The following is a 57,671-nucleotide window of genomic DNA, read 5'->3' on the forward strand; positions in this document are numbered from 1 at the left end:
GATGTGTATAAGAGACAGTCGCCACGGTGCTCAAAAAGCACCCGGAGTACGACGACATCACCGACGCCGTTACGCCGGATGTTGTGCGGTGGGTGCAGTCGTAGGCAGGTGCATGAAAAGTGGGATGAGGGGCTCCCTACCTGTCTTCACGACACGGCTATAGGCCGCTTGTAACCAGCCGCTCAATTTGGTCGACGGAATTGGCCATGAGATGGCTGAAGATCGTGGCATTAACGACTGATAAAACGGCGCATTCGTTGTTCAGGCATATCTTATAACCTGAATCCGTCTTCGACACTTCCACGTCGGGCGCGTAACCGAGCCGGGCAAGGTCGGCGCCCAAGGGACCTGATGCGAGGTCTGAGCGCGCCGTAGTTGCCCAGTCCCAGATGAGATATTTCTCGGCCATATTGAAGTTCGAGAATCGTGCGGCGCCATTGCGCCGCTGCCCACGGTCATTGACCGTATCCGCAACCCACCAATCTCCCTCCTTGCGGAGATGAACAGAATAGTCGTCGGTGCTGAAAAGGACTGTGCAATCATCGCATTTGGTTGAGACCGTTGGCTTACCGCCGCCCATGCCGGCCGCCCAGCGATACCAGTTAGTCGATAACCTCGAGAAGTCCGCTGTCCGAGCCTTCCTACGAATCCGCACCTGTCGACCTCTCAGCGTGATGATCGCGCGTTCCCGGTGGAGATCTGAACCCCCCGCGCTACTCGACCCCGCTTCTGACCATCTCTTCGACCTCGCTCACCGGTTTCGACATTATGTGGCTGAAAATCGTCGCATACGGCTCCATTAGCACCGCCTTCCCGTCCGGTGATCGCAATTCCGAAAAGCCCTCGGTGATCGGAATGACATGCACATCTGGACTAAAACCAAGAGAATAGAGTTGGCGTCCCAGGCGCGGCGCCCCGATAGCCGCCCGCGCAATCGAGGCCCAGAGCCAAATGACGTACTTCTCAGCCAAGTCGAATGAAGATAACTTCGCGGTGTCGTCGCGACGTTGGCCGCGATCATCGACAGTGTCGACTATCCACCACCCGTCTTCGTGGCGAAGATGTACGGAGAAATCGTCAGAGGTGAAGGCTATCTCGCAATCAACGCAGCTGGACGAGACAGCGATGTTGGACAGCCGCGCGCGATTAGCCCATTCAATCCAGCTCGTGGATAGGCGGGTGTAATCAGTCATTTTTCACGCATATCCTTCAAGAATCCGGACTCTTCTAGAACTTCCACCGGAGCATTTTTTCCGTCTGGGCCGATTACGCGATACTGGATTCCGCCGCCAGGTTGATGAAACCAGGGTGCGACTTGGGATTGCTCGATGTGATAACCCGGCGGCAATGCGGTTGGGTCCTTTACTACGTACTGATAGTAGGGCTTGAGGGCACTTTCTGGTGGAAGCGCCAGTTGTGCAAAGGGTGTCCCGTCGGGGGCGAGGTAGGAGCCACCTGGATTGCCGAAGCGCTCTAGGACAGTACCGGGTTGCAAGTTCGCGTTTGGAATCACTGTGCCCGGGACCGCATAGGGCTTTGTCGCCAGCCCGTCGTCGGGATAAAGCAGACTGCCGTCAGGCTTGGTGAATTCCGGACCCGGTTGAACCGCGTGATACCCGTCGAATAACGGGTGATCAGACGGTAGGTGCGGCGGTGTATCGAGAGAGCTCGGTGGCGGCCCGTCCGGGCCCACCGGTACATGCGGTCCGGCATCGGGCGGAAGCTCACTGCCACCCCCGCCCGGGTGCGGCGCGTGCTCGACGACGGGCGCAGGACCGGGGTGGGTGGTCCCCGGAACGGGTTCGCCGCTGATGTCGGGAATCGGACGGCCAGGGGGAGGCAGATGCGCTTCGGCGATTGCCGCACGTATCTCGGCCCCGCTCATTGCGCGGGCTAGGACATTGTCGCCGGTCAAGCCCGTCAGCGCTTCGCGGCTGAAGAGCGTCTTCAAGCCTTGCCAAGCGACCTCGCCACCGGCTTTGAGTTCGGGACCGCCGACCGCCAAAGTGATGGCGCTCCACAGCGGTTCGGGGGTGGCTTCCACCTTCCCGGGATCAAGCGTGCGCATGCCGGTCAACTTGCCGCCGCTGAAGCTGTATGAGGTGCCCATGGCCTGGTCGAAGAATTCGCCCGCGCCGTCCTTGAGCTGCCCATAGACCTGTACGGGCTGCCCGTCGACGGTGTGGGTGAACATGAAACGGCCGTCGGGAGTGATCGTGACCGATGCCGGGTCGACGTCCTTGTAGTCGGGGATCTTGCCCAGGTCGTCGAGAGCATGCGCCAGGTCCGCTTTCAGCTTGGGCAGCTTCGCGCTGGCGGCCTCGCCTTCCGGCGACCCAGGACCGTGGGTATATAGGTCGGCCATCGCCTTGTTCAGGGCATCCTGCGCGGCGCGCACCTTGCCCATTTGATCCACCACCGCTTGGTCGGTGATGCGGCGCAGGTCGGCGAGCGCTTGCAACTGGGCCTCAGTGGGCTTGGGTGAACCGTCGGCGTCGAAATCGTGCAGGCGAGCGGGATCGTATCCCTCGGTTCGTAGGTTGCCCAGCGAATTGCGTAAGCCATCGGCGTAGCCGTTACGTATCGAGTTGAGTTGTCCCAGAGTCGCTTTGGTGTCATCGATGGCATCCCTCTCGCAATTGTGGATCAGGACATCGAGGGTGTGCTTGTCCTCCGCGCTGAGGTTGCCGGATTGCTCCATCGCGACGGCCTGACCGATCAGGTCGTCGAGTGTTTGCAGCTGATTCTCGAGCGTTACGATCTGCCCCGCCGCGGCCTTCTGCGCCTCGGCCAAGGAAGCGGCGATGTTTTCCAAGTCGACGCCGATCTTGGGCAGCTGCCAGGACTGGTCGCCGAGCGACTGGGTCACCCGTAGCACATCGAGGGAGTCGTTGATCGGATTGCCGCCACCGCCCTGGCGGTTCCACGCAGCGTCGAAGCGGTTGCGGGCTTGCTCAAAGGCGTGCTGGGCCTCGGAAGTGCATCGCCCCGCTCGGTGGAAGGCTTCTGCCAGAGAGGAGATCTCCCAGGGCCTGCCGGCTTGCAAGCTCTTGTTGATGGCCCACGGATCACCACCGGCCTCGGCAATCAGGGCCGCAACGCTTATGTAGCGCAACTGCATCGCATCACCCGCAGCTGCGCAGCGCCAAGCGCAGTGACCACCATTGCCACCCCTCCTGAGCTGGCAATTACGCTACTGGTGCGGTTGCCGACGTCAATTCACCCAAGCCCGAGGAGCCCAGACCCATGGCCGTGCTAGTGCTGGTCCTCAAGGTGGTGCTGATTGCCCTAATCGTTGGCGGCACCGTCGCTCTGGTTGTCCGCGCGGTCCGGCGCTCACGGACGAACCGATCGGATCCGCGTTGGAAGCCGCATGGCCCCCAACCGGGTTACGAGGCCTCTGCACGCGGCGTGATGCCGAATACCCCGCTGCCGGAGTGGGCCGACTGGGATGAGGAGGGCGAGGAGGACGGCCGGGTGCGCTGAGTCCCCGGTACAACGCCCGAACAACACGAAGGTCGCGAACTTCTCGAGTCCGCGACCTCAGCGCCGATATTCAAATGTGGGCGAAGGGGGACTTGAACCCCCACGTCCCGAAGGACACTGGCACCTGAAGCCAGCGCGTCTGCCATTCCGCCACTCGCCCGGAAAAACAACCGATGGACCATACCACTCTAATGGCCGCGTTCCCCAACTGCCTGGTCGGGATTGACGGCGTCCGGCGCTGGCAGACAACGGCTCTGAGCAGTGCGGACGCAAACTCTCAGAGTTTCGACGGTGCCGCGGCGTCCCGCCATCCCGATACCATGCTGGAGTGAAAGCCGTTTGCCGCGCGCCGACGACATGCTGCGGCAAGTGCGGGCGGGCGCCCGGGCATGAGTAGCCAACGGGGGCTGGCGGCGCGGATCGAGCGGAAGCTCGAGGCCACCGTCGACAACGCGTTCGCCCGGGTCTTCGGCGGGTCGATCGTTCCGCAGGAGGTCGAAGCCCTCCTGCGCCGCGAGGCCCGCGACGGCGTCGAGACGCTGCACGGCAATCGCCTTTTGGCCCCCAACGAATACATCATTACCCTCGGTAGGCACGACTTCGAGAAGGTGGGCGCCGACCCTGATCTCACGTCGGGCGCTTTCGCTAGGTACTTGGCCGACTACATCCAGGAACAGGGGTGGCAAACGTATGGTGAGGTGGTCGTCCGGTTCGAGCAGTCGTCGAACCTGCGTACCGGCCAGTACCGCGCCCGTGGTGCTGTCAACCCCGATGTGCAGCCCCGCCCGATGGTCAACGATCCCGTCCGGCCACAATCAAATAGTGCGTTCGGCGCAGAACGAGGAGTAGCACCAATGACTGACGATTCGAGCTACCGCGGGGCTCAGGGGCCGGGTCGGCCCAGCGATGAGTACTACGACGACCGCTACCCGCGGCCGCAAGAAGGCGGCGCGGAACCGCAGGGGGGCCCTGACCCGCGCGGCGGGTACCCGCCCGAGCAGAGCGGTTATCCGCCGCAGCAGGGCTACCCGCCGCCCCGCCACCCAGAGCAGGGCGGCTACCCGGAGCAAGGCGGCTACCAGGCCCCCGGCGGCTACCCCGAGCAGCGCGGCTACCAGGCTCCCGGCGGCTACCCCGAGCAGCGCGGGTACCAGGGGCCGGGCGGCTACCCCGAGCAGGGCCAGGGCGGCTACCAGCCGCAGTATGAGCAGCGTCCCCCCGCCCCCGGTGGCTACGGCGGCCAAGGCTACGACCAGGGCTACCGGCAGGGCGGCGGCTACGGGCCGCCCGGCGGCGGTCAACCGGCTGGCGGCCAGCCCGGCGGCGGCCAGCAGGGCTACGGCGGCTACGGCGAGTACGGCCGCGGACCGGCCCGCCCCGACGAGGGCGGCTACGCTCCGCCGGAGCAACGCCCGGCCTACCCCGAGCAGGGCGGCGGGTATGAGCAGGGTGGCGGCTACGAACAAGGCGGTGGCTACGACCAGGGCTACCAGCAGGGCGGCGGCTACGGCCGGCAGGAGTACGGCGGGGATTACACGCAGTACTCCGAGAACGTCCCGGCCGGCGGATACCAGGGTCAGGCCGGCGGCTACCCCGAGACCGCTCACCGCGACTACGACTACGGCCAGCAGGCCGAGTATGCGCAGCCGAGCGAGTACGGCCAGCCCGCCGACTACGGCCAGCCCGCCGACTACGGCCAGCCGGCCGGGGGCTACGGCGCCTACGGCGGCGGTGGCTACGGCGCGGCCGGAACCGCCGTCACCCTCCAGCTCGACGACGGCAGCGGGCGCACCTATCAGCTGCGCGAGGGCTCCAACATCGTGGGCCGCGGACAAGACGCCCAGTTCCGGTTGCCGGACACCGGTGTCTCACGACGGCACCTCGAGATCCGCTGGGACGGGCAGGTGGCGCTCCTCTCGGACCTGAACTCGACCAACGGCACCACCGTCAACAACGCACCGGTGCAGGAGTGGCAGCTGGCGGACGGCGACGTGATCCGTCTGGGCCACTCGGAGATCATCGTCCGGATCCACTAACCGCGGGGCTCAACGCTGCCGTGCTTCGCCCCGCGTCGACCGCCGTCCAAGTATCGTGACGTTGCCGATGTGCTCGGGGTCACGGGCGCAGGGGGGACGCCGGGATTCCGGGGCCAGGACGGAAAGGACGCCAGATGCAGGGACTCGTACTGCAGCTGACGCGTGCCGGTTTTTTAATGTTGTTGTGGGTATTCATCTGGTCCGTGTTGCGGATCTTGCGGACCGATATCTATGCGCCCACCGGCGCCGTCATGGTGCGTCGCGGCCTGGCGTTGCGCAGCACGCTGCTGCCTTCACGGCAACGCCGGCATGCCGCGCGCTACCTCGTGGTGACCGAGGGGGCATTGGCCGGGGCCCGCATCACGCTCAGCGGGCAGCCGGTGCTGATCGGCCGGGCTGACGATTCGACGCTCGTGCTCACCGACGATTACGCCTCGACGCGGCACGCCAGGCTGTCTCAGCGCGGTTCGGAATGGTACGTCGAGGATCTAGGATCGACCAACGGCACTTACCTTGACAGGGCAAAGGTGACGACTGCGGTACGAGTTCCGATAGGGACGCCGATTCGGATCGGCAAAACGGCGATCGAGTTGCGCCCGTGACGCTGGTCCTGCGGTATGCCGCGCGCAGCGATCGCGGCTTGGTACGCGCCAATAACGAAGACTCCGTGTACGCCGGTGCGCGACTGCTCGCCCTGGCCGACGGCATGGGTGGTCACGCCGCCGGTGAAGTGGCCTCCCAGTTGGTGATCGCCGCACTGGCCCATCTCGACGACGACGAACCCGGCGGCGACCTGCTGGCCAAGCTCGACGCGGCGGTGCGCTCCGGCAATGCGGCCATCGCGGCGCAGGTGGAGGCGGAGCCCGAACTCGAGGGCATGGGCACCACGCTCACTGCAATCCTGTTCGCGGGCGACCGAATTGGCTTGGTGCACATCGGCGATTCACGCGGTTACCTGCTGCGCGACGGCGAGCTGACGCAGATCACCAAGGACGACACCTTCGTCCAGACCCTGGTCGACGAGGGCCGCATCACCCGCGAAGAGGCACACAGCCACCCGCAGCGGTCGCTGATCATGCGCGCGCTGACCGGCCACGAGGTCGAGCCCACGTTGACCATGCGCGAGGCGCGGGCCGGCGACCGCTACCTGCTCTGCTCCGACGGTCTCAGCGACCCGGTCAGCGACGAAACCATCCTCGAGGCACTGCAGATCCCCGACGTGGCCGAAGCCGCCTACCGCCTCATCGAATTGGCGCTGCGCGGCGGCGGACCGGACAACGTGACCGTGGTGGTCGCCGATGTCGTCGACTACGACTACGGCCAGACCCAGCCGATCCTCGCCGGCGCGGTGTCGGGCGACGACGATCAAATGACGTTGCCCAACACCTCGGCGGGCCGTGCATCGGCGATCCGGCCCCGCGATGAGACGGCCAAACGTGTTGCGCCGCAACCGGAAACACCCACTCGTCCACGGTGGCCCCGGCGGCGGATGTTTTTCGTCGTGACGCTGGCGGTGTTGTTCGTCCTCTCCGGATTGGCCATCGGGTGGTGGGTCATCCAGCGCAACTATTACGTCGCCGAATTCGACGGCAAGGTGTCGATCGTCCGCGGAATCCAGGGGTCCTTGTTGGGCATACCCCTGCAGCAGCCCTATCTGGTGGGCTGCCTGAGCGCCCGCAACGAACTGTCCCTGATCAGTTACGGCCAATCCGGCCACTCGAACTGTCAAGCGATGACGCTGCGGGATCTGCGCCGTCCCGGGCAGGTGCAGGTCGAAACCGGGCTGCCCGGAGGCAGCCTCGACCAGGCCGAGTCACAACTGCGGCAATTGCTGACCGAATACCTGCTGCCCACCTGTCCGCCACCGCGTGCCACGTCGCCGCCGGGTTCCCCGACACCCGGGAACCCCACTCCCGAACCGAGTGTCGCGACGTCGTCAGCACCCACCACGCCACAAACCACCGCTACCTCCGGGCCCAGCGCCCCAGCCCCGACCAGCGCCACGGGCGGCCCCGCGACCTCGTCGCCGGCGGGCCCCACCACCACTTCGCAGACGGTCACAGCGCTTCCAGCGCCTCCACCTCAACCGGGCGTTGACTGCCGGACGGTGGCATGACGACCCAACTGCAGCCGCCCGTCGCGGTCACGCCCCCGCTGCCCACCCGCCGCAACGCCGAGCTGCTGCTGCTGTGCTTCGCCGCAGCGATCACCGTGGCCGCGTTGCTGATCGTCGAGGCCAACCAGGACCGCGAATTTCGTTGGAATGCAATTAGTTACGGCCTGGTTTTCTTGCTCGTGTTCGGGTCGGCGCACATGGCCATCAGGCGGTTCGCCCCCTACACCGACCCGCTGCTGCTACCAATCGTGGCGCTGCTCAACGGACTCGGCCTGGTGATGATCCATCGACTCGACCTGGTCAGCAGCCAGCTCAGCGGCCGCCATCACTCCAGCGCCACCCAGCAGATGATGTGGACCCTGGTCGGCGTCGTCACGTTCGCCCTCGTCGTCACGTTTCTCAAAGACCACCGGCAGCTGGCGCGGTACGGCTACATCTGCGGCATCGCGGGCTTGGTGCTGTTGATCATTCCCGCCTTGCTGCCGGCGTCGATGTCCGAACAGAACGGCGCGAAAATCTGGATTCGCGTGTCCGGCTTCTCGTTTCAGCCCGCCGAGTTCTCCAAGATCCTGCTGCTGATCTTCTTCTCCGCCGTGCTGATCGCCAAGCGCGGACTGTTCAACAGCGTCGGCAAGCACTTCATGGGGCTGACCCTGCCGCGCCCGCGCGACCTCGCGCCCCTGCTGGCCGCCTGGGTGATCTCGGTCGGGGTGATGGCCTTCGAAAAGGACCTCGGCACCTCGCTGCTGCTGTACGCGTCGTTCTTGGTGGTGGTTTACCTTGCGACGCAACGGTTCAGCTGGGTGATGATCGGCCTGGTGTTGTTCGCGGTGGGCAGCGTCATCGCGTATTTCGTCTTCGCTCACGTCCGGGTCCGGGTGCAGATGTGGTGGGACCCGTTTTCCGACCCCGACGGCAGCGGTTATCAGATCGTGCAATCGCTGTTCAGTTTCGCCACCGGCGGCATCTTCGGCACCGGACTGGGCAACGGCCAACCCGACACCGTGCCGGCCGCGTCAACCGACTTCATCATCGCGGCGTTCGGTGAGGAGCTGGGGCTCGTCGGCCTCGCCAGCATTCTGATGCTCTACACCATCGTCATCGTCCGCGGCATGCGCACCGCGATCGCGACCCGGGACAGCTTCGGCAAGTTGCTGGCCGCGGGGCTGGCCTCCACGTTGGCCATCCAGCTGTTCATCGTGGTCGGCGGTGTCACGCAGCTGATTCCGCTGACCGGGCTCACCACGCCGTGGATGTCCTACGGCGGATCGTCGCTGCTGGCGAACTACATTCTGCTGGCCATCCTCGCCCGCATCTCCAACAGCGCCCGGCATCCCTTACGCGGGCGCGAGCGCACCAATTCGCCGATCGCGGCGGCCAAGACCGAGGTAATCGAGAAGGTATGAACACCTCTCTGCGCCGCATCTCGGTCACCGTCATGGCGTTGATCGTGCTGCTGCTGCTCAACGCCACGATGACGCAGGTGTTCGCCGCGGACTCGCTGCGCGCCGACCCGCGAAATCAGCGCGTGCTGCTCGACGAGTATTCGCGCCAGCGCGGCCAGATCATCGCCGGCGGCCAGTTGCTGGCCTACTCCGTGGCCACCGACAGCCGCTTCCGCTTCCTGCGGGTCTACCCGAACCCGGCGGTGTACGCGCCGGTCACCGGTTTCTACTCGCTGCGCTATTCCAGCACCGGTCTGGAGCGCGCCGAGGACCCGCTGCTGAACGGATCCGACGAGCGGTTGTTCGGCCGCCGTCTGGCTGACTTCTTCACCGGCCGCGACCCGCGCGGCGGCAACGTCGACACCACCATCCGGCCGCGGGTGCAGCAGGCCGGGTGGGACGCCATGCAGCAGGGCTGCGGCGGCACACCGTGTAAGGGCGCGATCGTGGCCCTCGAGCCGTCCACCGGCAAGATCCTGGCGATGGTGTCGTCGCCGTCCTATGACCCCAACCTGCTGGCGTCGCACGACCCCGAAGTGCAGGCGCAGGCATGGCAGCGGTTACGTGACGACCCCGACAATCCGCTGACCAACCGCGCCATCTCCGAGACCTACCCGCCCGGTTCCACGTTCAAGGTGATCACCACCGCCGCGGCGCTGCAGGCCGGTGCGACCGACGCCGAGCAGCTGACCGCGGCGGCCTCAATTCCGTTGCCCGACAGCACCGCAACGCTGGAGAACTACGGCGGCCAGCCGTGCGGCAGCGAGCCCACGGTGACGCTCAAGCAGGCGTTCGCCCTGTCGTGCAACACCGCGTTCGTCCAGCTCGGCATGCACACCGGCTCGGACGCGTTGCGCAGCACGGCGCAGTCCTTCGGCCTGGACACCACCCCGAGCGTCATCCCGCTGCAGGTCGCCGAATCCACCGTCGGGATCATCCCGGACGCAGCCGCGCTTGGCATGACCAGCATCGGCCAAAAGGACGTGGCCCTGACGCCGTTGGAGAACGCCCAGATCGCCGCGACCATCGCCAACGGCGGCGTCACGATGCAGCCCTACCTGATCGACAGCCTCAAGGGACCCGACCTGGCCAACATCAGCACCACCGCTCCCTATCAGCAGCGCCGCGCGGTGTCACCCCAGGTCGCCGCTAAGCTGACAGAGCTGATGGTCGGCGCCGAGAAGGTCGCACAGCAGAAAGGGGCCATTCCCGGCGTGCAGATCGCATCCAAGACTGGTACGGCAGAGCATGGCTCCGATCCGCGCAACACGCCGCCGCACGCGTGGTACATCGCCTTCGCGCCCGCGCAGACGCCCAGAGTCGCCGTGGCAGTGTTGGTGGAGAATGGCGGCGACCGCCTGTCCGCGACGGGAGGTGCACTCGCCGCGCCCATCGGACGGGCTGTGATCCAAGCCGCGCTACAGGGAGGACCATGAGCCCGCGAGTTGGTGTGACGCTGTCTGGCAGATACCGCCTGCAGCGCCTGATCGCCACCGGCGGCATGGGCCAGGTGTGGGAGGCGGTGGACAGCCGGCTGGGCCGGCGCGTCGCGGTCAAGGTGCTCAAACAGGAGTTCTCCCAGGACCCGGAGTTCATCGAGCGGTTCCGCGCCGAGGCGCGCACCACCGCGATGCTCAACCACCCCGGCATCGCCCAGGTCCACGACTACGGCGAAAGCCAGCTGGACGGGGAGGGCCGCACCGCCTACCTGGTGATGGAACTGGTCAACGGTGAGCCGCTGAACTCGGTGCTCAAGCGCACGGGTCGGCTGTCGCTGCGACACGCGCTCGACATGCTCGAGCAGACCGGCCGGGCCCTGCAAATCGCCCACGCCGCCGGTTTGGTACACCGCGACGTCAAGCCGGGAAACATTCTGATCACGCCGACCGGCCAGGTGAAGATCACCGACTTCGGCATCGCTAAGGCCGTCGACGCCGCGCCGGTAACCCAGACCGGCATGGTGATGGGCACCGCCCAGTACATCGCCCCCGAACAGGCCCTGGGACACGACGCCACCCCCGCCAGCGACGTCTACTCGCTGGGCGTCGTCGGCTACGAAGTGGTCTCGGGCAAGCGGCCGTTCGCCGGTGACGGGGCCCTGACGGTGGCGATGAAGCACATCAAGGAGCCGCCGCCGCCGCTGCCCGCGGAGCTGCCGCCCAACGTCCGCGAGCTCATCGAGATCACGCTCGTCAAGAACCCCGCGATGCGGTACCGCAGCGGCGGGCCCTTCGCCGACGCCGTTGCGGCGGTGCGGGCCGGCCGGCGCCCGCCGCGGCCCAGCCAGTCGCCGCCCCCCGGGCGGGCCTCACCGGCGGCCATTCCGTCCAGCCCGACGACCAGGGCGGCCGCCGTCTCCGGCACCCGGGCCGCGGCGCCGCGCCGATCCCGGCCCGCCACCGGGGGACATCGCCCACCCCCGGCCCGGCGCACCTTCTCGTCGGGTCAGCGCGCGTTGTTGTGGGCCGCCGGAGTGCTGGGGGCCCTGGCGATCATCATCGCGGTGCTCATCGTCATAAATTCCCGCGGGGATAACCCGCAGCAGCCGCCGCCCCCGACGGTCACCGACACCGGAAGCCCGCCGGCGCCGCCGGCGAGCAACACCCCAACCGGTTACGCACCCGGGCTGCGGCTTAATTGGACGGATCGACCGACGATAGGTAATTCTGGACTGCAGCGAGGGCCGGCCGGGCGCGGGTGGGGCGAACCACCGACGTCCGGCGCGTCACCGGCCCGACACGAGATACCACGATGACCACCCCTCAACACCTTTCTGACCGCTATGAACTGGGCGAAATCCTCGGCTTCGGGGGCATGTCCGAGGTTCACCTGGCCCGCGACGTCCGCTTGCACCGCGACGTCGCGGTGAAGGTGCTGCGCGCCGACCTGGCTCGCGACCCCAGCTTCTATCTGCGGTTCCGCCGCGAGGCGCAGAACGCCGCCGCGCTCAATCACCCCTCCATCGTCGCGGTGTACGACACCGGTGAGGCTGAGACACCGACGGGACCGCTGCCGTACATCGTCATGGAGTACGTCGACGGCGTCACGCTGCGCGACATCGTGCACACCGACGGGCCGCTGCCGCCGCGGCGGGCCATCGAGATCATCGCCGACGCGTGTCAGGCCCTGAACTTCAGTCATCAGAACGGCATCATCCACCGCGATGTCAAGCCGGCGAACATCATGATCAGCAGCACCAATGCGGTCAAAGTGATGGACTTCGGCATCGCGCGCGCGATCGCCGACAGCGGCAACAGCGTCACCCAGACCGCGGCCGTGATCGGCACGGCCCAGTACTTGTCTCCCGAGCAGGCCCGCGGCGACACCGTCGACGCCCGGTCGGACGTCTACTCGCTCGGTTGCGTGCTCTACGAAATCCTCACGGGCGAACCGCCTTTCACCGGAGACTCGCCCGTCGCCGTCGCCTACCAGCATGTGCGCGAGGACCCCATTCCGCCGTCCCAGCGCCATGAAGGCATCTCCGCCGACCTCGACGCCGTCGTGCTCAAGGCGCTGGCCAAAAACCCGGACAATCGCTACCAGACCGCGGCCGAAATGCGCGCCGATCTGGTGCGGGTGCACAACGGCGAACCGCCCGAGGCGCCCAAAGTGCTCACCGACGCCGACCGTAGCGGGATGCTCGCCGCCCCGGGAAACCAGCCCGGGCCGCGCACCGATCCGCTGCCCCGCCAACCCCTGCGCCACATCGACGACCGCGAGGGCGGGTCGGTCGGCCGCTGGATCGTGGCCGTCGCCGCGCTGGCGGTGCTGACGATCGTCGTGGTCATCGCCTTCAACACCTTCGGCGGCACCACCCGCGACGTCCAGGTGCCCGACATGCGGGGCCAGGTGTCCGCGGATGCCATTGCGACGCTGCAGAATCGGGGCTTCAAGACGCGCACCCTGCAGAAGCCCGATTCCACGATCCCGCCCGATCACGTCATCAACACCGACCCCGGCGCCAACGCCTCGGTTAGCGCGGGCGACGAGATCACGATCAACGTCTCGACCGGTCCCGAACAGCGCGAGGTGCCCGACGTCTCGTCACTGAGCTACTCCGACGCGGTGAGCAAGCTCAAGGCGGCCGGGTTCAGCAAGTTCAAGCAGACGAACTCGCCGTCCAGCCCGGAGCTGCTGGGCAAGGTGATCGGCACCAACCCGCCGGCCAACCAGACCTCCGCGATCACGAACGTCATCGCGGTCATCGTCGGCTCGGGCCCGGAGACCAAGCAGGTGCCCGACGTCGGGGGTCAGACCGTCGACGTCGCGCAGAAGAACTTGACCGTGTACGGGTTCACCAAGATCACCCAGGCGCAGGTGGACAGCACCCGGCCGGCCGGTGAGGTGATCGGCACCAATCCGCCCAAGGGCCAAACGGTTCCGGTGGACTCGGTGATCGAGTTGCAGGTGTCCAAGGGCAACCAGTTCGTGATGCCCGACCTGAGCGGCATGTTCTGGACGGACGCCGAGCCGCGGCTACGGGCGCTGGGCTGGACCGGGGTGCTCGACAAGGGCCCCGACGTGGACGCGGGTGGCTCCCAGTCCCACAAAGTGGTCTATCAGAACCCGCCCGCCGGCACCGGCTGCAACCGCGACGGGGTCATCACGCTGAAGTTCGGCCAGTAGCTTCCGGTTCGGCCGGGACGTACGGCTGCACCGCCGCGCGCACCTCGTTCTCGAGCCGGCGGACCATCGTGTCGTCGCGGGTCCAGCCGCAGTAGGTCAGCCAGTTCGCCAGCATCCGATGCCCGCCCTCGGTCAGGATGGACTCCGGGTGGAACTGCACTCCGTGAATCGGCAACTCGGTGTGCTGCACGCCCATGATGACGCCGCCACGGGTGCGGGCCGTCACTTCGAGCACCGGGGGCAGTGACTCCGGCAGGATGGTCAGCGAGTGATACCGGGTCGCCGTGAAGGGGTCTGGAAGCCCTTGCAGCACACCGGTGTTGGTGTGGAAGACGCTGCTGGTCTTGCCGTGCAGCAGCTCGGGGGCGCGGTCGACCGTGGCGCCGAAGGCGACGCCGATGGCCTGGTGCCCCAGGCAAACCCCGAGCAGCGGGGTGCGCTCGGCGGCACACGCGCCCACCAAACCGATCGACGCGCCGGCTCGTTCCGGGGTGCCCGGCCCGGGGCTGAGCAGCACGCCGTCGAACCGCTTGGCGACGGCCGCCTGGTCGGAGAGTCGGGCGTCGTCGTTGCGCCACACCTCGGCCTCGACGCCCAGCTGGCCCAGGTACTGCACCAGGTTGAACACGAAGCTGTCGTAGTTGTCGACGACCAGGATCCGCACCGTGCCAGGTTACCGCCCGCCGGAAATCAGTAGCCGATGGTTCCCATGGGCTGCGCGAAGTGCAGCCGGTCCGGCTCGGTGTGACCGACGATCTGGACGTCGGGCTTGACCTCTTCGCGGTAGCCGAGCCCGAATCGGACCACGTACTGGCGGTACAGGACGACCAGGGGAGCGGCGGCCAGGACGGCCTGCATGGCGGCCGCGTTGCCGACCGCGGTGATCGTGTACGGCGGGCTGTAGGTGCGCCCGTTGAGCAGCAGGGTGTTGCCGACGCAGCGCGGCACCGAGGTGGCGATGATGCGCTGGTCCTGCATCTGGATCGCCTCGGCGCCCGCGCTCCACAGGGCGTTGAGCACGGCCTCGATGTCTTGCTGGTGCACCACCAGGTCGTCGGGGGAGGCGTCGCGGGGGAAGCGGCCGTTGGCGTCGCGGGGGGCGTCCTCCAGGGTGACCGTCAGGCCCGGGCCGTGCACGGGGTTCATGCCCGCCTCGGCGGCCAGCTCGGCGGAGCGCCGCAGCATCGCCGCCAACGCGCGATCCGAGGACCGTCCGTGCGCGGCGTCGATCTTGCCGGCCAGGGCGTCGCGCTGAGCGTTGAGATGATTCACCGACGCCTGGGCCTCACGGACCAGATCGACCAGCCGCGGGGCATCGCTGCGCCGGATTTCGGCGCCGCCGGACACCCCGTGCGTGGCGGCGAGGAGCAACCCGGCGAGCAGACAGACCACCGGTACGCCGAAGCGCCATGGTGACCGGTGTCCGTCGCTCATCGGCTCTCCAATTTCCAGGTCGCCGTGCCAGGTGAGTTAGTCTCGTAGCCAAGCTGCGTGTGCAGCTTCGGTCTTTATCGTCGCACCCCGTCCCGCTCACCGTCTTCTCGAGGTCATCATGCCGAAGTCCAAGGTCCGTAAGAAGAACGACTTCACCGTCAGCTCCGTGAGCCGCACGCCGGTGAAGGTGAAGGTCGGGCCGTCCAGCGTGTGGTTCGTCGCCTTGTTCGTCGGGCTGATGTTGATCGGGCTGGTCTGGTTGATGGTGTTTCAACTCGCGGCCGTCGGCAGCCAGGCGCCGACCGCCCTGAATTGGATGGCGCAACTGGGCCCGTGGAACTACGCGATCGCCTTCGCTTTCATGATCACCGGTTTGTTGCTGACGATGCGCTGGCACTGAGCGCGGCCCGGGGCGGAATGAATTCATTTTTGGGATGCTTCGTTACTGCGCCAGCAACGTTCCCGCCCCCCAATCACACGCGTGTGATTTATCCCCACTGTTGATAGCGTCTGTGGATAACTCCATCGGCCATGGTGGGAGGGCCTGAGCGGCGGATGCAGCAAACACAATGGGAGCCCCGCACGACGGGAATCGCTGGTTGTGGGGTCGCGGGCGTTTTGATGGCTATCGCCAGTGTGACCGCAGTCACAGACCCGCCGGGGCGCGTTTTAACGGGGATTGCCGGGGTGGGACTGATCTTGTTTGCGGGCGGCACGTGGCGCGCGCGCCCGAAGCTGGCAATTACGGCCGACGGCTTGCTGCTCCAGGGATGGTTCCGGACGCAGGTATTGCAGCCGTCCGACATCAAGATCATCCGGATCACCGAGTTCCGCCGCTACGGACGTAAAGTCCGGCTGCTCGAGGTCGAGACGGCCGACGGCGGCCTGCTGCTCTTCTCCCGTTGGGACCTCGGGACCGACCCGCTGGAGGTGCTCGACGCGCTGACGGACGCCGGTTACGCGGGCGCGCGTCCGCCGGGATGACGGGGCCTGGCCGGGCCTACGAGATCGTGATCGATTCGATGACGACCGGTTCGGTGGGGCGGTCGTTGCTGTCGGTCGACGTCGTCGCGATCGCGTCGACAACCTGCTGCGACTCGGGGTCCGTGACTTCACCGAAGATGGTGTGCCGCCGGTTCAGGTGAGGAGTCTTGCCCACCGTGATGAAGAACTGGGAGCCGTTGGTGCCCGGGCCGGCGTTCGCCATCGCCAGCAGGTATGGCTTGTCGAATTGCAGTTCGGGGTGGAACTCGTCGGCGAACTTGTAGCCCGGGCCGCCGCGACCGGTTCCGGTCGGGTCGCCGCCCTGGATCATGAAGCCCTGGATCACCCGGTGAAAGACCGCGCCGTCGTAGAACGGGCCGGAGGACCCGCCCGATGCGTTCTGGGTCGAGTACTCCTTGGTGCCCTGCGCCAGGCCGACGAAGTTGGCGACGGTCTTGGGGGCGTGGTTGCCGAACAGGGCGACTTTGATGTCGCCGCGGTTGGTGTGGAGTGTGGCGGTAGCGGTCTGAAAGGGGCTGTTGGTCACGGCATGAGAGTCTGCCACTACGCGTGGGTCCGCCCGCAGCCGGTGCCACCCAACCCGCGCGGGCGCCGAAAACGCGCCGCGCGCATAACGGTTCCGCCGGCGTCCCTATGCTGGCAGTCTGTTCAGGACGCACAGAAAGGCGGCAGATGAGCGCGAAGGCGGAATCTCGGCTGACCCCGCGGGAGCGACTTGCCCGCGGCCTGACCTACTCGACACTGGGACCGGTGGACGTGACCCGGGGGGTCGTCGGCCTGGGTGTCCAGTCGGCGCAGTCGGGCGCGTCGCAGATTCGCCGCAAGTATCAAGAGGGGCGCCTGGCCAAGGAGCTCGCCGCGGCCCAGGAGACGCTCGCCCAGGAGCTCGCGGCCGCGCAGGAGGTGGTGTCCAACTTGCCTCAGGCGCTGCAGGACGCGCGGCGGGCGCAGCGCCGAACCCGGCGCCCGTGGGTGTTCGCGGGGGCGGCGGTGGTGGTGCTTGCCGGCGGCGCCGTGGCGTTCAGCATCGTGCGGCGGTCGGTGCGGGCGAAGCCTCAGGATCCGCAGTCGCGGCCGCCAAGCGTCGACGTTCAGCCGCGCCCGTGATTTGTGGAGCCTAGGGGAATCGAACCCCTGACACCCGCCTTGCAAAGGCGGTGCTCTACCAACTGAGCTAAGGCCCCTCGCCGTGACTGGGTGGCTGACCGGACGGGTCGTCCACCGCCACGTGCCAGACCTCAACCCCACGCCGGGACCGCGCCACCGCCGCCGCCACCACAGCGATCAGTGTGATTGGCAGGGCGAGTCTTACGCAACGTCTGGACGGGCACATGGTTGTGGGCCTAGGAGGACTCGAACCTCCGACCTCTTCGTTATCAGCGAAGCGCTCTAACCGCCTGAGCTATAGGCCCGTACGCGCAGTACGGCCGAGCGACGAGATTACCGCAATCGCCGCCCCACCCCCAAAAACGCTAGTCGCGGTCCGCCAGAGTCACTTCGATGCCGCCGATCAGATCGGTGGTCAGGTTGTAGACGAACGCGGCGATGGTGGCCATCGCGGTCAAGAGCACGATGTTGACCAAGCCGATCAGCACGGCGCCGCCGAAGATGGTGCCGCTGGAAACGAGCTCGCCGCTGCTGCCGCTGGTGTTATTGAGCAGGTCGCCCACGTTGCTGTTGAGCTTGGACCACACGCCCATTCCGCCGAGCACCAAATACAGGAACGCCACGGCGATCATCCACACGAAGAACAACGCGACCGAGAGCAGCAGCGACACCTTCAGCGTGCTCCACGGGTCGATGCGGCGGATCTGCATGCTGGCCCGCACCGGGCCGCGCGGGCGCCGGGACACCTGGGTGCGGCTTTCCCGGCCCTCGCGGGCCTCCCGATTCTCCGCGCCCGACGACCGGCCGGCCCCCAGCAGGCTCGACGCCTCCGGCGAGCGCTCGGGCGGGGTCTTGCGCTGCGACGCCCGCGGAATCGGCCCAGACAGGTCCGGCAATTCGCTGGCGTACGCCTCCGCGGGCGGGCCGTCGCCACGGGGGTGCGGGGCGTCGGCCTCGTGCGGCGCGGTCTTGGCCTGCGGCGCGCCGGGTGCGGCGGTGCCGGATATGAAGCGGTTCAGCCGGGCCTCGACTCCGGTCGGTTGGCCCGGCTCGGCCGGGCGCTGCGGGGGACGGGGTCCGCCGCGCGGCCGCGGCGGCGAATCCCCGGCGTCCGGGGCACGGCCGCCCTGTGCGGGCGGCGCCGCGCGGTGTATACCGGCGCGCTCGGCCGAACCATCCCCGTTAGGGCCGTCGCCCTGATTGGGGACACCCGGCTCGTTCGGTGAGCTCACCCCGACTCCTTACATTGTCTGGTCGGGCCGAGTCTAATTGCCCGGCCGTTCGAGGGGCCGCCCGGATTGACACCGGCTAGCCGTCCGCGTCCGCGGCGCCCTCCGCTTCCTCGACGACCTCGTCCGCGTTCTCCTCCGCGTTGCGCGCGATGGCCAGCAGGGTGTTGTCCTCGCCCAGGTTCATCAGGCGAACGCCCTTGGTCTGCCGTCCCGCCTTGCGGACCTGTCTCGCATCGGTGCGGATCACTCCGCCGCCGGAGGTGATGGCGTAGAGCTCGCTGTCGTCGTCGACGATCAACGCGCCCACCAACCTGCCGCGCCGCCGGTCGTACATCACCGTCAGCACACCCTTGCCGCCGCGGCCCTGCACCGGATACTCCTCGATCGCGGTCCGCTTGGCGTAACCGCCGGAGGTCGCCACCAACAGGTACGTGCCTTCACGAACCACGTTGAGCGACAACAGGTAATCGTCCGCGTTGAACCGCATGCCCTGCACGCCGGAGGTGGCGCGCCCCATCGGGCGCAGCGCCTCGTCGGTCGCCGAGAACCGGATGGATTGACCGTTGGCCGACACCAGCAGCAGGTCCTCGTCCGACGAGCACAGCACCGCGCCGACGAGCTCGTCGTTGTCGCGCAGGTTGATCGCCACGATCCCGCCGGACCGGTTGGAGTCGAAGTCGGTCAGCTTGGTCTTCTTGACCAGGCCGTTGCGGGTGGCGAGCACCAGGTACGGGGCGTCCTCGTAGCTGCGGATCTGGATGACCTGGGCGATGCGCTCCTCGGGCTGGAAGGCCAGCAGGTTGGCGACGTGCTGGCCGCGCGCGGTCCGGGACGCCTCGGGCAGTTCGTAGGCCTTCGCGCGATAGACCCGGCCCTGGGTGGTGAAGAACAGGATCCAGTCGTGGGTCGAGCTCACGAAGAAGTGCTTGACGATGTCGTCCTGCTTGAGGCCGGCGCCCTGCACGCCCTTGCCGCCGCGTTTCTGGCTGCGGTACAGGTCGGTCTTGGTGCGTTTGGCGTAGCCGGTCTCGGTGATGGTGACGACGACGTCCTCGCGGGCGATCAGGTCCTCGTCGCTGACCTCGCCGTCGGCCGCGACGATTCGCGTGCGGCGGTCGTCGCCGTGCTTCTCGACGATCTCGGCGAGCTCGTCGCGCACGATGCCACGCTGCCGCTCGGGCTTGGCCAAGATGTCTTCCAGGTCGGCGATCTCGGCCTCGATCTTGGCCAGGTCGTCGATGATGCGCTGGCGCTCCAGGGCCGCCAGGCGACGCAACTGCATGTCCAGGATCGCCTGGGCCTGGATCTCGTCGATGTCGAGCAGTTCGATCAGGCCGGCCCTTGCGATGTCGACCGTCTCCGACGCGCGAATCAGGGCGATCACCTCGTCCAGCGCGTCGAGGGCCTTGACCAGGCCGCGCAGGATGTGGGCGCGTTCGTTGGCCTTGCGCAACCGATAGGTGGTGCGCCGCACGATCACGTCGAGTTGGTGCGCCACGTAGTGGCGGATCATCTGGTCCAGCCGCAGCGTGCGCGGCACCCCGTCGACGATGGCCAACATGTTCGCGCCGAAGCTGGTCTGCAGCTGGGTGTGCTTGTAGAGGTTGTTCAGCACCACCTTGGCCACGGCGTCGCGCTTGATCTCGACGACGATGCGCACGCCGACGCGGTCGCTGCCCTGGTCCTCCACATTGGAGATGCCGGCCAGCCGGCCGTCGCGAACCTGCTCGGCGATCGAGGTGATGAAGTTGTCGTGGTTCACCTGGTACGGCAACTCGGTGATCACCAAAGAGGTTCGGCCCCTTGCCTCTTCGACCTCCACGACGCCACGCATCCGGATGGACCCGCGGCCGGTCTTGTAGGCGTCGGAGATGCCCTGGCTGCCGACGATCAAGCCGGCGGTGGGGAAGTCGGGCCCCTTGACGCGCTCCATGCACGCCGCCAGGGTGGCCTCCTCGTCGGCCTCGTGGTTTTCCAGGCACCAGAACACGGCCTCGGCGAGCTCCCGCAGATTGTGCGGCGGGATGTTGGTCGCCATGCCGACCGCGATGCCGCCCGAGCCGTTGGCGAGCAGGTTGGGGAACCGGCTGGGCAGCACCGTAGGCTCTTGCACCCGGCCGTCGTAGTTGGGGATGAAATCGACTGTCTCCTCGTCGATTTCGCGCAGCATCTCCATGGCCAACGGCGTAAGGCGCGCTTCGGTGTTGTGACTGACGAAGCCGTTGGAGAGGAATGCGTGGTCGTCGGTATCAACGCGCAGGCTGTATACCGGCTGTACCCCCGCCTCCGTCACCGATGCGACCCGCGCGTAATAGAACCGGCCGTCGGTGAGGTCGGTCGCGATCGCACGTACATCCGGATCCGCAATGTGCGCAAGGATTTCAGCGCCGCGATCGCGCCAGCGTTGAATGCGGTCGATGTTGTGGCGGTTCAGCCAGTCGCGGTCGATCCACCTGCCGCCCGCATGCTTGCGGATGAATGCGGCCAGCCCCGGAACGTGGTCGGCATCCCTGCCGGCGCACGCGGGCATCGCGGCAAGAATTCGCGTCAGCTTGGCTTGCTTGGCACCACCGAAACCGATCCGGGTAGCGAACAGTTCGGCTTGGGCACGGTTGGTTACGACGACCTTGTACTCGCCGACCGCAAATCGGTACCGCTTTGAAACGACCCCGAACTCCAGCAACATCTGCTGGACGTCCACCGCCAGCTGCTCGCTGCGTGTGGAGTAAGAGATCTGAATGGTATTGCGCGGCAAAGCGGAGCAAGAGCCGTCGCCCTCAAAGAGGGCCTGGAGGAACGCCCGCTTCACGGCGGCCGGTGATTGCCAAAGCCATTGCGGCACATGCTTGTCGGCAGACCGTTGCCCGCATAGAACCGCGAGTCGCGTCTTCTGGATCGCCCTCAAGTTCTGCACGTCCAGTTCGTGCAATGTCGATCCCGAGGCGATCGTGCGGGAGTAGGCATAGCGCGGACCACCCACGACGGCGTCGTATGAGGCGACCACCATGTTGAAATAGTCGCGATCGCAGTTGTTGAACCCCGCGCGTGTTTCGGATACGAATCCCTCGCTGATGAAGGCGCCCAGCAGAAGCGCTTCCATCACGTCGTGCCAGTCGGCGGGCCCGAACTCCATCGAAGGGGTGCGCTGCAACACGACATGGTCGTCGGGCCGAATTTCTTCGATCAGTTTCCACAGCAGCGTCGGTACGCCACCGACGTCGACCAGGCACAGCAACGGGTGGTTCGACGTGCCGGTGACTTGATAGCCCTCGGCGGTGCGCACGGTGTAGGTCTGGTGCTCGCCCGAATGAAACAGGCGATCCACTGCAACAGGGTTGCCATGGCGGTCTAATACCTTGAGTTCGACAGCGTTGTCCGAGTTGGGCCGGGCGGCCGGAACGACATCGCCGATCCGTACGGATTGCCCAAACGGCAAGCGCACCAACGTATCACCCGTCAGGCAGTAGCGCATCGCCGCTGGTGGGTCGTTGCCCGGAGAGCCGAAGTTGCCCTGGCCGTCGACCAGGGGGTAGCGCAGCGACCACGGCTGCGCCATGCGCACCAAGGTGTCGTAGATCGAAGCGTCGCCGTGGGGGTGGTAGTTGCCCATCGTTTCGGCGACCGACCGCGCCGACTTTGCGTGGCTGCGATCCGGGCGGAAGCCCGAGTCGTACATCGCGTACAGCACGCGGCGGTGCACCGGCTTGAGGCCGTCGCGCACCTCGGGCAGTGCGCGCCCGACGATCACGCTCATCGCGTAGTCGATGTAGCTGCGCTGCATCTCCTGCTGAATGTCAACCGGTTCGATGCGGTCGCCGGCCTCGTCGCCGGGGGGCAGCGTGGTGTCAGTCATCTATTCCCCTTTTTCGGGTTGGCGTGCCTGACTGCGTCAGACATCCAGGAAGCGAACGTCTTTGGCGTTGCGGGTGATGAAGCTGCGGCGGGCGTCGACGTCTTCGCCCATCAGGATGGAGAACAGTTCGTCGGCCGCCGCGGCGTCGTCCAGCGTGACTTGACGCAGTACACGCACCGACGGGTCCATCGTGGTCTCCCACAATTCCTTGGCGTCCATCTCACCCAGACCCTTGTACCGCTGGATGCCGTCCTCTTTGTTGATCTTCTTGCCGGCCTTGAGCCCCGCCTCGAGCAGGCCGTCGCGTTCGCGGTCGGAGTATGCGAACTCCGGGTCGCTGCGCTGCCACTTCAGCTTGTACAGCGGCGGTTGGGCCAGGAAGACATGCCCGTGCTCGATCAGCGGCCGCATGAACCGGAACAGCAGCGTCAGCAGCAGGGTCGAGATGTGCTGGCCGTCCACGTCGGCGTCGGCCATCAGGACGATCTTGTGGTAGCGCAGCTTGGTGATGTCGAACTCGTCGTGGATGCCGGTTCCCAGCGCGGTGATGATCGCCTGGACTTCGGTGTTCTTCAGCACCCGGTCGATGCGGGCCTTCTCGACATTGATGATCTTGCCGCGCAACGGCAGGATCGCCTGGAACATCGAGTCGCGACCGCTCTTCGCCGAGCCGCCGGCCGAATCACCTTCCACCACATACAGTTCCGACTTGCGCGGGTCGGTGGAGCGGCAGTCGGCGAGCTTGCCGGGCAGGCCGCCGAGGTCCGTGGCGCTCTTGCGGCGCACCAGTTCGCGCGCCTTGCGCGCCGCGATCCGCGCCTGCGCCGACGACACCGCCTTGTTCACAACGGTTTTCGCCTCCGAGGGGTTGGCCTCGAACCAGTGCGTCAGCTGTTCGTTGCACACTTTCTGCACGAACGACTTGACCTCGGTGTTGCCCAGCTTGGTCTTGGTCTGGCCCTCGAACTGCGGCTCGCTGACCTTGACCGAGATGACCGCCGCCAGCCCTTCCCGGATGTCATCGCCGGTGAGGTTGGGGTCCTTGTCCTTCAGCAGCTTCTTGTCTTTGGCGTACTTGTTCACCACCGATGTCAGCGCGCTGCGGAAGCCCTCTTCGTGGGTGCCGCCCTCGTGCGTGTTGATGGTGTTGGCGAAGGTGTGCACCGACTCCGAGTAGCCGCCGTTCCACTGCATCGCGATTTCGACCTCATGGCCGGTGCCCTTGCCGTCGAAGTCGATGACGCTCTGCTGGATCGGGCTCTTCGTGCGGTTGATGTGCTTGACGAAGTCGACCAACCCGCCGGGGTAATGGAACGTGCGGTGCTTGACCTTATGCGGCGCAGTCGATTCCGCGGCCTTTTCCTCGGCGGACTTGGGTGCCTCGGCGGTGTCGCTGACCACCTCATCGACGACCTCGTCCTGCTCGACGCGTTCGTCGGTGAGGTTGATGGTGAGGCCCTTGTTCAGGAAGGCCATCTCCTGGAGCCGGCGCGCGACGGTCTCGAAGTCGTATTCGAGAGTTTCGAAGATCTCGGGATCGGCCCAGAACCGGATGGTGGTGCCGGTCTTCTTGGTGGCCTCGCCCTGCTTGAGGGTGCCGGGCACGGCGCGGTCGTAGTACTGGAACCACTCGTGCCCGTCGCGTTTGATGTTGACTTCCAGACGGGTGGACAGCGCGTTGACCACCGACACACCGACGCCGTGCAGCCCACCGCTGACGGTGTAGCCGCTGTTCTCGCCGCCGAACTTGCCGCCGGCGTGCAGCTGGGTCATCACCACGTCGACGGTGGGCGCGCCGGTGGCGTGCATGGCCACCGGGATGCCCCGCCCGTCGTCGGTGACCTCCACGCTGCCGTCATCGAGGAGCCGCACATCGACCTTGGTGGCGTAACCGGCCATCGCCTCGTCCACCGAGTTGTCGACCACCTCCCAGATGAGGTGGTGCAGACCGCGCTCACCGGTGGACCCGATGTACATGCCGGGGCGTTTGCGGACGGCCTCGAGCCCTTCGAGCACGGTGATCGCTGACGCGCCGTATTCGTCTTGCGCCTTCTTCTTCTGGGCAGCCACGGTCGGAATGCTCTCCTTGGGGTTTCATGCGGGCGGTTCCAGTCACCGCATCAGCCGCATCCCGCCAGTCTACCGTGATGACCCGCCCGCACCGATTCTCTGGGCGCGTTTCTACCCAGCTAACTGCGCCGTGCGGACGATTTCTTTATTCCGGCCGCGTCCCGACGTGCGTCAAGGCACTTCACGTCGTCCTAGCGGCTTTGAGCGGCCTGTTGATGAAGGCCTGGTTGGGGATAATCGGTGCCGGTCGTGACCCTAGCCGTAAGTATCGCGCGGACCCCGGCCGGCGATGTGGCGTGGCCCCTTGCGCCACGACGGGGCGGCCGGCCCGGTGATTTTCAGCGACGTCACCACCCCGTTGCCGACGGCCGCGGCGATCTTGGCCAACAATTGCGACTGGATCATCCGCAGCTGGGTCGCCCAGGCGGTGGATTCGGCCGTCACGCTGAGAACCCCGTCGCTCAACGCGGTCGGCGTCGCGTGGTCGGCGATCTGCTGGCCCACCACCGCCGACCAGTTGCCGATCACCGTGCCCTCGGCGACTTGCGCCGACCACCCGCGCTTCTTGGCCAGGTCCCGCGCCAACCGGCCCAGCGGTTGCGGATCGCGGGCGTCGGGTCCCGGCCCCGACCAGCTGCGCCGCTGCCCGGCGACCCGCCGGGTGGACGGCGGCATCGCACGCCCCCGGCCAGCGTCCTTCCCTTGGGCGCGGGCCGCCGCGCGCGCTTCCTCGAGCGTGCGCCGGACCAAGTCGATGCCGCGCAGCAGGCCCGGATCGTTAGCGGCGGACCCTTGTTCGTTGTCGTCGGCGTCGGTCACGGCCGCACCGCCGATACCCGGCCCTGGTCGTCGTCGCGCAATTCGATATGGATCTGCCTGGCGTCCCAGCCCGCCGGAATGTCTTCCAGCACGGCGGCGGTGACCAAGACCTGCTCCGCCGATTCCGCCACCGTCGCCAGCGCCCGGCGCCGGGCCGTGTCCAGTTCGGCGAACACGTCGTCGAGCAACAACACGGGTTCGGTGCCGTCGGCCCGCAACAACTCGTACGAGGCCAGGCGCAGCGCCACCGCGAACGACCACGATTCCCCGTGGCTGGCAAAGCCTTTCGCGGGCTGATCGCCCAGCCATAACTCGAGATCGTCGCGATGCGGCCCCACCAGACACATGCCGCGGTCCAGTTCGGCATCGCGGCGCTGCGCCAACGCGGCCAACAGCGCCGCCTCGAGGAACTCACGGTCGCTGCCGCCACCATCGGCCGCCCCCTGCGCCCCGAGGCTGCTGCGGTAGGCGATCGAGGCCGGCCGAGACGCCGGGGCCAGCAGTTGGTACGCCTTCTCCACCTCCGGGGCCAGTTGGTTGACCAGGTCGATGCGCGCCGCCATCAGCTGCGCGCCGTGTTCGGCCAGCCGGCTGTCCCAGACGTCGAGGGTGTCGAGCGCGCTGCGGTCGCCGCGGTGGCGGATGCCGGCGGCGGACTTCAACAATGCGGTGCGCTGGCGTAGCACCTTCTCGTAATCCGCGCGCACCGCGGCCACCGCCGGCCGCCGCACCGTCGCCAAATCATCGAGGTAGCGGCGACGATCCGCCGGATCCCCGCGCACCAGGGCCAGGTCCTCCGGAGCAAAGAGCACGGCGCGCAAGACCCCGATCACCTCGCGCGTGCTGCGCACCGGTGACCGGTTCAGCCGCGCCTTGTTCGCCCGTCCCGCCGCGATTTCCAGGTCGAGCGCGAGCTCCCTGCCCTCGTTGACCACGATCGTCGACACCACCGCACGATCCGCGCCGGCCCGGATCAACGGGGCGTCGGTGCCCACCCGGTGCGATCCCAATGTCGTCGAAAACCAAAGTGCCTCAACGAGATTCGTTTTCCCGAAACCGTTCTGACCGACGAAGACCGTCCGGCCCGGCTCCAGTTCAAGGTCGGCGTGCGCCCAGGACCGGAAATCGCGCAGTCCCAAATGCCGGACGTACACCTATCCGGGCAACCGAACTGGCATCAACAGGTAGACGTAATCCGTCGGCAGGGCCGCGAAGGGCCCGTTGCCGGTGGGGGAGCTGTCATCGGCCGAGGCCGGCCGCAGCAACGCCGGCTTGCCCGGGGTGGTGAATCCGAACGACACCCGCTCCGAGTGGACCGCGGCCAGCCCGTCGGTCAGGTAGGTGGGGTTGAACGCGATCGTCAACGGTTCACCGACGAAGTCCACGGCCAGGTCCTCTTCGGCCCGGCCGACATCGTCGGCGCCCGCGGACAGCCGCAGCGAACCTTCGGAGAATTCCATCCGCACCTGCGCGCCCCGGTCGGCCACCAACGCCACCAGCTTGATCGCCTCGGTCAGCTCGGCCACGTTGATGGTCGCCACCGCCGTGTGCTCGGCGGGCAGCAACTGGCGGAACTTCGGGAACTCCGCATCGAGCAGCCGCGTCGTACTGCGCTTGCCGTTCCCGCTGATGCCGAGCAGGCCGTCCTTGCCGACCCCGCTGCCCGCGCCCAGCGACAGCCGAACCTCGGAACCATCGGCGCCGGCGCGCGCCGCCTCGGCCAACGTCTTCGCCGGCACCAGGACGGCGGCCTCGATGTCGGGCGACGATGGCGACCAGGTCAGTTCACGCACCGCCAACCGGAACCGGTCGGTGGCGGCCAAAACCACCTTGTCGCCCGAGATCTCGACCCGGATCCCGGTCAACATCGGCAAGGTGTCGTCCCGGCCCGCGGCAATGGCCACCTGGCTGATGGCCTCGGCGAACACCTCGGCCGGCAGGGTGCCGGTCTCTTCCGGCAGGACCGGCAACGTCGGGTAATCCTCCACCGCCATCGTCGGCAGCGAGAACCTCGCACTCCCGCAGTTCAGCGCGACCCGATTCCCGTCGACGTAGAAGTCGACGGGTTTGTTGGGCAGCGCCCGGGTGATGTCCGACAACAACCGCCCGGACACGAGAACACTTCCCGGAGAAGCGATTTCGGCCGCGACTTGCGCTTCGGCCGACACCTCGTAGTCGAATCCGGAGATCGTCAGGCCCTCGTCCGAACCGGACAACAACACCCCCGACAGCACCGGCACCGCCGGCCGGGCCGGCAGATTCTTCGCCACCCACGACACCGCGTCGGCGAAAGACTCCCGTACCAAACGAAATTTCAAGTCGCTGAGGCCAGCTCTTGTCGTCGCCGCGTCCATAGCGTCCCTTCAACTACCCAGCGTTTCAAGTCCAGTGGCTAGCCTTCCCCCGCTAGCTTGGGGCTCCGCCACGAACGTCACCGACATGTCATGCCAACGACGACCGCAACGGCAGTCGAAGAACAACCGTAGATCGTCGGAGGCCATCTTGAAAGCTAATCGCGAAGGCCGACAAGCCGGGTTCCCGACGGCCCCGCGGCGCGTGTTCAACGGGGCGTCCCCAGCGCTGTATTTCAAAGAAGAAACGACGAATAGATCTCAGTACTAGTAATAAGGCCTGTGCATTCTGGGGATAGCGACAGCGCGCCGCAGCTAGGGCGTGGATCGGCCTGTGGAGCATGAGGTGCATAACTGTGCGGCTCGTGTGGGGCCGTTGGGGAGCAAGGGCGGCTGTGCACGGCGCCCGGCTTAGTACACCGGTGTTTGATTGCGTTTTGCACAGTCCTGCGCACAACCCGCGGGTGTGGCGGGTGTGACAGGCGTGCGGGAAGTTTTTTGAAGAAAGTTGCGCGGCGGGGGCGCCGAATCAGCGCTTGGAGCGCTGGCGGATGCGAGTGGTGAGCTCCTTGACGTGATCGAAGACCTCACGCCGCTCGGCCATCTCGGACAGAATCTTGCGTTGGGCGTACATCACGGTGGTGTGGTCGCGGCCGAACGCCTGCCCGATTTTGGGCAGCGACAGGTCGGTGAGCTCGCGGCAGAGATACATCGCGATCTGCCGTGACTGTGCCAGCGCGCGCGTCTTGCCGGGCCCGCGCAGTTCTTCCACGGTGGTGTCGAAGTATTCGGCGGTGGCGGCCATGATGGTCGCCGCGCTGATCTGCATGGTGCTGGCGTCGGCGATGAGGTCGCGCAGCACGATCTCGGCCAGGGCCTTGTCGATCGGCGTCTTGTTCAACGAGGCGAACGCGGTGACCCGGATGAGGGCGCCCTCGAGTTCGCGGATGTTGCGCTCGATGCTGCTGGCGATGAGTTCCAGTACGTCGTCGGGCACCGCAAGGCGCTCCATTTGCGCCTTCTTGCGCAGAATCGCGATGCGGGTCTCCAACTCCGGGGGCTGGACGTCGGTGATCAGGCCCCACTCGAATCGGGTGCGCAGGCGGTCTTCGAGGGTGGCGAGCTGCTTGGGCGGCCGGTCCGAGGAGATCACGATCTGCTTGTTCGCGTTGTGCAGCGTGTTGAAGGTGTGGAAGAACTCCTCCTGGATACCTTCCTTGCCCTCGATGAACTGGATGTCGTCGACCAGCAGCACGTCGACGTCGCGGTAGCTGCGCTTGAAGGCGACCTTGCGGTCGTCGCGCAGTGAGTTGATGAAGTCGTTGGTGAATTCCTCGGTGGACACGTACTTGACCCGCATCCCGGGGAACAGTCGCTGCGCGTAATTGCCGGCGGCGTGCAACAGGTGGGTCTTGCCCAGACCGGACTCGCCCCAGATGAACAACGGGTTGTAGGCGCGCGCCGGCGCTTCCGCGATCGCCAGGGCCGCCGCGTGTGCGAAGCGATTGGACGCCCCGATGACGAATGTGTCGAAGGTGTAGCGGCGGTTCAGGCTCGTCCCGCCGGCGACGGCGGGGTCGGCCGGATGCGGGCGCTCGGTGAAGTAGTTGGGCCAGCTCTGCGGCGCACCGTCGGGGGCTTCGCCGTTTTCGTCGGCTTCCTCGATGTCGACGGCCTCGTCGTCCGGTGCCTCGGGTTGGGCAAACGGTTCGGCCTGCGCGATCACGGCCTCGTCGTCATCGTCGGGCGGCGCGATGCGCACCCCGAGCTGAATCTGTTGGCCGAGGCGGCGGCTGAGTGCGTCGGTGATCGGGGCGCGCAGATGACGTTCGATCTCGTTCTGGACGAAACTGCTCGGCACCGACAGCAGGGCGAAGCCCTCCACGATGGTCAGGGGCTGGACCAAATTCAGCCAGGCCCGCTGCTGCGGGGTGAGGGGGGTGATCAGCGTGGTGCGGTTGGCGGCGACGCCGTCCGGGGTGGATTCTCCGTTGAGTTCCGAGACGACCGCGTTCCACACGGTCGTGAAACCTGAACCGGGGTCATCGGTCAACGACGCATCCCCCTGGTTCTCGAGCATCCCGGGTCGAAGTACAACCACGCCTGCCGACAAAGCAACTGTCCACATAGTTATACACAGGTGTGGACAGGATGAGCGTATGCGAGCCACAACCTACCGGCGACGGCTCGCGATCTCCGTGCTGGAAGAAAACCTTTTCAAAGGCTGTCTAGGCAGCTAGTCGACCCACCATCCTCGCTTGTTTGTCGAGCGCCGTTGCAGTCTAAAACGACACTGGCAGAAGCTAACAGTTTTCCGTGCGGCTGCCAACCGTTCTGCTGCATTCCAATCGGGTTGTTTAGGGTTCGGTGGGCCTCGTTCGGCTCGACGCCGGCGCGCAACCCCGTGCGGACCGGTCGGTGAGGCCGAGGTTTTGCGCCGGGATCGAGCGGCTGCGTTGTGGCAGGCCAGGTTTGACCAGGCGAAGCGCGGTCAGTACCCTCAAACAGTCGCCCGAAAGTCGGCGATGCGGCTGCGACCCAGGTCTGCCTGGGGACCGCGCCGGCCAGCAGCAAGATTACCTCCGACCGACCCGCAGACGAGCGAGACGTCTGGCCGGCCGGATGGAAATGCGAGACACAACGAGGAGACCGTCGTGGCCAAAGGCAAGCGGACATTCCAGCCGAACAACCGGCGCCGAGCCCGCGTGCATGGCTTCCGGTTGCGGATGCGTACCCGCGCCGGACGCTCGATTGTGTCGAGCCGGCGCCGTAAGGGGCGCCGCGCGCTATCTGCCTGATCGTAACGTCGGGTTCTTCGGCGGTGCTTCCCGCACGCAACCGCATGAGGCGGTCAACGGAGTTCGACGCGACGGTGAAGCACGGAATCCGCGCGGCGCAGCCCGACGTGGTGGTGCATCTCCGGCGCGCGGCCGATCGTGACGCGGCGACGGCTCCCCGCGTGGGATTGATCGTGGGCAAGTCCGTGGGCTCGGCGGTGGAGCGCCACCGGGTTGCCCGCCGGCTGCGGCACGTCGCGCGTTCCGTCCTGAGCGAACTGCACGACTCCGAGCACTTGGTCATCCGGGCGCTGCCGGGCAGCCGGACCGCATCCTCGGCGCGGCTGGAACAGGAGCTGCGCCGCGGGGTGCGGCGGGCCCTCGAGACCGCGGGAGCGCACCGGTGACCCCGCGGGCCGTCCTGCGCACCGTGGGCACCGCGGCCGCGCGGGGTTTGATCTCGCTCATCCAGCTGTACCGGCACATGGTCTCGCCGCTGCGGCCGGCGACGTGCCGGTTCGTCCCGACCTGCAGCCAGTATGCGGTCGACGCGTTGACCGAGTACGGATTGATGCGGGGGAGTTGGTTGGCCGCGGTCAGGCTTGCCAAGTGCGGACCCTGGCATCGGGGCGGATGGGATCCGATACCGGAACGTCCGGGTTGCCAGATGAACTTCGAAGAAGCCAGCGACGCGTGGGCCCGCCCGGCGGCGCGAGGGGAGAGTGGAACTCTTGTTTGATTTCTTTAGCCTCGACTTCGTCTACTACCCGGTGTCGTGGATCATGTGGGCTTGGTACAAGTTGTTCGCCGCGATGCTGGGGCCGTCGAACTTTTTCGCTTGGGCGCTATCGGTGATGTTCCTGGTCTTCACCCTGCGCGCCCTGCTGTACAAGCCGTTCGTGCGGCAGATCCGCACCACCCGTCAGATGCAGGAACTGCAACCGCAAATCAAGGCGCTGCAAAAGAAGTACGGCAAGGACCGCCAGCGGATGGCGCTCGAGATGCAGAAGCTGCAACGCGAGCACGGGTTCAACCCCATCCTCGGCTGCCTGCCGATGCTGGCGCAGATCCCGGTGTTCATCGGCCTGTATCACGTGTTGCGGTCGTTCAACCGCACCACGGGCGGCTTCGGTCAGCCGCACCTGTCGGTGATCCAGAACCGCATGACCGGTAACTACGTCTTCACCCCGACGGACGTCGGACACTTCTTGGACGCCAATCTGTTCGGCGCACCGATCGGCGCGTTCATGACGCAGCGGACCGGGTTGGACGCCTTCACCCACTTCAGCCGGCCGGCCGTCATCGCCGTCGGCGCGCCGGTAATGATCCTGGCCGGCATCGCGACCTACTTCAACAGCCGCGCATCGGTGGCCCGCCAGAGCCCGGAGGCCGCGGCCAATCCGCAGACCGCGATGATGAACAAGCTTGCGCTGTATGTGTTTCCGCTCGGCGTGGTCGTCGGCGGACCCTTCCTGCCACTCGCGATCATCCTGTACTGGTTCGCCAACAACATCTGGACGTTCGGTCAGCAGCACTACGTGTTCGGCATGATCGAAAAAGAGGACGAGGCCAAGAAACAGGAAGCGCTGCAGCGCCGAGCGGCCAACGCGCCGGCACCGGGGGCCAAACCCAAGCGCAATGCGAAGGCGGGCCAGCCAAGCGGCGATGGGTCGCCAACCGCCGGGGTGGGGGAGTCCGGCCCCGATGCCGCCGACGGCGCGGACGCCGCGGCGAAGCCCGAGGCGACCAAGCCGAATCCCAGTGGACAAAACGGTGGCACGCCCAACCGCACGCCGCGGCCGGGCGCGCGACCCAAGAAACGCAAACGCTGACAGAGCCATACCGGGCGGGCCGGGAGGACCACCCGATGGCAGGGACCCGCGGATGAGGGAGAGAAAGACATGACCGACGCAGACACCACGACCGAGCACGACGTGGACACCGAACTCGACGAGCAGCCGTCATCCGAGAATGGCGCGGAGGCGGGCGCGGACGAAGTCGACGACCAGGAAGAGCGATTGGTCGCCGAAGGTGAGATCGCCGGCGACTACCTGGAGGAGCTGCTCGACCTGTTGGACTTCGACGGCGACATCGACCTGGACGTCGAGGGCAACCGCGCCGTGGTGAGCATCGACGGCAGCGACGACCTGAACAAGTTGGTGGGTCGTGGCGGCGAGGTGCTCGACGCGCTGCAAGAGCTCACCCGGCTCGCGGTGCATCAGAAGACCGGAGTGCGTAGCCGGTTGATGCTCGACATCGCCAGTTGGCGCCGCCGCCGCCGCGAGGAGCTGGCGGCCCTGGGCGACAAGGTGGCGCGGCGGGTGTTGGAGTCCGGCGAGCGCGAGGAGCTATCCCCGATGACGCCGTTCGAGCGCAAGATCGTGCACGACGCCGTCGCCGCGGTGCCCGGGGTGCACAGCGAGAGCGAGGGCGTGGAGCCCGCGCGCCGCGTCGTCGTCCTCCACGACTAGCGAGTTACAGGCGTGTAGTTCCGACGCCAAGGCCCGTCGCGCGTCAGGCAAAGCAGAGGATGTTTCACGTGAAACATGTCGGCCCGGTCGAACCCGCGGCGGACAGCTCTGCCCCGCACGGGCCCGGCGCCGCCCCAGAGGCCGCCGCGGCGATTTTCGGTCCGCGCATCGACCTCGCGCGGCGCTACGCGGACCTGCTGGCCGGACCCGGAGTCGAACGGGGCCTGCTCGGCCCGCGCGAGGTGGAGCGGATCTGGGAGCGGCATATCCTCAACAGCGCCGCCGCGGCCGAGCTCCTCGAGCCCGGCGAACGGGTCATCGACATCGGCAGCGGCGCCGGCCTGCCCGGCATCCCGCTGGCGCTCGCGCGGCCGGACCTCGACGTGGTGCTGCTCGAGCCGCTGCTGCGCCGCAGCGAATTTCTCAGCGAGGTCGTCGACCAACTAGGGTTGGCCGTCGAGGTGGTCCGCGGCCGTGCCGAGGAACTGTGGGTTCGTCATCAGTTCGGGGAAAGGGATGCGGCGGTGTCACGAGCGGTTGCGGCGTTGGACAAGTTGGCGAAGTGGAGCATGCCGCTGCTGCGGCCGGGCGGCCGGATGCTCGCGATCAAGGGGGAGCGCGGCCGCGACGAAGTTGAACAGTATCGGCGTGTGATGGCCGCATCGGGCGCCGTTGATGCCAGGGTGGTGACATGTGGCGCGACCTATTTGCGTCCCCCCGCAACCGTAGTTATAGCCCGGCGCGGAAGGCCGCCGCGCCATCAGCCGACACGGATCGGGAAGGCCGGAAACCGATGAGCAATCCGGGAGAATCGCCGACGGTCGCCGGAGCGCCGCCGAGCGTCACCCACACCCCGCCGCCCCCGGCGCCTGCCCCCACGGGCGATCCCGCCGCGAATGTTTCACGTGAAACAGCGGACGAATACGACACCCCGATCGGCGCCGCCGCCGAACGGGCGATGCGGGTCCTGCACACCACGTATCCACCGCTGCGCCGGCCGAGCCACCGTCGAGTGCTCACCGTCGCCAATCAGAAGGGCGGGGTGGGCAAGACCACCACCGCGGTGAATCTCGCCGCCGCCCTCGCGCTGCAGGGCCTCAAGACATTGGTCATCGACCTCGACCCGCAGGGCAACGCCAGCACGGCGCTCGGCATCACCGACCGGCAGTCCGGCACGCCGTCGTCGTACGAGGTGCTCATCGGCGAGGTCAAGGTCAAGGACGCGCTGCGGCGCAGCCCGCACAACGAGCGCCTGTTCTGCGTCCCGGCCACGATCGATCTGGCGGGCGCGGAGATCGAATTGGTGAGCATGGTGGCGCGCGAGAACCGGTTGCGGACCGCCCTGGCCGACCTGGACGACCTGGACTTCGACTACGTCTTCGTGGACTGCCCGCCGTCGCTGGGATTGTTGACCATCAACGCGCTCGTCGCCGCGCCGGAAGTGATGATCCCGATCCAGTGCGAGTACTACGCGCTCGAGGGTGTGTCACAGCTGATGCGCAACATCGAGATGGTGAAGGCGCACCTCAACCCGCGGCTCGACGTGTCCACCGTGGTGCTCACGATGTACGACGGCCGGACCAAGCTCGCCGACCAGGTGGCCGAAGAGGTGCGCCGGTACTTCGGGGCGAAGGTGCTGCGCACGGTGATCCCGCGCAGCGTGAAAGTATCCGAGGCGCCCGGCTACAGCATGACCATCATCGATTACGACCCCGGCTCGCGCGGGGCGATGAGCTATCTCGACGCGAGTCGTGAACTCGCTGAGCGTGACTGACCACCATTCGTGAAGGGACGACCATGACGCAGCCACTACGCAAGAAGGGCGGCCTCGGCCGGGGCCTGGCTTCGCTGATCCCGACCGGTCCCGCCGAGGGTGACTCGGGTCCCGCGACACTCGGCCCGCGGATGGGGGATGCGGCCGCGGACGTCTTGATCGGCGGACCGGGACCGGACCTCGCCCCGGCGGGCGCGGTGTATCGCGAGACCGCCCCGGCCGACATCGAGCCCAACCCCCGCCAGCCGCGCCAGGTGTTCGACGACGAGGCGCTGTCCGAACTGGTGCACTCCATCCGCGAGTTCGGGCTGCTGCAGCCGATCGTGGTGCGAGCCGTCCCAGGCGCCAAGACGGGCCCGCGGTATCAGATCGTCATGGGGGAGCGGCGCTGGCGGGCCGCCCAGGAGGCGGGACTGGCCACGATCCCCACCATCGTCCGCGAGACCGGCGACGACAACCTGCTGCGCGACGCCCTCCTGGAGAACATCCACCGGGTGCAGCTGAACCCGTTGGAAGAGGCGGCGGCATACCAACAGCTGCTCGACGAGTTCGGCGTCACCCACGATGAACTCGCCTCGCGCATCGGCCGGTCTCGCCCGCTGATCACCAACATGATCCGCTTGCTCAAGCTGCCGATCCCGGTCCAGCGGCGGGTGGCCGCGGGGGTGCTGTCCGCCGGTCATGCCCGCGCCCTGCTGTCCCTGGAAGCCGGGCCCGAGGCCCAAGAAGAACTCGCCAGCCGGATCGTCGCCGAGGGCCTGTCGGTGCGGGCCACCGAAGAGGCGGTGACACTGGCCAATCGGGCCGGCGCCACCGCCCCGGCCCCCCAGCGGCGCAAGCCGATCCAGATGCCCGGCCTGCAGGAGGTCGCCGACCGGCTGTCGAACGCCTTCGATACCCGGGTGACGGTCAGCCTGGGCAAACGCAAGGGGAAGATCGTGGTCGAATTCGGCTCGGTGGACGATTTGCAGCGAATCATCGACATGATGACCGCCGCCAAGGCCTGACCCGCCATACCCTGTAATTACGTCACTGTGACACCGGGGCGGTCACGAACGCGCAACAACCGGGCCTGATTACGAAAGCGCATGCGTTTCAACGATTTTCGGTAACGAACCGGCCGCGGGCGTAACGCGTGCGGCGGTCCGCCACCGTGATCGGCGCCTCGACGACAAATCTGGCCCGATAACGACATACTCTCCTATCCTGGAGGGGTTGCCGGTGCAAAAGGCTGCAGTACCGCACAGGAGCCAGGAGGCTAGTGTCCGCTCGAATCACACCGTTGCGCCTCGAGGCCTTCGAGCAGCTTCCCAAGCACGCGCGCCGCTGCGTCTATTGGGAAGTCGACCCGGCGACCCTCGGTAACCAGGACCACCTCGCGGACCCCGAGTTCGAAAAGGAAGCCTGGTTGTCGATGGTCATGCTGGAGTGGGGGTCCTGCGGCCAGGTCGCGACCGCGGTCGCGGACGAGAGAAGCCAGAGCGAGCCGCCGTGCCTGGGCTACGTGTTCTACGCACCGCCGCGCGCGGTGCCGCGCGCGCAGCGGTTTCCCACCGCGCCGGTGTCCGCGGACGCGGTGCTGCTCACGTCGATGGGCATCGAGCCCGGGCAGGCCACCGACGACCTGCCGCACGGACTGCTCGCCCGGGTGATCGACGAGCTGGTCCGGCGTGGAGTCCGGGCCCTGGAGGCCTTCGGTCGCACGCCGGCGGCTTCGGAATTGCAGGACCCGTCGAAGGCGAGCCCGGATGTGCGGCCGGTGCTGGAGGCCGTCGGCGACTGCTCGGTGGACCACTGCGTGCTCGACGCCGAATTCCTACAGGACGCGGGATTCGTTGTAGTGGCGCCCCATCCGTACTTTCCGCGGCTGCGACTCGAATTGGACAAAGGCCTGGGGTGGAAGGCCGAGGTCGAGGCGGCCCTGGAACGCCTGCTGGAAAACGCGCAACTGCAGGAGCCGGTCGGGGCGGGGTCCGCGGCGGGAAATGCGTTGCGGGGCGGCGAGATCGGTTAGGAGCCGCCGAGCCGGCTGGCCCGGTCCACGGAGAGTTCGTGGGCCAGCAGTTCGGCGAAGGTGAACGTGCCCGTGGGCCGGTCGTTCTTGCCCAGCAGGTAGAGCCGCTTCACCGCGGCGAGGATGCCTTCGGCAATCGCGTCGCGCGTTTGGGTGGAGACCAGCATCGCGCGGTCCTGGGGATTGGTGATGTAGCCGACGTCGACCTGCACTGTCGGCATCCGGGTCAGACGCAACAGATCCCACGTCCGGCCATGCGTCCGGCAATCCCGTAACCCGGTGCGGGCCACCACTTCTCGCTGGATGAAGTCCGCGAGATTGCGTCCGATCGTGGATACCGAGCCGTGCGAGTTTCCGAAATGAAAGGACGCCACGCCGTTGGCCGACGGGCTGGGCTGGTTCTCGCAGCGCAAGCTGATCATCAGATCCGCCCCGACGTTGTTGGCCGTGGCGGCGCGTTCGGCATCCGACGGGCTGCGGTTCGCCGGCCGCGACAGGAAGGTCTCCATGCCGATGGCGGTCATCCGCCCCTCGAGCCGGCTTGCCAAGTCCCACAACACATCCGCTTCGCTGACCGGACCCGATGGGCCCTGCATAAGCTCGCCGCGGTCGGTGCCGCCGCGGCCCGGATCGATGATGATCCGCTTGCCCGACAACTTGGGTCCCGACCGGCGGACCAGCTCCTCCTCGCGGATCGCGTGCGGTGAGCCACCGGTGACGCGGGAGCTGAGAAAGTACAAGGAGCGCAACGTTTCTGGACCGCAGATACCGTCCGCGGCCAACCCGTACTCACGCTGGTAGGACATCAGCGCGTTGTGCGTCTGCAGGCCGAAGTGCCCGTCGACCAGGCCGGTGTAGAACCCGAGGTCCTGCAGGCGCGCCTGCAGGGTGGCCACGTCGTCCCCATACAGCGGGGCGCCGAACTGGTGATACAGCGTGCGCGCGCCCAGCCGGTAGGACGCCTCCTTCAGGGCGCGGTAGGTGGCCTCGCCAACAATGCCGTCGACCAACAGGCCGCGGTGCTGCTGGAAGGCCCGCACCGCCTGGTCGAGTTCGGCGTCGAAGACCTCGAGGGAAACGTGGCGGCCGGTAGTGAGGTCTTCCTCGGGGCTGTCCAGCAGCCCTAACGCCGCCAGCGTAGCCCGGATTTCGGTCACAGCCGCGCTGCGGTCACCACAGCGCAGCGCATCGCCGTATTCACGGCGCGGACTCGACATACCAAAGGCCCTCCGGGACACACTGACAGGCTCGCATCTGGGCGACAGCTACCGGATATTGTCGCAGACGCTTCGCCCATTCGGGAAAACCCCAGGCTGAACGCGGGGCGTGGTGTGGCGAATTTAGAACGAAATCAGCTGAGGTTGGGGACGGCGTCGGCGAGCTCGCGCAGCAGGGCCGCCTTGCCCTTGGCGCCCACGATCCGTTTCACCGGTTGGCCGTCTTTGAACAGGATCATGGTGGGGATCGAGACGACCTGGAAGTCCCGCGCGGTTACCGGGTTGGCGTCCACGTCGAGCTTGGCGACGGTGAGTTGCTCGCCGCGCTCACTGGCAATCTCTTCGAGCACCGGCGCGACCATCTTGCACGGCCCGCACCACGTCGCCCAAAAGTCAACCAGCACAGGCTTATTGCTGGACAACACCTCCGTGGAAAAGGAGGCGTCAGAGACTTCGATTGTGGCTCCGGCCTTTTCGGCGTCGGTCATTGAGGTGCTCCAATCATCTCGGTACTGCCCGGAAATTCGGTGGCGTCGCTTTGCGCGGCCGAGCTGGAATCCACGTGGTCGGCCAGCCAGCGTTCGGCGTCGATGGCCGCCGCGCAGCCGCTGCCGGCGGCCGTGATGGCTTGGCGGTAGGTGCGATCCACCAGATCCCCGGCGGCGAACACCCCCTCGATCGACGTGGCCGTGGTGCGGCCCTGCACCAGCACGTAGCCCTCGGGGTCGGTGTCAAGGACGTCGCGCACCAGTTCCGAGCGCGGGTCGTGGCCGATGGCCACGAACACTCCCGTGACGGGCAGGGTGGATTCCTCGCCGGTGACCGTGTCGCGCATCCGCAAACCCGTCACCGTCTGGTCCCCTTCGACGCCCAGCACGGCCTTGTTGGTCACGATGGTGATCTTCTCGTTGGCCCGGGCGCGTTCGAGCATGATGCGCGACGCGCGGAACTCGTCGCGGCGGTGCACCAAGGTGACGCTGCGCGCGAAGCGGGTCAAGAAAGTGGCTTCCTCCATCGCCGAGTCCCCACCGCCGATCACGGCAATGTCTTGATCTTTGAAGAAGAACCCGTCGCAGGTCGCGCACGAACTCACCCCGCGCCCCAGCAGTTCCTGCTCACCGGGCACCCCCAGATACCGCGCCGCCGCGCCCATGGCGAGGATGACCGCCCGCGCCCGGACGGTTTCGCCCTCGGCGGTGGTGACCGATTTGACCGGCCCGTCCAACGAGACGGATTCGACGTCTTCCATCCGCAGGTCGGCGCCGAAGCGCAGCGCCTGCTCGCGCATCTGATCCATCAGCTCCGGACCGGTGATGCCGTCACGAAAACCCGGGAAGTTCTCCACCTCGGTGGTCGTCATCAACGCGCCACCGAACGACGTGCCCTCGAAGACCACCGGCGCCAGCTGCGCCCGCGCCGCGTACAACGCCGCGGTGTATCCGGCAGGACCCGAACCAATGATGATCACGTCGTGCACAGTGTCGGCGGTCATAGATCCCTTTCAAACGATCGTCCCTGGATTCGTACAAACGCCAGCGTAGGCACGGCTGTTCCCGGGCGAGTCGGACAACCCATGGGACCACACTAGGGGCGGGGGACCTGGGTGCTGGCCAACAAGCCGGTATCGGCGGCGCTGCAGTTCAACGCGACCGCGTAGACCGCCAGGCTGTGGGGTGTGTCGCCCGGCACCACCAGCACGATCCCGGGGCGGGCGTTGATGTCGACCCGCCGCGCGCCCAGCACCTGGGCGGACGCCGGGTAGCCCAGGCCGGTGAGGCAGGAGGCCCGCCGCGCCGGGTCCGCGAGCGGGCCGTAATCGGGGCTCTGCCCGAGCAGGCCGAGGATTTCGTCCTGCGACAGCGGGATCGTCATCGGCGGCGTCGACACCGTGATGTGCTCGGCGGTGACCGGCGTGCTGGAGGCCGGCTCGGGCGCGTTGATCAGAGCCGCGGTGCCCACACCGACTGCGGCGAGCATCGCGCCGACGCCGACCACCCCGGCGGCCACCCGCGCGGGACCGATCCGCGGCCGGGCCGAGTGGCCGGCCGGGCCGGCGTCTGCCGAATCCAGCGCCGCCGCGATCCGGGCGGTGACCTCCGGCGGGACGTCGGGCGCCGGGTCCGCCCCCAGCGTGGCGACGTCACAGCGCACGCGGTTCAGGGCGCGCAGGATCTGCTCCGCCTCCGGGTCATCGCGGACCCGCTGCCGCACGCGCGCGGCGGACTCGTCATCGAGCAGGCCGGCCTGCAGATCGGCGAGAAGCTCGACCGTCAGGGGCGGCTCGTCGGCCTCGTCGTCGGCTTCACTCATCCGCCCCAGTGTCCGTCATGCGCCGCTTGACGGCCATCGGCGGGTCGGGCGCGGCGTTCAGATAGCCGAGGAGTTCCGCGAGGCGCACCCGGGCCCGCGCGCAGCGACTCTTGACGGTGCCCTCGGCGACGCCCAGCAGCGCGGCGGTGTCGGCCACGGAGTAGCCCTGCATGTCGACGGCCACCACCGCCGCCCGCTGCTCGACCGGAAGCCGCATCAGGGCGCGTTGCACCACCATCGCGGTCTCGACCTGGGCAGTCCGATCCGCCACCGCGTAGACGTCCTCCAGCGGGGCGGTCGGGTGCGCCTTGATGCGGCGCAGCCGGTCCAGGCAGGCGTTGACGACGATGCGATGCAGCCAGCTGCCCACCGCGGCGTCATGCCGGAACGCGCCGGCGCCGCGGTGTGCCGAGAGCATCGCGTCCTGCAGCGCGTCCTCGGCGTCCTCGGCAGTGCGCGTGGTGAGCCGGGCCAGCCGGTGCAGCTGTCGTCGATGGCGAAGGAACAGCTCGCCGAAGGCGTGGCGGTCGCCGGCGACGTGTGCTGCCAGCAGCTCGGCGTCACTGCGTTCGCGCTGGATGTCTCGCCGGGAGCCCACGGCCGGACAGTAACCAATCGCCTGCGGGCGGGCACTTCACCACCGCGCGGATATGTTGAAGCGCCGTCAGGAGGCGGCCTGGACCGTGATCTCCGAGAATCCGGCCTGGCTCTTGCCGTTGGTCGTGCCCAGCGTCGAGATCCACACCAGCAGGTTCGACGTCGGTGCGCCGGCCCGGACCGGGATGACGTTGTGACCCGGCTTGAGCGTGAAGGCCGGCGCCAACACGGTGGTGTCTTTCAGCGACGACGGCGACGCCGTGGCCGACGAGCGGATCTCGACCTTCGTCCCGCTGCTGGGCGTGTCGATGCTGACCTGTCCGACCACCGTGGGGTTCGGCAGCTGCAGCATGAGGCCTTCGCCCTGCTTGAAGCTGGGGAACGGAACCGCGTCGGTGTAGACCTCGGTAGCCCAGGCGGTCGAGGGATCACCGTCGATCGCCTGCCCGGCCGTGTCCGCGTTGTCGGCGTCACCGTCGGGGGAGTAGACCGTCGCCTTGGTCGGCTTGACGACGCTACCGGCGGCCGCGGAACTACCGGTCGACGACGAGACGGACGACGACGGGCCGTTCAGCCCGAGCTCGTCCTTGTTGAGGCCGCCGCCGACGTTGCCGAAGATCTTACTGACCACGGATGCCAACACCAGTAGCGCCACGATGATGACGGCGAGGCCGGCGCCCATGCCGATCAGCAGGTTGCGGCGCCGGCGCGCGAACGCCGCCTCGTCGTGCCCCGCGGACTCGCGGGCGGTGGCCGGCACGGGCGAATCGTCGATCGGGCCCAGCACCTCGGTCCGGTCGGCCACCGCGGTCGCTTGCTGCAGCAAGTTCAAAAGCGTTGAGGCGCTGCGTATTCCGCCGTCCTCTTGAACCGCCCGGACCGCGACGGCCGAAATCTGGAAGGGGATTTCGCGGTCGATGACCATCGGTTCCACCGGTTGACCGGTCGAATCGCGTTCGGCCGGGGCGAGCCCGCTTCGCACGCTGGACTCCGCCAGCGGCCACCGGTTGACCAGCAGCGCGTAGAGCGCGGCACCGATGCCGCGGATGTCGCCCTGGGGGTTGGCGTCGGGCATGGTCGCGGGGTACGCGAGGACGACGTCGCCCTCGATGCTGACGCGCACCCGGCTCGGGTGATCGATCGACAACGCGACGCCGGCCCGGTGGGCCGCGTCGGCGGCCGCCGCCAACGACTGCATGGCCCGCACGGCGCCGACGGGCGACGGCGCGGTGTCCGCCACCTCCTGCAACGAGCCGCCCCGCACCCACTCGGACACCACCAGGCCGCCGTGGCCGCTGTGGACCACGTCGAGCACCCGGGCGATGCCCGGCTTGTCGATGCGGCTGAGCCGCAGGGTGCGGGACAGGATTTCCTGCAGCACCTCCTCGGGCAGCGCCCCGTCGGGGTCGACGAAGGTCAGCGCCACCTGCCGGTCCAGCGCGGTGTCCAGCGCCTGCCAGAACTGCAGCGGCGGGGCGCCGCCGTGGAACACCAGCAGGCGATACCGGCCGCCGGCGATGCGGGCGCCGGGAACCAGGTGGACGTCGTCCGCTGGCGGGTCACCGCCGCGTTCCCGGGGCGGTTCGAACGGGGCGGGCCCGCGCCGCGATTCGGGCGCGACGTCACCGTTGCGCTGGTCGGCCTTGCGGGGCGTCGGCGGCGTGGATTCGCGGTCGGCGGGGATGTCGGGCTGGAAGTCGTCGGCAACCGGTCGTGGCAGCTCGGCGCCCGACGCGGCGCTGTCGACAGGGCGGTCGGTCACCTCCGGTCCTTTCGCTATCCGGGCTGGGGTTGCCCGCTCCGGAGATCTGCGCTGGATCGGCTCCTGGACCGCATTTACCCCAGGCGGGGACGAATTCCTCTGCTCAGGGTACGTGACCGACGATCCCTGCGGTGTTACCGGTTTGCGGGTGGCCGGCACGCGGCCGCCGAGACGCCGCCTGACGACGTCCAGCGCGGCCCGCGCCTCGGGGACATCAGCGCGGAGCATGACCGCGGCCATGATCGGCAGCATGATCAGCCCCAGGATCAGCAGGCGCAGCAGCGAGCCCGCGCCACCGCCGTGCGCGGTCAGCCGGTCGAGTCCCGTCAACCGGTCGGCCACATGGGCCACCAATCCGGCCAGCAGGGAGGCGGTGATCGTGACCAGGATCGTGCGCAGCTCGCCTTTGCCGATCAGGTGGCCGCCGGTCGGTAGCAGGGTATGCCGCAACAACAGGTAACCGATGATCGCGCCCGCCAGAAACCCGATGCCGTTCGCGAGCCCGAGATAACCGGCCACCAACTTCGGGTCATGGGTCAGGTGCGGGGCCAGCACCGAGCCCACGATCTTGACTGCGGTGATGACGAGGATGATCACGATCGGCGTCCAGGGCTGCTCGCGTGCGTAGAAGACGCGGAGCTGAAGCAGCACCAACCCGTACGGGATCAACGTGAACGCCGAGAGCGCGATCGCGGCGCCCAGGTAGCCGGCGTCGACCCCGCCGAAGTGACCGTAGGCGAACAGCGCGCTGCCGATCGCGGGGCCGCCGACGGTCATGAACGCGACGATCGGGATCAGTGTGATCAGCGTCAGGCGCGTGGCCAGCGACAGGTCGGCGAGCACCGCCTTGGTGTCGTCGGCGGCGGCATTGCGACTCAGCCGCGGCATCACCACGGTCAACACCGTGACGCCGATCATGCCGAACGGCAGCATCAGCACCAGCCAGGTGTAGTTGTAGATCGCGGGGCCCGACGCCGCCGCCGTGCTGGCGATCTGGTTGCCGACCACCAGGCCCAGCTGGCTGATCAACACGTAGACCACCATCGCGGCGGCCATCGTGCCGAAGCGCTTGAGCCGCTCGTCGATTCCCCACAGGGGGCGCAGGTCGACGCGTTGGCGCCGCAGCGCCACCAGCAGCACCGCGGTCTGCGCGAAGACGCCGAGCGTGGTGCCGATGCCAAGGACCAGCAGCTTGGTGTTGCCCATCCGAACGGGGTCGACCGACAGCTTGCCGGGCACCGCCGCGTACACCGCCAGCGTCACGAGGGCGACGACGTTGTTGACCACCGGCGCCCACGCCGTGGGCCCGAACACGTTGCGGGTGTTGAGGATTGCCATGAAGACCGACGTCAGCCCGTAGGCCAGGACCTGGGGGAGCAGCAGGTAGGCGAACGCGGTGGTCAGCGGCTCGTTGACCTGCGGGACGCGGCCGAGCATGAGCCGCACCAGCAGCGGCGCGGCGAGCACCGACAACGCGGTCGCCAACACCAGCAGCGCCGTCGTCAGCGTGACCAGGCGCCGCACGAAGGCCGCGCCGCCGTCGGGGTCGCTCTGCTCGGCGCGGGCGAGCACCGGCACGAATATCGCGGTGAAGGTCGCCTCGAGGACCAGGGCGGCCACCAGGTTCGGCAGCTGGTTGGCCACCGAGAACGCGCTGGACAGCGCGGCGCCCAGGATCGCCGCCAGCAGAACTACCCGGGCGAAGCCGGTGAGCCGGCTGACCAGCGTGGCGAACGCCATCGCCCACGACCGCGACACCAGCGCGGCGTCGGACAGTTCGGGGCGCCGGCGATCGACGCCCGCAGGGACGGGTGGCAGGGGGCCGGTGGGCGGCGAGCCGGGGGTTCGGGGTCGCCGCGGCGGCTGCGGCAGGCGGTGGTGTTGCCGCGCGGCCTGCCCGTGGGCGGGATTCATACTCGGTGCTCGTGTTCGACCCGGTCGTCGGCCGCTCCGTGCGCGCCCGCGGCCCGGGCGCCCGGCGGATCGGGCCGGTCCAAATCGGCGCGGTCGGGCTGGCCGCGGAAGCGGTGCCACAGTCGCCGCCCGGCCAGCAACACCAGCACCGCCGCGGCCGTCATGGTGATCGCGAACAGGACCTTGCCGTAGGCATTGGAATGCACCGACAGGCGCACCGGGTCGCCCAGCCGCATGCCGTCCGGGGTCCGCAACGTCACGTCGATGGCGACCCGCTGGGTGAAGTTCACCTCGATCGGCACCCGCAGCGGCAGGTATCCGGGCGGCAACTCGATCTGGCCGACGTCGGTGACGGTCATGCCCGGTGGTGCGTCGACCTGCAACCGCACCCGGATCGGGACGGCCAGGCCGTTGTGCAGCGCCAAGGGGAGCGGGCTGTGCTCGGTGGCCAGGGTGTAGGAGCCGCCCGGGTTGACGATCGTGACGGCGCCGAACAGATCGTTGATCGTCTTGCCGACGACGGCCAGGCGCTGCTGGGCCATCCCGTTGCGGGTGTCGGGGGGCTCGGATTGGCTCAGCGCGCGCAGCATGTCTTCGCGCAGCGGGGCGGTGTACTGAATGCCGGTCAACCCGGTGCGTTCGTCGGTGCTCAGCGCCGACGTCAGCCCCCACAGCCGGCCGACCTGCCCGGCGACCGCGGCGGTGACGTCGTCGTCGAAGCGGCCGCGCGCGGAGGTGTCGGCGCCCACCGGTTCGGACGGCTCGGTGCGGGCCGCGGCCTCGGCGACCACCGCCGGCAACGGGCGCGGGACCGCCAGGCCGGAGCGGATGCTGGTGGTCAGCGCGGTCAGGATGACGTGCGCGTCGTCGGCCTGCAGGTTCCAGGTCGCCGGCGGGACCAGGATCTGGGTGCGCGGCGCGTCGTCGTGGCGCAGGGCGTGCCAGAACATCGAGCCCAGGGCGTCTTGGCGGCGCGCGGTCACCGAGTCATGGGACAGCCGGACGCTCAGCGAGGGGTCCAGGTAGGTGGGGATCGCCGGTGAGCTTCCCGCGCCGGCCAGTGCGGCGCCGACCGCCGGGTCGAAGGGGGCGACCACCACTTGCGGGGAGACGCGCCGGGGCGCGGTGTCGACGTTGGCCTCGGCGGACGCGTCCGTCGCGGACAAGTTGGCCGCGGCGACGGCGACGGTGCTCTCGTTGGCGCCGAGCAGGTTGACCGCGCCGTTGGTCAACGGCCCGTCAGGCAGCAACGTGGCCCCCCGCACGGATGCCACATCCAGGATGCGGTCGACGATGCTATTGACGCCGGTGGTGGCGGCGGCGCTCAGCCCCCGATCGTTGACGCGCTGCAGGGCTCCCAGGTCGGCTTGCGCGTAGGGCAGCGGCGCCACGCAGGTGCGGTGCGCCAGGGCCCGCAGCCGGTTGAGCCACTCGACCGCGGCGGCTTGCCCGGCGCCCGGATGGGTCGGCGTGCCGGGGAGTTGAGCGGGGCCGTCGGGCGAATCGGACACCACGTAGCCGGCGGTCATCGCGTTGATGGTGACCAGCAGGTCGGGGTCCACGGCCAAACAGAGTGCCCGGCCGACGGCGCCGTCGGGGTCGACGTCGTGGCTGGTGGCGACTTCGGCCGCCGACAGCAGGACGTCCAGCCGGCCGCCGCTGGCCAGCGAGGTGGCCAGATCGTCGTCGACCAGGCGCACCGGGATGGTGCCGCCGGGCACGCCCGGCGCGAGCCGGGGCCGGTCGGCCAGCGGCCACAGCATGGTGATCCACACGGGTTTGGACGTGTCGGGCGCGACGGCCGAGCCCAGATCACCGCCCTGGTCGGGGGGAACCCCGACGACGGGCAGCAGGAAGCGGGCGTTGTCGAGCCGCGCGGGGGCGCCGTAGTCGGGCGTGGCGTTGACGTTGACCAGGACCGGGTAGATGCCGGGCTGGTCGATGCCCAGCGACTGCTTGGTCAACGAGCGCAGGGGCGCCGACAGGGTGAAGCCGACCTGCTGGCCCCGCTGCAACTCGGGAGCGACCGTGAGGAAGTCGGCGGCGGGCTGGTACTGGTCGGTGTCGCCGTCCAGGGTGGTCCGCAGGCTCGCCGACGCGGTGACCGCCCCCGCGTGTTCGAGCCGGACCATCACGTCGCGGACGGGGCGGTCGCCGATGTTGGTCACCATGCCGCTGACGGTGACGACGGGTGGACTGGACGTGGTGACCACGTCCGGGGTGACTTGGTCGATGCGGACCCGGACGAAAGGTGTGGTGCCGGGCTCGCCCGCACCCGCGCGCGGCATGACGGGACCGGTGAGCATCGCAAAGCCGGCCACGATGCCGATCACCGCCGCGAGGCGCAACAGGCAGAGTCGGGATGCCGTCACGGCCCGGGCCCGTGGCCGTTCTTCCGGCTGGTGGCCGGCTTGTCGGCGTGCCGGGTCCGCGAATGCGTTTGCGGGCGGCGCCGGGGAGAGGTCGGCGGCAGCGGCGGCAGCGCGGCGGGGCCGTCGCTCTGCAGCTTGTCGATCAGCTCGTCGGCCACGCGGGCCAGACGACGTTCGTCGGCGTAGGCCAGCTTCGACGGCAGCTCGTGGATGGGTACCCAGGCCACCTCGGCCACTTCGAGGTCCTCGTCGGACAACTCGCCGCCGGAGAAGCGCATCAAATAATGGTGGACCGTCTTGTGGACGCGGCGGCCGTCGGTGACGAACCAGTAGTCGATGCGTCCCAGCGCGGCCAGCACGCTGCCGCGGATGCCGGTCTCTTCGGCGACCTCTCTTATAGCGGTCTGTTCGGCGGTCTCACCGAGTTCGATGTGGCCCTTGGGCAGCGACCACAACATCCGCCCTCGCCGATCGACGCGGCCGATCAGCGCGGCGACCTGGGCGTCACGCGGACCGTCGAGGCCGTCGATGACCAAGCCCCCGGCGGAGGTTTCGTGCACGGTGCGCAGCCGATCCGGCGCGCGGCGAGGCGAACGGGATCGGCGCGATTTCGTCGCCGTCGAGTCCGCGGGCGCTTGGCCGTTCGTTTGGTTCTCGGTCGAACTTGCCGCCCCACGACCGCGCCGCCGCCCCCGGCGTCGACGTGGCTTGCGTTGTTCGCCGTCCGACACCCAAGCGATAGTAGCTGGCACGACATCGTCTCCCAGGACATACTCGCCGCTAGCGGGCCGCGCGATGGCGCACCGCGGTGAGGGTCGCGCCCGCCTACTAGGCTGATCGAACGTGCCCGAAGCCGATGTCGAGCTGCTCGCCGCCGCCCAGGTGGCCCTGAACCAACACGCGCCCATGCTGCGCGAGTTGGGCTCGGCGTTCGAGGGCTCGGGACACGAGCTGTACCTCGTCGGCGGCTCGGTGCGAGATGCGCTGCTGGGCAGGCTGAGTCCCGACTTGGACTTCACCACCGACGCCCGCCCGGAGCAGGTGCAACAATTTCTGGGCCGCTGGGCCGACAACCTGTGGGACACCGGCATCGAATTCGGCACGGTCGGCGTCGGCAAGGACGGCCATCGCCTGGAAATCACCACGTTCCGCGCCGACACCTACGACCGGATTTCCCGTAACCCCGAGGTGCGGTACGGCGACCGCCTCCAGGACGATCTGGTGCGCCGCGATTTCACCGCGAACGCGATGGCCGTGCGCGTCACGCCCGACGGGCCGGGTGAATTCCTCGATCCCTTGGGTGGTTTGGCGGCGCTGCGTGAACGGGTGCTCGACACCCCGGCGGCACCGTCGGTGTCGTTCGGTGATGACCCGCTGCGGATGCTGCGGGCGGCGCGGTTCGTTTCGCAGCTCGGCTTCGCCGTCGCCCCGCGGGTGCGCGAGGCGATCGAGGAGATGGCGCCCGAACTGGCGCGGATCAGCGCCGAGCGGGTGGCCGCCGAGCTCGACAAGCTGCTGCTCGGCGACGACCCGGTGGCTGGCATCGACCTGCTGGTGCAGACCGGCATGGGTGACGTGGTGCTGCCTGAGGTCGGCGGCATGCGGATGGCCATCGACGAACACCACCAGCACAAGGACGTCTACCAGCATTCGCTGACGGTGCTGCGGCAGGCCATCGCGCTGGAGGATGACGGCCCGGATCTGGTGCTGCGCTGGGCCGCGCTGCTGCATGACATCGGCAAGCCCGCCACCCGGCGGCATGAAGCCGACGGCGGCGTGAGTTTTCATCATCACGAGGTGGTGGGCGCCAAGATGGCGCGAAAGCGGTTGCGGGCGTTGAAGTATTCGAAGCAGATGATCGAGGACGTCTCGCAGCTGGTGTATCTGCACTTGCGGTTCCACGGGTACGGCGAGGGCAAGTGGACCGATTCGGCGGTGCGGCGCTACGTCACCGACGCCGGGCCGCTGCTGCCCCGGCTGCACAAGTTGGTGCGGGCTGACTGCACGACGCGCAACAAGCGCCGGGCCGCGCGGCTACAGGCGAGCTACGACCGGTTGGAGGAGCGGATCGTCGAGCTGGCCGCCAAGGAGGATCTGGCGCGGGTGCGTCCCGATTTGGACGGCAACCAGATCATGGAGCTACTCCACATCCCGGCGGGCCCGCAAGTCGGCGAGGCGTGGCGTTTTTTGAAGGAGCTGCGGCTGGAGCGCGGACCGCTGTCCGCCGACGAGGCGACCGCGGAACTGCTGAACTGGTGGAGTTCGCGGGGGAACGCGTAGCGCCGGTCGCGCGTCCGACTTGCCATGGACTACTGCATGGCGGGCGATGACGGCGCGGCGGCGATCTGGCACCGCCAACTCGATCTGGACCTCGACGGTGACGGCCGACTCGACGCTTTCGGCCTGGACTTCGACGGTGATGGACTGCACGACGACGCGTTCGCGGATCTCGATGGCGACGGCATCGCCGATCATGTGGTGCTCGACGTGGACAACGACGGCACTCCCGAGGCGTACTTCACCGACGATGGTTCGGGAACGTGGGGGATCGCCACCGAACAGGGGCGGCAACTGCGATGGCTCGGGCTCGACGGTGTGGAGCACACCGGCGGCCCGCTGGTCGACTTCGACGGGCACGGCAGCGCCGACGACCGGCTGTTTGATACCGACAATGACGGGCTGGCCGACCGGGTGCTGTGCGCCGACGAGGGCGGCGTCAGCGGGTACGTCGACACCGACGGCGACGGTAAGTGGAACGTGCGGCTGACCGATTCGGACGGGGACGGTTTGGCTGACGGCGCGAGCGCTCTGTGAGTTCGTGTCCGGGAGACGAGTGAATTGACCGTCGCGGGCGGGGTATTTAGCCTGGTCAGTAGCGGCGTCTTGAGCTGATGGAGTTGTCGCCGCGGTCGACGAGGAAGGGGTGGCAATGTTCGTTGACACGGACCTTCTGCACACCGGAGGCAACGACTCGCATCGCGCTGGTGGGCACGCACAAGAGGGCGCCGATCAGCTTGCGCGGGGGCCGCTGGCATCCGGCATGTTCGGCGACTTCGCCGCCGCCGATTCTTTTCACGAGGCGCTCGCCGCTGCGCACACGCGACACGTTGAGAACTTGCAGGGCCACAAGCAGACGCTGACCGATGTCGGTTCGAAGGCGCACTACGCGGCCCGAGGGTTCACGAGTATGGACCAGCACAACGCCGGCGAAATGCAGGCTGTGCGACCGGGTTCGGGAGCTCCGACGTCGCGGGTGTGAGGCCTTGATCGGGTAAACGCGCCCTTCAAGCTGGTCGGCTATGTCGAACCTTCGATTCCGTTAGAAGTCATTGGGTGACAGCTCGCTGTGCCAGTGACGCCAGCGTCGCGTTGCGGCCACAATTCGGCGGCGATGCGGGATGTACGGGGATAATTTCAAGAGAATGACTTCTACACGAGGTGATACGAGGGAGGACTGCGTGGGGGATCGGCCTCCGTACAAAGCTGGGGAGCCACATGTCGGCCCGCCTGTGGGTCCGTGGCAGCAGCCGGCGTACCCGCCCCAGCCCCTAAAACGTCCTCAAACTTGGCCCGCGATCGCTCTATCAGCAATTGCTGTTCTGTTGGCCATCGGTGCTCTGGTTGTCGCATTCACGCGCTCGCCCTCTGCTACAGCGCCGGCCAGCTCTCCAGAACCCAAATACACGCCTGCTGAAAGTGCTGCTGCGCAGCAACAATTGTGCGACGTATATAAGGTCCAAGCGCGCACCGTTCGGTCGGATACTGCTGGTACCGACGAAGCGCTGGCCCGCATTTCCGCTACCAACGGGGCGGTGATGCTCTATAACGCTGCCGCGAATCCAGCTCTTGACGCGAAGTACCGCGACTCCGCACGCGCATTGGCGACGGCCTACGGCAACGTGTCGGCGTTGGGAAGTAAGGGCGTCGCTACCGATGCAGAGTGGCGCACAGTGTTGGACGACGCCAACGCAAAAGATACGGCGATGAGAAGTCTGTGCGGAGGTGGTTGACTCTGCCCGTTGCCTCCCTCAATCGATAGGGCTGCCGTCGCCTATCGGTTGGAGGTGATGCCGTCCGAGGATTCGCCAGCATGGGTATGCACGCGGTGCGACCGGATCGGAGGCTCCGGCCTGGCGGTGCTAGGCCTGGGGCAAGGGTTGCGCAGGCCGGCCGGGTTTCGGGGCCGATAAACAAGGTCTGATCGGCATCACGCCAACGGCTACTACATTCATCGCTGGTGAGGGCGCCATTGGTTCGTTGAGGTGCAATGGACGCGCAGAAATCCAGAAGGTCGCTCCGCAATGACCGGGGCATTGAAAGGAGGGCGAGATGGGGGACCTGCCTCCAAATTTTCGCGGGGAACCGCCTATGGGTGCGCCGCCGGCTCAGTGGCAGCCGTCAGTTCCACCTCTTCCTCCACGGCGTTCATACACGTGGCTAGCGACCGCGTTGGCCGCGATCGCCATCGTGCTGGGAGTCGCCGCTCTAATCGTCGCGCTCACTCGACCCACGCCCAATTCCGTTGCAGGCATAACGACTACGACATCTGCTGCGCCCACGTATAGCGCAGCAGAAGTGGCGTCCGCGCACAAGAAGCTTTGTGATGTCTATAACGCGGCCGCACGGGCCGTGCAAATAGAAACAAACGGTGACAACCCGGCTTTATCGGGCGTTGCGGTTGTGAATGGTGCGCTGATGCTAGAGCACGTGGTAAACACCACCCCGTCAATCTCTCCTGGGGACCGAGCTGCCGCCCTCACGCTCGCCGAGGCCTACAGCAACTCTCAAGCCAGAGCTGCGTCGGTGCAGCAGCGTGACGATCCTGTGTGGCAGTCAACGATCGGTGACGTCAATGCCAAGGATGCTGCTATGAAGAAGGTCTGCGGCGGCGGGTGAGCGGCGTCGGTGCGCGCGTTCAGATGGTTTGACTCGCAGCGCGGTTCGACCGTGCCTCTGCAGACATGCGGCTGACAGCGCTGAAGTCGCGCGGAAGAACTTTGACGATGCGATGGTTCAACGGCCCTCAGTGAATTGCTGCAGTTCCTCGTCTCCACCACTATGGAGGTTGGCGGCTATACGGTTGATTTGGCATCAGCCTCGGCTGATCTGAGAAAGACTCTCGGAGGGAGATATATGGTGGCGAACCAGCCTCCTTGGGGATCCGGACAGCGGCCGATGCCTCAGCCGCCGGCGGCGACTTGGAGTCAGACCTATTCTGGCCCGCCAGTCTCGCGGTCAAGCCGATGGCAGCTGATAGCGCTGGGATTGACGTCCGCGATAGCAGTAGCTGCGCTTGCTGTGGGATTGACACGCCCCACGGTGGCACGCTCTCCTGCGATCTCCAGCACGCCCACGTACACCGCAACTGAGGTCGCAGCGGCGCAACGACAACTCTGCGATACCTACGGTTTGGCCGCGCGGGCAGTCCAAGTCGACACCAATGGAAGCGATAAGGCGTTCGCGCGTATCGCCCTTACTAATGCTGCCGTTATGCTGGGAAATGCTGCGGCGAACCCGGCGCTCGATGCCGAACATCGGAACGCTGCGCAGGCACTCGCGACGGCGTACTTGTCCGACACCGCGAAAAGCAGCGAGGGCGCGGCGACCGAGACTGAATTCCGCGCAGCAGTTGATGATGTGAACGCCAAGGATGCCGTCATGAAAAAGGTATGTGGTGGTGGGAGTTGACCTTCCGCCCGGGATATGGACAGCGGCGTTAATTGGTCCTTGGTGGACAGGACCGCCGATTGACCTCCGCGCCGGCGCTCAGCACTGGAGCCAGGCATGTCTCGAGCAACAGCTCTTTTCGCAGGACTTGCGCACCCAATGGACATTGGTGGCTGCACATAATCAGGGCCACACGGCGGACGACCTCATATCCAGATATCAACAAGGCGAGAAGTTCCACATGGACCTTGCCGAGAAATATCAAATCAAGGCTGGAGCTTTTGACTCGTCTGCAGATGCAGTCGACTATCTGCGAAGCCGGTTGACGGAAATTGCCAATGAGGGCAACAAAGAGATAAACGCGATACTCGCGTCTAAAAAGCCTCTGCCTGAAAAAGTAGCGGAGGTACAGGCAGTGCAGTTGCGATGTAACGGCGATGCGGCGAACGCGAGCATGAACGCAGGCGACAAACTCACGGCGGCAACGCAGAAGATCCTCGATGCTGACGGCGTCGGTTCCGACGCGCGAACATGGGCCCGTGAGAATGGCTTTGGCTTAGAGAATCATCCACCACCGCGCCCGATCACCGATCAAGACCTCACTCATACGCTGCCAAGTGCAGGCGGTTCTAACCGGGCCGCCGATGGCGGCGGGGGACACGGCGTTGGAACAGAGCCACCCCCACCGGGACCAGGCGTTGCAAATCGAACCGGCGGAGGAAGCAGCCCAAATCTTTACGGAAGTGGCGGTCAAACGTCGGCTCCGGCTGCCGGTGCATCCAACTGGAGCGGCAATGGCGGATCGCTGCCGGCCGGATCGCCAGTCGGACCTGGCGTCCACATGCCCGGCGGTGGCGGATCGATGTCGCCCGGAATGCCTGGAGCTCCAAGTAGTCCGATGACTATGTCACCCGCAAACTTAGGCCAAACCGGCTCACCCAACTTGGCGCAATCTTTCGCTTCCGGCATGGCAACGGGGCAGCCGGCAGGTGCTGGTGCACAAGGCATTTCGTCAGGCGCAGTCAACGCGATGGAATCCGGCACACCGCCGCAAGCCGGGCCACCGGCGGGCACGCCACCGGTCGCGCCGACCGCACCCAGCGCCGGAGTCTTCATTCCACAGGCCACTCCGGCTGACGCGGCCCCGCCGCCCTCTCCGGCTGCCCCAGCAACAGGAGCCGCTCCGGTGGCGCCGGTAGTGACGGGCGGATCGTGGTCTGGAACGCCGGCCTCGCTGTCCGGCGGCCCGAGTGTCCCCGCCGGCCCATTACCCGCATATGGCTCCGATCTGCGTCCCACGGTTGCCGCGCCGCCTGTCACACCATCAGCTCCGGCCGGACCGGTGTCGGGAGCGCCGGTCGCGCCGTCGCCGAGTTCATCCCCGTCGGCCGGGGGTCCTGTTGTTTCGCCGGTGGAGCGCGCAGCGCAGGGAGCCGCCGGCGCTCAGGGCGGCGCCAACTCGTCGAGCATGGTCGGCGCGTCAGCTATGTCGGCGGCGACCGGCGCGACGGCCGGTGCGGTATCGAGCAGGGCTGCCGAGCAGCAGCGTCTCCAGCGCCTCGTCGATGCGGTGGCCCGCCAGGAGCCGCGGCTTTCATGGGCGGCGGGTCTGCGAGACGACGGCACCACCACCCTGCTCGTAACCGACCTCGCTGGCGGATGGATTCCGCCGCACGTCCGCTTGCCCGCACACGTGACGCTGCTCGAACCGGCCGCACGCCGACGGGACGCGAACGTGGTCGATCTTCTGGGCGCGGTCGTGGTTGCCGCCGCGCACGAGCACAACACCTACGTGGCCGAATCGGACCCGGAAGCACCCGCGCTGAGCGGCGATCGGCCAGCCCGCGCGGCCGCACCGCCAGTGGACGAGCTAGGACCCGCGCTCGTCGAAGCCGTCCGACGACGCGACGGCTTGCCACGAATTGCGCAGGCGCTCGTGACGCCAGCGGTACGAAAGACCGGGGTGCTCGAGAACGAAACCGGGCTTCTGCGCAGTTGCATCGGCGATATCCAGAATTCGGTGCTGGCGGCATACCCCGACCACGATGCGTCCGCTGTCGGAGACTGGATGCTCCTCGCGGCAATCGAGGCATTGATCGACGGGCATGAATACCTCGCGAACTATCACCTGGCCTGGTTCGACGTGATCAGCCATCACAGTGCCGCCTAGAGCACCTCGAAAGTCGAGGTGAATACCCATTGCGGCGCGTTATGCCAAAATGGTGCTAACGAATCGCGTGGTGCGTGAGTGCACACGAAGCGGCTGCAGACTTGGCAAACGGGGTGGAGGTGAGGCAATGACTGGGGGCGGCGGCACCATCAAAAACACCCCGGCCGTGCTGGGCGGACTGGCCGGTGCCCCCGAAGCGCCGGCGCCGATGCCCTTCCCCCTCTCCGCGGGCGGAACCAGCCAGACCGACATACTCCGGGGAGCGCTCGGAGCCGCCGGCAACGGCGGGGTCCCGAAAGACGCCGCCGACGCCGCAGCGGCGGATGCTGACCGCCGCGCCCACGCAGCCGACGCCGCAGCGAAATTCCCCGCCAATGAAGCGGATTCACAGCAGCAGATGCAGAACGTCGGCCAGCAAGCCCCGCAGATGATGCAGCAGATGCTGCAAAGCATCACCGGCGCGCTGGGCGGCGCGGTCGGCGGCATCATGGGCCCGCTGACGCAGCTGCCCCAGCAGGCGATGCAGGCCGGCCAAAGCGCCATCCAACCGCTGATGAGCGCGGTTCAAGGCGCCCACGGCGCCGGCCTCGCCAGTGACCCGCATCTGGTCGACAGCGTCAAACCCGACGCGGGCCTCGGCGGCGGCGCGGGCTCGGGCGGCGGCGGCGCCGGCCTCGGAGGTGGCGGCGGAGGCACCACCCCAGCCAGTTCCTTGGGCCCGCCTCCGGTGCCCAGCTCGTCCCCGCCGACGACCCCAGCCGGAGCCTCCAAGGCGGCAATGCCGCCGCCGGTCAGTGGCGCGCCGACCACCACTGGCCCCGGCGGTATGGGCGGGATGGGGATGATGCCCCCCGGCGCGATGGGCGGCCACGGTGAAGGCGGCAATAAGGAGAAGCCACCGGAAAAGCGGATCTCCGCCCCGGGCGTGCCCAACGGTCAGCCCGTCAAGGGCCGCCTGACGATGCCGCCGGCCGCCCCCGGGCCCAAGCCTGGTGAGGACAAGCCGACCGTCGTCACCAACCGGCCGAATCGCCGAATCGTGATCATGCCGAGCGAGGACGAGCCGAAGGAATAGGCGGCACCGCAAGCCATTCCCACGCCCTTGATGGGTGAGTGGTCGGGTCAACCGCCCAGCAGTAGGGTCAAACGAGCTCGTTATTGACAGCGGAACTGCCTATTCGTGCATGCTATTGAGTACGGATTTTCGCGACCAAGGGGTGTGGGAGCAGCTCGAGTGTCCAGGACGGATGGACGCATAGGGGACAAGCGTTGACTGATCCGCTGACGATGCGGGCGGTCGCGGCGCTGTCCCGCGGCCACGGATTGTTTGCGCGCGAGACCATCGCGGCTCCGGTCGACCGCGTGTACGAACCCCGCGAGCTCAAAACCGACGGCCTTCCTGGCGCCGCGGCGCGAAGGTCCATCAACACGCTCGACGACCTCCGCAGCTCCACCGAGACCGACCGTGAACTCGCACGAATCATGACCGCGGCCCGCGCCGATCACGCGCAAGCGCGGGCGGCCACCCGGGCAGTACTCGACGACGCAATCGCCGACGCGTCGGCCGACACCCCGATGGCGCATCGCGAGGCGATGGCCCGAATGGCGGCGCGGTTACGCGCCCAGCGCCGCCACATCCTGATATCCCGCCGCCGTGCCCGGTTGCACGCGTTAAAGCTGCGGCACCTGCGCTACCGACGAAGGCGAGAACACATGCAGGGCACCGGCCGGCCGGCCGTCCTCGCGGCGATCCGCAAAGCCTTGGATATCAAGGGCATTCACGACCCGGCCGCGCGCGCCCGTTGGGAGCGCGGCATGGATCTGGTCGCCCGCCGCGAGTCCAATTACAACGCCAACGCGGTCAACGACTGGGATTCGAATGCGGCACGGGGCACGCCGAGCAAGGGCGCCTGGCAGTTCATCGGCCCGACGTTCGCGGCCTATCACCAGCCGGGAACGTCCCGCGACATCCACGACCTTCTGGCCCAGGCGTGCGCGTTCATCAACTACGCGATGGGCCGCTACGGGGTTGCCGCCGACGCGTCGAATCTGGCCGATCGGATTCAGCAGGCCGATCCTCGCCGATCACCTAAGGGGTATTGAGCATGCCGCTGAGTTTGTCGAACCGCGACCAGAATTCCGGTCACCTGTTCTACAACCGACGGTTGCGGGCGGCGACCACCCGGTTCTCGGTGCGCATGAAGCACGACGACCGCAAGCAGACCGCCGCGTTGGTGTTGTCGATCTTGTTGGTGGCCATCGGCGCCGGATGGATGTTGCTGCTGAACGTTCTGAAACCGACTGGCGCAGTTGGTGAATCATCGATCATCGGCGATCGCGATTCCGGCGCGATCTACGCGCGCATCGACGGCCGGCTCTATCCGGCCCTGAACCTGACGTCCGCCCGGCTGGCCACCGGGACGGCGAACCAGCCGACGTGGGTGAAGCGCAGCGAGATCGCTAAGTATCCGACCGGGCCGCTGATCGGCATACCGGGTGCGCCCGCGGCGATGCCGGTGAACCGGGGCGGGATTTCGGCATGGGCGGTCTGCGATACCGCCGGGCGCCCGCGCAGTGGCGAGAAACCGGTCGTCACCTCGATTGCGGGCACACTCAACGGCGGCGGACGCGCCGAACCGCTGGCCGAGGACGCCGGCCTGCTCGTGACGTTCGAGGGCAATACCTACGTGATCTGGGGCGGCAAACGCTCGCAGGTCGATCCCGCCAGCAGGGCGATCACCCTGAGCCTGGGGCTCGACCCGGGAGTGACGTCGCCGGTGGAGATTTCGCGCGCGCTGTACGACGGCCTGCCCGCGACCGAGCCGCTGCGCGTCCCCGACGTTCCCCAGGCGGGCGCGCCGTCGACCTGGGTTTCGGGCTCGCAGGTGGGTGCGGTGCTGCAGGCGCAAACCGCCGGTGGCGGCAAGCAGTTCTATGTGCTGCTGCCAGACGGCGTGCAAAAGATCACCAGCTTCGTCGCGGATCTGCTCCGCAGCGCCAATTCGTACGGGTCGACGGCACCCCGGGTGGTGGCGCCCGACGTCTT

Annotated in this window: 51 protein-coding genes and 3 tRNA genes (1 of these 54 running past the window's edge); 30 read left to right on the forward strand and 24 right to left on the reverse strand. The window is 67.5% G+C overall.

Annotated elements, in window-relative coordinates; genetic code table 11:
• Positions 1-157: 157 nt before the first annotated feature.
• The 3 genes from WU80_RS26290 to WU80_RS03235 all read right to left on the reverse strand — a co-directional run bounded on the left by WU80_RS26290 (position 158) and on the right by WU80_RS03235 (position 3,121).
• Entirely contained in the window at positions 158-580 is a 423-nt protein-coding gene (locus WU80_RS26290; protein ID WP_231633730.1) for a hypothetical protein, read from the reverse strand.
• 133 nt (positions 581-713) lie between these two features.
• Positions 714-1,193, reverse strand: a complete 480-nt coding sequence (locus WU80_RS03230; RefSeq protein ID WP_055404563.1) for a hypothetical protein — start codon at positions 1,191-1,193, stop codon at positions 714-716.
• Positions 1,190-3,121: a TNT domain-containing protein gene (locus WU80_RS03235; RefSeq protein WP_055404562.1), complete on the reverse strand. Its 1,932-nt coding sequence runs from the start codon at positions 3,119-3,121 to the stop codon at positions 1,190-1,192. Before WU80_RS03235 ends, WU80_RS03230 begins: the two co-directional genes overlap by 4 nt.
• A gap of 125 nt (positions 3,122-3,246) precedes the next feature.
• On the opposite strand from WU80_RS03235, the gene WU80_RS03240 reads away from it, so the two are divergent.
• On the forward strand, positions 3,247-3,486 hold the full coding sequence (locus WU80_RS03240) for a hypothetical protein (RefSeq protein WP_055404561.1): 240 nt from the start codon (positions 3,247-3,249) through the stop codon (positions 3,484-3,486).
• Positions 3,487-3,563: 77 nt separating this feature from the next.
• Here WU80_RS03240 and WU80_RS03245 read toward each other — a convergent pair.
• A tRNA-Leu gene (locus WU80_RS03245) sits at positions 3,564-3,646 on the reverse strand.
• A 229-nt stretch (positions 3,647-3,875) separates the two neighbouring features.
• On the opposite strand from WU80_RS03245, the gene WU80_RS03250 reads away from it, so the two are divergent.
• The 7 genes from WU80_RS03250 (at position 3,876) to pknB (ending at position 13,709) form a co-directional block, all read left to right on the forward strand.
• A complete protein-coding gene (locus WU80_RS03250; protein WP_055404560.1) occupies positions 3,876-5,522 on the forward strand; it encodes a DUF3662 and FHA domain-containing protein in 1,647 nt (548 codons plus the stop codon).
• A 134-nt stretch (positions 5,523-5,656) separates the two neighbouring features.
• On the forward strand, positions 5,657-6,124 hold the full coding sequence (locus WU80_RS03255) for an FHA domain-containing protein (RefSeq protein ID WP_046183038.1): 468 nt from the start codon (positions 5,657-5,659) through the stop codon (positions 6,122-6,124).
• Positions 6,121-7,638 carry a PP2C family serine/threonine-protein phosphatase gene (locus WU80_RS03260; RefSeq protein ID WP_055404559.1) on the forward strand — a complete coding sequence of 506 codons (1,518 nt, stop codon included), beginning with the start codon at positions 6,121-6,123 and terminating at the stop codon, positions 7,636-7,638. The genes WU80_RS03255 and WU80_RS03260 overlap by 4 nt, the downstream gene beginning before the upstream one ends.
• Positions 7,635-9,044 (forward strand): FtsW/RodA/SpoVE family cell cycle protein, encoded by a 1,410-nt coding sequence (locus WU80_RS03265; RefSeq protein WP_055404558.1) that lies wholly within the window; start codon positions 7,635-7,637, stop codon positions 9,042-9,044. Before WU80_RS03260 ends, WU80_RS03265 begins: the two co-directional genes overlap by 4 nt.
• Positions 9,041-10,519 carry a D,D-transpeptidase PbpA gene (gene pbpA / locus WU80_RS03270; protein ID WP_055404557.1) on the forward strand — a complete coding sequence of 493 codons (1,479 nt, stop codon included), beginning with the start codon at positions 9,041-9,043 and terminating at the stop codon, positions 10,517-10,519. The genes WU80_RS03265 and pbpA overlap by 4 nt, the downstream gene beginning before the upstream one ends.
• On the forward strand, positions 10,516-11,838 hold the full coding sequence (locus WU80_RS03275; RefSeq protein WP_055404556.1) for a serine/threonine-protein kinase: 1,323 nt from the start codon (positions 10,516-10,518) through the stop codon (positions 11,836-11,838). The genes pbpA and WU80_RS03275 overlap by 4 nt, the downstream gene beginning before the upstream one ends.
• Complete coding sequence (gene pknB, locus WU80_RS03280; RefSeq protein ID WP_055404555.1) at positions 11,835-13,709, forward strand: Stk1 family PASTA domain-containing Ser/Thr kinase; 1,875 nt, start codon at positions 11,835-11,837, stop codon at positions 13,707-13,709. Before WU80_RS03275 ends, pknB begins: the two co-directional genes overlap by 4 nt.
• On the opposite strand, the gene WU80_RS03285 is transcribed toward pknB, so the two are convergent.
• On the reverse strand, positions 13,687-14,373 hold the full coding sequence (locus WU80_RS03285) for an aminodeoxychorismate/anthranilate synthase component II (RefSeq protein WP_055404554.1): 687 nt from the start codon (positions 14,371-14,373) through the stop codon (positions 13,687-13,689). The two genes, pknB and WU80_RS03285, sit on opposite strands and share 23 nt — an antisense overlap.
• A gap of 26 nt (positions 14,374-14,399) precedes the next feature.
• Positions 14,400-15,143 carry a DUF881 domain-containing protein gene (locus WU80_RS03290; protein WP_055404553.1) on the reverse strand — a complete coding sequence of 248 codons (744 nt, stop codon included), beginning with the start codon at positions 15,141-15,143 and terminating at the stop codon, positions 14,400-14,402.
• 118 nt (positions 15,144-15,261) lie between these two features.
• Between WU80_RS03290 and crgA the strand changes: the two genes are divergently transcribed.
• Together crgA and WU80_RS03300 are read left to right on the forward strand one after the other, a co-directional pair.
• Positions 15,262-15,543 carry a cell division protein CrgA gene (gene crgA / locus WU80_RS03295; protein ID WP_055404552.1) on the forward strand — a complete coding sequence of 94 codons (282 nt, stop codon included), beginning with the start codon at positions 15,262-15,264 and terminating at the stop codon, positions 15,541-15,543.
• Between the two features lie 155 nt (positions 15,544-15,698).
• A complete protein-coding gene (locus WU80_RS03300; protein WP_055404551.1) occupies positions 15,699-16,127 on the forward strand; it encodes a PH domain-containing protein in 429 nt (142 codons plus the stop codon).
• Between the two features lie 16 nt (positions 16,128-16,143).
• Here the strand turns inward: WU80_RS03300 and WU80_RS03305 are convergent, their stop codons facing one another.
• Positions 16,144-16,692, reverse strand: a complete 549-nt coding sequence (locus tag WU80_RS03305; protein ID WP_055404550.1) for a peptidylprolyl isomerase — start codon at positions 16,690-16,692, stop codon at positions 16,144-16,146.
• A 128-nt stretch (positions 16,693-16,820) separates the two neighbouring features.
• Here WU80_RS03305 and cwsA point away from each other — a divergent pair, with 128 nt between their 5' ends.
• Positions 16,821-17,255, forward strand: a complete 435-nt coding sequence (gene cwsA, locus WU80_RS03310) for a cell wall synthesis protein CwsA (protein WP_055404549.1) — start codon at positions 16,821-16,823, stop codon at positions 17,253-17,255.
• 4 nt (positions 17,256-17,259) lie between these two features.
• Here cwsA and WU80_RS03315 read toward each other — a convergent pair.
• The 9 genes from WU80_RS03315 to dnaA all read right to left on the reverse strand — a co-directional run bounded on the left by WU80_RS03315 (position 17,260) and on the right by dnaA (position 29,633).
• A tRNA-Ala gene (locus tag WU80_RS03315) sits at positions 17,260-17,332 on the reverse strand.
• A gap of 154 nt (positions 17,333-17,486) precedes the next feature.
• Positions 17,487-17,560, reverse strand: a tRNA-Ile gene (locus WU80_RS03320).
• 60 nt (positions 17,561-17,620) lie between these two features.
• Complete coding sequence (locus tag WU80_RS03325) at positions 17,621-18,487, reverse strand: DUF3566 domain-containing protein (RefSeq protein WP_055404548.1); 867 nt, start codon at positions 18,485-18,487, stop codon at positions 17,621-17,623.
• Between the two features lie 76 nt (positions 18,488-18,563).
• The gene (gene gyrA, locus WU80_RS03330) at positions 18,564-22,340 is read right to left on the reverse strand and encodes an intein-containing DNA gyrase subunit A (RefSeq protein WP_055405726.1); all 3,777 of its coding nucleotides are present in this window, start codon (positions 22,338-22,340) and stop codon (positions 18,564-18,566) included.
• A 36-nt stretch (positions 22,341-22,376) separates the two neighbouring features.
• Positions 22,377-24,410, reverse strand: a complete 2,034-nt coding sequence (gene gyrB / locus WU80_RS03335) for a DNA topoisomerase (ATP-hydrolyzing) subunit B (protein ID WP_055401399.1) — start codon at positions 24,408-24,410, stop codon at positions 22,377-22,379.
• 255 nt (positions 24,411-24,665) lie between these two features.
• Complete coding sequence (locus WU80_RS03340; protein WP_055401401.1) at positions 24,666-25,229, reverse strand: DUF721 family protein; 564 nt, start codon at positions 25,227-25,229, stop codon at positions 24,666-24,668.
• Positions 25,226-26,383, reverse strand: coding sequence for a DNA replication/repair protein RecF (recF, locus tag WU80_RS03345; protein ID WP_055401403.1), 1,158 nt, complete (start codon positions 26,381-26,383; stop codon positions 25,226-25,228). Before recF ends, WU80_RS03340 begins: the two co-directional genes overlap by 4 nt.
• Entirely contained in the window at positions 26,384-27,583 is a 1,200-nt protein-coding gene (dnaN, locus tag WU80_RS03350; RefSeq protein ID WP_055401405.1) for a DNA polymerase III subunit beta, read from the reverse strand.
• Between the two features lie 526 nt (positions 27,584-28,109).
• On the reverse strand, positions 28,110-29,633 hold the full coding sequence (dnaA, locus tag WU80_RS03355) for a chromosomal replication initiator protein DnaA (protein WP_055401468.1): 1,524 nt from the start codon (positions 29,631-29,633) through the stop codon (positions 28,110-28,112).
• 601 nt (positions 29,634-30,234) lie between these two features.
• On the opposite strand from dnaA, the gene rpmH reads away from it, so the two are divergent.
• From rpmH to WU80_RS03390, 9 genes are all read left to right on the forward strand, one after another.
• Entirely contained in the window at positions 30,235-30,378 is a 144-nt protein-coding gene (rpmH, locus tag WU80_RS25225; protein WP_073880743.1) for a 50S ribosomal protein L34, read from the forward strand.
• A gap of 23 nt (positions 30,379-30,401) precedes the next feature.
• Positions 30,402-30,764, forward strand: coding sequence for a ribonuclease P protein component (gene rnpA, locus WU80_RS03360; protein WP_055401407.1), 363 nt, complete (start codon positions 30,402-30,404; stop codon positions 30,762-30,764).
• A complete protein-coding gene (gene yidD, locus WU80_RS25230) occupies positions 30,761-31,096 on the forward strand; it encodes a membrane protein insertion efficiency factor YidD (RefSeq protein WP_082459775.1) in 336 nt (111 codons plus the stop codon). Before rnpA ends, yidD begins: the two co-directional genes overlap by 4 nt.
• Positions 31,080-32,189: a membrane protein insertase YidC gene (gene yidC, locus WU80_RS03365; protein WP_082459776.1), complete on the forward strand. Its 1,110-nt coding sequence runs from the start codon at positions 31,080-31,082 to the stop codon at positions 32,187-32,189. Before yidD ends, yidC begins: the two co-directional genes overlap by 17 nt.
• Before the next feature lie 69 nt (positions 32,190-32,258).
• A complete protein-coding gene (locus WU80_RS03370; protein WP_055401409.1) occupies positions 32,259-32,828 on the forward strand; it encodes a R3H domain-containing nucleic acid-binding protein in 570 nt (189 codons plus the stop codon).
• A 59-nt stretch (positions 32,829-32,887) separates the two neighbouring features.
• Positions 32,888-33,625 carry a 16S rRNA (guanine(527)-N(7))-methyltransferase RsmG gene (gene rsmG, locus WU80_RS03375; RefSeq protein ID WP_055401411.1) on the forward strand — a complete coding sequence of 246 codons (738 nt, stop codon included), beginning with the start codon at positions 32,888-32,890 and terminating at the stop codon, positions 33,623-33,625.
• Entirely contained in the window at positions 33,622-34,602 is a 981-nt protein-coding gene (locus WU80_RS03380; protein WP_082459777.1) for a ParA family protein, read from the forward strand. The genes rsmG and WU80_RS03380 overlap by 4 nt, the downstream gene beginning before the upstream one ends.
• A gap of 23 nt (positions 34,603-34,625) precedes the next feature.
• The gene (locus tag WU80_RS03385; RefSeq protein ID WP_055401413.1) at positions 34,626-35,609 is read left to right on the forward strand and encodes a ParB/RepB/Spo0J family partition protein; all 984 of its coding nucleotides are present in this window, start codon (positions 34,626-34,628) and stop codon (positions 35,607-35,609) included.
• A gap of 254 nt (positions 35,610-35,863) precedes the next feature.
• Entirely contained in the window at positions 35,864-36,616 is a 753-nt protein-coding gene (locus WU80_RS03390; RefSeq protein WP_055401415.1) for a hypothetical protein, read from the forward strand.
• Here the strand turns inward: WU80_RS03390 and WU80_RS03395 are convergent.
• The 8 genes from WU80_RS03395 to WU80_RS03430 form a co-directional block, all read right to left on the reverse strand.
• A complete protein-coding gene (locus tag WU80_RS03395; protein ID WP_055401417.1) occupies positions 36,613-37,833 on the reverse strand; it encodes an N-acetylmuramoyl-L-alanine amidase in 1,221 nt (406 codons plus the stop codon). The two genes, WU80_RS03390 and WU80_RS03395, sit on opposite strands and share 4 nt — an antisense overlap.
• Positions 37,834-37,967: 134 nt before the next feature.
• Positions 37,968-38,321, reverse strand: a complete 354-nt coding sequence (gene trxA, locus WU80_RS03400; protein ID WP_055401419.1) for a thioredoxin — start codon at positions 38,319-38,321, stop codon at positions 37,968-37,970.
• Complete coding sequence (trxB, locus tag WU80_RS03405) at positions 38,318-39,325, reverse strand: thioredoxin-disulfide reductase (protein ID WP_055401421.1); 1,008 nt, start codon at positions 39,323-39,325, stop codon at positions 38,318-38,320. The genes trxA and trxB overlap by 4 nt, the downstream gene beginning before the upstream one ends.
• Before the next feature lie 92 nt (positions 39,326-39,417).
• Positions 39,418-40,143 carry a hypothetical protein gene (locus tag WU80_RS03410; RefSeq protein WP_055401423.1) on the reverse strand — a complete coding sequence of 242 codons (726 nt, stop codon included), beginning with the start codon at positions 40,141-40,143 and terminating at the stop codon, positions 39,418-39,420.
• Positions 40,136-40,741: an RNA polymerase sigma factor SigM gene (gene sigM, locus WU80_RS03415; RefSeq protein ID WP_055401425.1), complete on the reverse strand. Its 606-nt coding sequence runs from the start codon at positions 40,739-40,741 to the stop codon at positions 40,136-40,138. The genes WU80_RS03410 and sigM overlap by 8 nt, the downstream gene beginning before the upstream one ends.
• Positions 40,742-40,807: 66 nt before the next feature.
• Positions 40,808-44,416, reverse strand: a complete 3,609-nt coding sequence (locus tag WU80_RS03420; RefSeq protein WP_055401427.1) for a murein biosynthesis integral membrane protein MurJ — start codon at positions 44,414-44,416, stop codon at positions 40,808-40,810.
• Positions 44,413-46,788 carry a hypothetical protein gene (locus WU80_RS03425; RefSeq protein WP_055401429.1) on the reverse strand — a complete coding sequence of 792 codons (2,376 nt, stop codon included), beginning with the start codon at positions 46,786-46,788 and terminating at the stop codon, positions 44,413-44,415. Before WU80_RS03425 ends, WU80_RS03420 begins: the two co-directional genes overlap by 4 nt.
• Positions 46,785-47,519 (reverse strand): NUDIX hydrolase, encoded by a 735-nt coding sequence (locus tag WU80_RS03430; protein ID WP_055401431.1) that lies wholly within the window; start codon positions 47,517-47,519, stop codon positions 46,785-46,787. Before WU80_RS03430 ends, WU80_RS03425 begins: the two co-directional genes overlap by 4 nt.
• Positions 47,520-47,631: 112 nt before the next feature.
• On the opposite strand from WU80_RS03430, the gene WU80_RS03435 reads away from it, so the two are divergent.
• From WU80_RS03435 to eccB, 10 genes are all read left to right on the forward strand, one after another.
• Entirely contained in the window at positions 47,632-49,068 is a 1,437-nt protein-coding gene (locus WU80_RS03435; RefSeq protein ID WP_055401433.1) for a CCA tRNA nucleotidyltransferase, read from the forward strand.
• A 24-nt stretch (positions 49,069-49,092) separates the two neighbouring features.
• Positions 49,093-49,602: a hypothetical protein gene (locus tag WU80_RS03440; protein ID WP_055401435.1), complete on the forward strand. Its 510-nt coding sequence runs from the start codon at positions 49,093-49,095 to the stop codon at positions 49,600-49,602.
• Between the two features lie 115 nt (positions 49,603-49,717).
• Positions 49,718-50,047, forward strand: coding sequence for a DUF2563 family protein (locus WU80_RS03445; RefSeq protein WP_055401437.1), 330 nt, complete (start codon positions 49,718-49,720; stop codon positions 50,045-50,047).
• Positions 50,048-50,390: 343 nt separating this feature from the next.
• Positions 50,391-50,798 (forward strand): hypothetical protein, encoded by a 408-nt coding sequence (locus WU80_RS25235; protein WP_369808484.1) that lies wholly within the window; start codon positions 50,391-50,393, stop codon positions 50,796-50,798.
• A 439-nt stretch (positions 50,799-51,237) separates the two neighbouring features.
• A complete protein-coding gene (locus WU80_RS25240) occupies positions 51,238-51,684 on the forward strand; it encodes a hypothetical protein (RefSeq protein ID WP_369808485.1) in 447 nt (148 codons plus the stop codon).
• A gap of 402 nt (positions 51,685-52,086) precedes the next feature.
• On the forward strand, positions 52,087-52,476 hold the full coding sequence (locus tag WU80_RS25245) for a hypothetical protein (protein WP_369808486.1): 390 nt from the start codon (positions 52,087-52,089) through the stop codon (positions 52,474-52,476).
• Positions 52,477-53,866: 1,390 nt separating this feature from the next.
• Positions 53,867-54,625, forward strand: coding sequence for a DUF5631 domain-containing protein (locus WU80_RS26605; protein WP_369808487.1), 759 nt, complete (start codon positions 53,867-53,869; stop codon positions 54,623-54,625).
• A 127-nt stretch (positions 54,626-54,752) separates the two neighbouring features.
• Positions 54,753-55,700 carry a hypothetical protein gene (locus tag WU80_RS03455; protein WP_369808488.1) on the forward strand — a complete coding sequence of 316 codons (948 nt, stop codon included), beginning with the start codon at positions 54,753-54,755 and terminating at the stop codon, positions 55,698-55,700.
• Between the two features lie 212 nt (positions 55,701-55,912).
• The gene (locus tag WU80_RS03460) at positions 55,913-56,728 is read left to right on the forward strand and encodes a transglycosylase (protein ID WP_055401440.1); all 816 of its coding nucleotides are present in this window, start codon (positions 55,913-55,915) and stop codon (positions 56,726-56,728) included.
• Positions 56,729-56,730: 2 nt separating this feature from the next.
• Positions 56,731-57,671, forward strand: the 5' portion of a protein-coding gene (eccB, locus tag WU80_RS03465; protein WP_055401442.1) for a type VII secretion protein EccB. Its footprint extends 547 nt past the window's final position; only the first 941 of its 1,488 coding nucleotides appear in the window; the start codon lies at positions 56,731-56,733; its stop codon lies off the right edge, out of view.

This window comes from Mycobacterium sp. UM_11 (genome assembly GCF_001414075.1).
GTDB lineage: Bacteria > Actinomycetota > Actinomycetes > Mycobacteriales > Mycobacteriaceae > Mycobacterium.

Excerpts from the sequence above, each read along its gene's own strand:
- WU80_RS03455 (WP_369808488.1), top strand. The coding sequence starts at position 54,753 with ATGACTGGGGGCGGCGGCACCATCAAAAACACCCCGGCCGTGCTGGGC.
- WU80_RS03255 (WP_046183038.1), top strand. The coding sequence starts at position 5,657 with ATGCAGGGACTCGTACTGCAGCTGACGCGTGCCGGTTTTTTAATGTTG.
- WU80_RS03380 (WP_082459777.1), top strand. The coding sequence starts at position 33,622 with ATGAGCAATCCGGGAGAATCGCCGACGGTCGCCGGAGCGCCGCCGAGC.
- WU80_RS03250 (WP_055404560.1), top strand. The coding sequence starts at position 3,876 with ATGAGTAGCCAACGGGGGCTGGCGGCGCGGATCGAGCGGAAGCTCGAG.
- trxA (WP_055401419.1), bottom strand. The coding sequence starts at position 38,321 with ATGACCGACGCCGAAAAGGCCGGAGCCACAATCGAAGTCTCTGACGCC.
- WU80_RS03290 (WP_055404553.1), bottom strand. The coding sequence starts at position 15,143 with ATGAGCGACGGACACCGGTCACCATGGCGCTTCGGCGTACCGGTGGTC.
- WU80_RS03300 (WP_055404551.1), top strand. The coding sequence starts at position 15,699 with ATGCAGCAAACACAATGGGAGCCCCGCACGACGGGAATCGCTGGTTGT.
- WU80_RS03240 (WP_055404561.1), top strand. The coding sequence starts at position 3,247 with ATGGCCGTGCTAGTGCTGGTCCTCAAGGTGGTGCTGATTGCCCTAATC.
- WU80_RS03265 (WP_055404558.1), top strand. The coding sequence starts at position 7,635 with ATGACGACCCAACTGCAGCCGCCCGTCGCGGTCACGCCCCCGCTGCCC.
- WU80_RS03410 (WP_055401423.1), bottom strand. The coding sequence starts at position 40,143 with ATGAGTGAAGCCGACGACGAGGCCGACGAGCCGCCCCTGACGGTCGAG.
- WU80_RS03440 (WP_055401435.1), top strand. The coding sequence starts at position 49,093 with ATGGACTACTGCATGGCGGGCGATGACGGCGCGGCGGCGATCTGGCAC.
- WU80_RS03420 (WP_055401427.1), bottom strand. The coding sequence starts at position 44,416 with ATGAATCCCGCCCACGGGCAGGCCGCGCGGCAACACCACCGCCTGCCG.
- WU80_RS26290 (WP_231633730.1), bottom strand. The coding sequence starts at position 580 with ATGGGCGGCGGTAAGCCAACGGTCTCAACCAAATGCGATGATTGCACA.
- WU80_RS03275 (WP_055404556.1), top strand. The coding sequence starts at position 10,516 with ATGAGCCCGCGAGTTGGTGTGACGCTGTCTGGCAGATACCGCCTGCAG.
- trxB (WP_055401421.1), bottom strand. The coding sequence starts at position 39,325 with ATGACCGCCGACACTGTGCACGACGTGATCATCATTGGTTCGGGTCCT.
- WU80_RS03385 (WP_055401413.1), top strand. The coding sequence starts at position 34,626 with ATGACGCAGCCACTACGCAAGAAGGGCGGCCTCGGCCGGGGCCTGGCT.
- WU80_RS03395 (WP_055401417.1), bottom strand. The coding sequence starts at position 37,833 with ATGTCGAGTCCGCGCCGTGAATACGGCGATGCGCTGCGCTGTGGTGAC.
- WU80_RS03445 (WP_055401437.1), top strand. The coding sequence starts at position 49,718 with ATGTTCGTTGACACGGACCTTCTGCACACCGGAGGCAACGACTCGCAT.
- WU80_RS03370 (WP_055401409.1), top strand. The coding sequence starts at position 32,259 with ATGACCGACGCAGACACCACGACCGAGCACGACGTGGACACCGAACTC.
- dnaN (WP_055401405.1), bottom strand. The coding sequence starts at position 27,583 with ATGGACGCGGCGACGACAAGAGCTGGCCTCAGCGACTTGAAATTTCGT.
- WU80_RS03235 (WP_055404562.1), bottom strand. The coding sequence starts at position 3,121 with ATGCAGTTGCGCTACATAAGCGTTGCGGCCCTGATTGCCGAGGCCGGT.
- gyrA (WP_055405726.1), bottom strand. The coding sequence starts at position 22,340 with ATGACTGACACCACGCTGCCCCCCGGCGACGAGGCCGGCGACCGCATC.
- WU80_RS03460 (WP_055401440.1), top strand. The coding sequence starts at position 55,913 with ATGCGGGCGGTCGCGGCGCTGTCCCGCGGCCACGGATTGTTTGCGCGC.
- crgA (WP_055404552.1), top strand. The coding sequence starts at position 15,262 with ATGCCGAAGTCCAAGGTCCGTAAGAAGAACGACTTCACCGTCAGCTCC.
- pbpA (WP_055404557.1), top strand. The coding sequence starts at position 9,041 with ATGAACACCTCTCTGCGCCGCATCTCGGTCACCGTCATGGCGTTGATC.
- cwsA (WP_055404549.1), top strand. The coding sequence starts at position 16,821 with ATGAGCGCGAAGGCGGAATCTCGGCTGACCCCGCGGGAGCGACTTGCC.
- rsmG (WP_055401411.1), top strand. The coding sequence starts at position 32,888 with ATGTTTCACGTGAAACATGTCGGCCCGGTCGAACCCGCGGCGGACAGC.
- pknB (WP_055404555.1), top strand. The coding sequence starts at position 11,835 with ATGACCACCCCTCAACACCTTTCTGACCGCTATGAACTGGGCGAAATC.
- WU80_RS03230 (WP_055404563.1), bottom strand. The coding sequence starts at position 1,193 with ATGACTGATTACACCCGCCTATCCACGAGCTGGATTGAATGGGCTAAT.